A 52,460-nucleotide genomic window follows, 5' to 3' on the forward strand; every position below is an offset into this window, starting at 1 on the left:
GTATCGTCAGCCATGCTATGGCTGGCGATATTTTATGCTGCTTTTGTATATTGCTCATGATATTTCATTGGTGTCATTACATGCAGTTTCCTTTGAAGTCGTTGGTTGTTGTAGTAATCTATGTAATTAGCTATCGCAGTAATCAAAGAGCTTCTGTCATTAAAACGCTGTTTATAATACATTTCTCGTTTTAGAATTCCCCAAAAACCTTCCATTGGTCCATTGTCAATACAGTGGGCAACTCTAGACATACTCTGCTTCATATGATGTTTTTTTAATCTAGTATAAAACTGTGCGCTTGTATATTGAAAGCCTCGATCAGAATGAACTAATGGGTGTGCATCTGGCTCCTGACGAACAGCCCCATCAAACGTGTCCATAACTAATGGATTATCATTATGATCGCTGATTTTAAAGGAAACAATCCTTCTATCATATAAATCTAAAATAGCACTCAGATAAACTTTATGAACTTCTATTCCGTTGTAGTATTTAAATTCAGAAACATCTGTAAGCCACTTTTCATTCGGTTTTTCGGCGTGAAATTCACGGTGTAAATAGTTTTTTGCTATGTGATCAGGATTTCTGTCTCCTCTGGTACAACTCTTAGGTTTCCATTTAATATTTGATTTTATATCGTATTTCCTACAAATACGAAGTACTCGTTTATCATTCACATGAATTCCTTTATGTCCATCTAATTCATCACGAATCCTTCGGTATCCCATATCTGGATGCTGGTTATGAATCCTTTGGATTTCAGTGGATAGTCTTTCGTTTCGAAGTTCATTATTACTTTTCGGATATTTTACCCAGCGGTAATACGCAGAACGTGTAGCATTAAGATATTTACAAAGTCTATCTATGGGATAATGCTTAGTAGACGATAGTTTTTGGATGGCTTCATATTCGGCTAACCGATGGATTAAAGATAGCGACCCCTCCTTTCCAGTTCTCTGACTTTTTTTAACAGATCATTCTCCATTTGTAAGTCTAGATTTCTTCTTTCCAGTTCAGCTATCTTGTCACGTAGCTCTTCTTCAGGTGTTCTGCTTGGAAGAGAAGCTATACGACGTCCACGTCTGTCTTCCAGACCCGCTTGACCCATCTTTTCGTATCGTATTACCCAATTGCGTACTTGTTGATAGGAACAATCGTATTTGAGTGCCATTGCACCATAATTCTTATCATTTGCAAGACAATCTGTTACTATTTTTAATCTCTCATCAAGTGTAGTGTTCTTTGCTTTTTTCATGTAAGCACCTCCAGTGGATGTTTTTAATATTCCACCAGAATTATACACCTTAATCCAATCGGAAAGCTGTCTGTGTGAACGAATTCCGTATTTTGTGCAAATATCCTGAAGAGATCCTTCTCCGTTAAGATAATCATTTATAGCAGATATTTTTAAATCTTTTGAATATGATTTGTTTTTCGGTTGATTGAGTAATCCAGTTGGTCCATCATATTGATAAATAGAAATCCAATTTCGAATACTATGATGATCAACTCCCAATTCTTTTCCTGCTTGCCGTATGCCAATTTCTCCTGCAAGGTAGCGTTCGACTATTTTTACTTTTTATTTTATATTTCATTGTCCTATATGAGGGTAGCATATCAAAACACTGGGATTTTATTTTGTTAGATTTAATATTGTTGGAATTATCTTATTTACTTGCTCACTGGTTATATCATGGGACTGCATATTACAGAGAAGCACCGCTTTACCGGAATGTGTTTTTTGCGATAGCGGCGATCGATCTGGTTGTGGGACTGATGATGGGAAGTTACAAGGGCATCTTAAGAAGAGGGTACTGGTTGGAGACTAAGGCAGTCGCAAAGCACGCAATCATCGTGACCGTGTGTGTGATTGCTTATTTGTTTGCAATGAAAGAGTCGAGCAATTACTCACGAGTTGTTATATTTGCATTCCCAATCATATCAATCTGCGTATTATATATAGGAAGGATTTTGTTGAAAAAATGGCTTTCCAAGCACAGAGGCCCTGCATCAGGGAAAAGAGCGATCCTTCTGATCGGTGGAAAAAAGAATTATAGAGAAATTGTGGAGGCATTTACCAGCAATCCCTACAGTGAGTTTCATGTAATGGGAATTGGAATTATTGATGCAAAAGAAAATGAAATTCCAAATTATCATGGATTCCCGGTATTTTGTGGAGAGGGTGCGATTGAAGATTTTGCACAGTTGAACTGGGTGGATGAAGCACTTTTCAGCATTCCGACAGAGCTTGCGCTTCCGGATAAACTGATCAAAAATTTCGGTATCATGGGAATTACCGTACATATCAAGCTGGCAAGAGTTGCGGATGATTCTTCCAACCAGATTGTGGAAAAGCTGGAAGGATATACGGTGCTTTCGACCAGCATCAATATGGTAAGCGCCGGTCAGCTGATCTTCAAAAGGACGATGGATATCTGCGGAGGACTGGTTGGAATGCTACTGACAGGTATCATTTTTATCTTTGTAGCACCAATCATTTATATTAAGTCACCGGGACCGATTTTCTTCAAACAGGTGCGAATCGGAAAAAATGGCAAAAAATTCAACATTTACAAATTCCGAAGCATGTATATGGATGCAGAAGAGCGGAAGAAAGAGCTGATGGCACAGAACGATATCAAAGATGGTATGATGTTCAAGATGGATAATGATCCACGTATCATCAAGGGAATCGGTAATTTTATTCGTGATTACTCTCTGGATGAATTTCCACAGTTCTGGAATGTACTCATAGGTGACATGAGCCTTGTGGGAACCAGACCGCCAACAGTGGACGAGTGGGAGAAATACGAGATGCATCACCGCTCCAGACTGGCATTCAAGCCGGGACTTACCGGTATGTGGCAAGTCAGCGGAAGAAGTAATATCACAGACTTTGAAGAAGTTGTAAGACTGGATACCGAGTATATTAAAAAGTGGAGTCCGGGGTTGGATATTATGATTCTGTTTAAGACCGTGGCTGTTGTGCTGGGGAAGGTTGGATCGAAGTAGGATTGTTGTAAAAGGTCAATAAAAAGCATACGAAATGCTGAAAAGGCTACTTCTTTTAAGTATGTAGAGTGCAGAAATGTCTACTCAACAAAAGTACATAGATATAAAGGAGCAGAGGGGACAATATTGGTTGGAGAACATTATGAAAGATAAATTTGCAGTGTCCATGTTCGGACAAAAAAGACTGTCCCGTGAGGGCGGGATAGAGATTGTTGTAAAAGAACTGTGCACCAGAATGGCACGAGATGGATGTCGGGTTACCTGTTACAACAGATCTGGTCATCACGTGAGTGGTGCAGAGTATGACAATAAAATTGAATATGATGGAATCCGACAGAAATTTGTTCCAACTATTGAAGGAAAAGGTCTTGCAGCGGTGAGTTCCTCTTTCTTTGCGGCTCTGTACAGTGCTTTTGGAAAATATGATGTGGTACATATCCATGCAGAAGGTCCAGCTTTTTTTTCATGGCTTCCAAAGATGTTTGGAAAGAGGGTTGTGGTTACCATTCATGGTATAGACTGGCAACGGGAAAAATGGAAGTCAGGATTTGGCTCTAAATTCATCCGTCAGGGTGAAAAGAATGCTGTAAAATATGCAGATGAAATCATCGTTTTGAGTAAAGGTGTTCAGGATTATTTCAGAGATACCTATGGCAGGGAGACACATTTCGTTCCGAATGGAGTGAACAGACCAGAAACCCGAGAAGCTGGTTTAATAACAGAAAAATTTGGACTGACGAAAGATTCCTACATATTATTTCTTGGTCGACTGGTACCGGAAAAAGGTATCCGGTATTTGGTTGAAGCGTTCAAGGATGTCAAAACAGATAAAAAGCTGGTCATCGCAGGCGGTTCCAGTGATACAGATTCCTTTATGAAGGAATTGAAAGAACTGGCGAAGGGTGACGATCGGATTCTCTTTACCGGATTTGTGCAGGGAGCGATGCTGGATGAATTATACAGCAACGCTTACATCTATACGCTGCCGTCTGATCTGGAAGGAATGCCATTAAGTCTTCTGGAAGCCATGAGTTATGGAAATGCTTGTCTGGTATCTGATATACCGGAATGTACCGAGGTGGTAGAAGATAAAGCAATCATATTCCGAAAATCCAATATCAAGGACCTGACAGAAAAACTGCAGGACGCATGCGATGATATTCGGAAGGTAGGAAAGTTAAAAGAACAGGCAGCCGACTTTATCTGTGCAAAATACAACTGGGATGAAGTAGTGGATAAAACACTTGCATTGTATGGGGAGAAGAGCCGATGAGAGTATTAATAATAAATAATCTCCTCTAAACGAACGCAGGTAGTGAGATGTACATAGTGAAAACGCTGGAAAAATAGCATATTTACGGCACTTTTCAAGAGATGGACAAAGCTGCGAGTGCGGTTTTTATCTTGCTACCCAGGTTCAGTAACAGCAGATGATTTTATCATAAGAACTTTCAGTATCACTACCTGCGTTTGTATGGAGCACTCTGGTTTATGAACAATACATTGGAAGTGCTGCATCTGAACAGAGGTAGTGACACTTAAAATATGGGCTTCAAAAAATAAGGAGACAAATGCAATGAGTATAGTTAATTTAGAGAATAAAACAGTTCTAGTCACAGGCGCGGCGGGCTTTATAGGGTCCAATCTTGTAAAGCGAATCTATCAGGAAGCGCCTTCCGCTACAATTATCGGTATCGACAATATGAATGCCTACTATGATGTAGCACTGAAAGAATTCCGTTTGAATGAGCTGGCCAAGTATCCCACATTTACTTTTGTCAAAGGCAACATCGCTGATAAGGAACTGATCACTGAACTGTTCGAAAAGTACAAGCCGTCTGTGGTCGTCAACCTTGCCGCACAGGCTGGTGTGCGTTACTCCATCACCAACCCGGATGCTTATGTGGAATCTAACTTGGTCGGCTTCTTTAATATCCTCGAAGCATGCCGTCACTGTGAGAATCTGGAGCATTTGGTTTATGCTTCTTCTTCCTCCGTCTACGGTTCCAATAAGAAAGTTCCGTATAGCACTGACGATAAGGTGGATAATCCGGTTTCCCTTTATGCGGCCACTAAGAAATCCAATGAGCTGATGGCACACGCCTACTCCAAGCTCTACAACATTCCGTCCACTGGTCTGCGATTCTTCACCGTGTATGGTCCGGCAGGACGTCCTGACATGGCTTACTTCGGATTCACCAACAAGCTGGTCAAGGGCGAAACCATCAAGATTTTCAACTACGGCAACTGCAAGCGTGACTTTACCTATGTGGATGATATTGTCGAGGGCGTTGTCCGTGTGATGAAGAAGGCACCGGACAAAAAGAATGGCGAGGATGGTCTGCCGATTCCACCGTATGCAGTTTACAACATCGGCAATCAGAATCCGGAGAACCTGCTAGACTTCGTGCAGATTCTGAGTGAGGAGTTAGTAAGAGCGAAAGTTCTGCCGGAAGATTATGACTTCGAGGCACACAAGGAACTGGTTCCAATGCAGCCGGGTGATGTGCCTGTGACCTATGCAGATACAAGCGCACTGGAACGGGACTTTGGATATAAACCGAGTACAAGTCTGCGGACTGGTCTGCGGAACTTCGCTGAGTGGTACGCTGAATTTTATAAATAATAGAATTAGAGGGACAGAGAAATGAGAGAGTTTAAAGATTTAAAGATTGCTGTTGCCGGAACGGGATATGTTGGCCTTTCCATTGCTACGCTGTTATCTCAGCATCACAAGGTGACTGCTGTGGATATCATCCCTGAGAAAGTTGAACTGATTAATAATAAAAAGTCACCGATTCAGGACGAATACATTGAAAAGTATCTGGCAGAAAAGAAGCTGGATTTAACGGCAACGCTGGATGCCAAGGAAGCATATAGCGACGCTGACTTCGTGGTAATTGCTGCACCTACGAACTATGATAGTAAGAAGAACTTTTTCGATACAAGTGCAGTGGAAGCTGTAATCAAGCTGGTTATTGAGTATAATCCGGAAGCAATTATGGTTATTAAGTCCACGATTCCTGTTGGTTATACTGCAAGTGTTCGTGAAAAATTCCACTGCGACAACATTATTTTTAGCCCGGAATTTCTACGTGAGAGCAAGGCTCTGTATGACAACCTTTATCCTTCCCGTATCATTGTTGGTACCGACGTGGATAATGATCGACTGGTGAAGGCAGCACACACTTTTGCTGAACTTCTGCAGGAAGGTGCTATCAAGGAGAATATCGATACCTTGTTTATGGGATTCACAGAGGCTGAAGCTGTTAAGTTGTTCGCCAACACCTATCTGGCTCTGCGTGTTAGCTATTTCAATGAGCTGGACACCTACGCTGAGATGAAGGGGCTGAATACTCAGCAGATCATTAATGGCGTTTGTCTCGATCCTCGTATCGGCACTCACTATAACAATCCTAGCTTTGGTTACGGCGGATACTGCCTGCCGAAGGATACCAAACAGCTGCTGGCTAACTACGCAGATGTACCGGAAAATCTGATTGAAGCAATTGTCGAGAGCAATAGAACTCGTAAAGATTTTATTGCTGATCGTGTGCTTGAAATTGCTGGTGCCTATGAAGCAAATGACAGCTGGGATGAAAACAAGGAGAAGGAAGTAGTGGTTGGCGTATATCGTCTGACCATGAAGAGTAACAGCGACAACTTCCGCCAGAGTTCCATTCAGGGTGTCATGAAGCGTATTAAGGCCAAGGGAGCAACAGTTATTATTTATGAGCCTACGCTGAAAAATGGGGATACGTTCTTTGGTAGCCGTGTTGTTAATGATTTAGAGGAGTTCAAAAAACAGAGCCAAGCTATCATTGCGAATCGTTATGACAAATGCTTGGATGATGTGAAAGAGAAAGTATATACAAGGGATTTGTTTAGAAGGGATTAAAAATGAAGAGAAAAAAATATCTTTTCATAGTTCCGTCATTATCAAAGGGCGGAGCGGAAAGAGTAGTTTCTGTATTGGCAAGCGAGCTGACAAAGAAAGAGAGAGATGCAGTAATAGTTACTCATTTCTGGGCGGATGAAGAATATCCAGTATGTGATAATGTTAAAATTGTTTGTTTATCAGAGCTAAATGAAAAAGATTATAAAAAGAAGATAAGCATTATTTATCTTATAAAGTTAGCACGAATGTTAAGAAAAGCGATTATTCAACAAGAACCAGACTATATTCTTCCTTTTTTATGGACAACATGTATCAGAACGGACTTGGCATTGTTGGGATTGAAGTTAAAAGGAAGAGTTATTCAGACAGTTAGGAACAATCCAGAAGTCTTTCCGGAAAATCGAGTGATGAAAAAGTATCGGAATATATTGGTGAAAAAATCAAACTTAACAATTGTCCAAAATGAGCAACAAAAACATTATTTTCCAGAGAAACATTGGGAAAAAATCAAAGTGCTTTTAAATCCAGTATCATCTTCGCTCTTTCAAGTGAAACGCCATGAGAATAAAGCGCAATTTAATATTGTCGGAGTTGGTCGCTTGGAAAAACAAAAAAACTTCGATTTACTGATTGATGCAATAGCGGATGTGTTATCAAAATATACAAATATAAAATTATGTATTTATGGTGAGGGTTCAATGAAAAAAGAACTACAAGCGCATATTGATCGCATGAATTTGGAACAGCAAGTTGTTTTAAAAGGACGCAGTAGTGATTATGAAGAGATTTACGGGACAGCGTCATTGTTTGTACTTTCTTCTAACTTTGAGGGAATGCCAAACACCTTACTAGAAGCAATGGCTGTTGGATTACCATGTATTTCAACGAATTGCCCAACTGGTCCATCGGATATTATTCAATCTGGTAAAAACGGAATTCTTGTACCGGTTGGAAATAAAGAGAAACTAAGTAAAGCGATAGAAACTCTTATTCAGGACAAAGAACTGAGAAATCATATGGGAATGGCTGCAAAACAAACCATTTTGCTACAGTACACACCTGAAAAAATAACTCAACAACTTATAGATATTTGTGAAAATAATAGGAAGTAAAAATGAATATTTTACATTTAGAGTATGCGGGAAAAACCGGAGGAATAGAAAAACTTTGTAAGGATATTGGAAATGCATCTCGAATAGATCATCAATATTTTTTATTTGTTCATGAGGGTGGAAGTATATATGATGAAATGAAAAAAGATCATTTGAAAGTAGAGTGTTTAAACTTAAATAATTATCAGATATATAAGTTGTATAATATGATTTTGAGATATACTTCAACGCTCAATATTAATGCGATTATTCTTCATCATCCAGCGCCGTTGATTTGGTTAGCAATGGAATTATATCTGCATCGTAGTAATCGCGCAAATGTATTTGTATATGTACATAATACATATCAAGAAATAACAGCAGAAAAATATATACGAAGACGTATTTATAATGATTTACTCAAACATGCGGATGGGATTATTGCGATTTCAAAGTGGGTAAAATATACAGTTCAATTAAACACACCAATTGAGGATAATAAAATTAAAGTCATTTATAATGGGATTATTTGTCCTCAAAATCAAAAGGAACATACAGGAAAATTACATAAACCAATTGAAATAATTTATGTAGGTAGATTGATTGAGAAAAAGGGAGTTCAGGTTTTGCTGAAAGCAGCTGCAAAACTCACACCTAAACAAAACTATAAGATACATATTGTAGGGGATGGACCTTATAAAAAAGAACTCCAAAAGCAAACAAAAAAATTAGGAATAGAGTCAATAGTTTCTTTTTGGGGAAATCAACGAGATATAGTAGAACGGCTTACTAATGCAGATATATTTGTTCATCCAGCAATTTGGGAAGAAGGATTTGGAATCAGCATTATAGAAGCAATGAGTTGTGGAAAAATATGTATTGCATCGAAAAAAGGAGCAATTCCTGAAATAATAGAGGATGGGCACAATGGTTTTTTAGTGGAATCCAATGATGAAACGGCTCTGGCAAATAAAATAATGAAAATCGCAGAGAATATGACAACTGAACAACGGATGACACTTGAAAAAAATGCATGGATGCGAGCAAATGATTTTACGATCGAAAAATTATTGAATGAACTTCATGCTTTTTTGGAAAGGGGGTAATTAAAAGTATGTTGGATAGCAAAGAAAAATTAAAGGAATATATCAATAGAGAGACAGACTTCTTCCCGTATAAAATGTTAATATATTTGCCATTTGATCTTTTTGAATCACAAATTATTGCAAAATATTTAGTGCTATTAAGAAAAACAGAATATCATGTTAATGTAGGTCACAAAATACGTGGATTATATTATTTGTTTCGATTGAAGAAAAAACAATGCAAATATGGAGTGCATATTCCCATCAATGTGTTTGGAATTGGACTGAGTATAGCGCATCTTGGAACAATTGTTGTAAATGGAAATGCAATAGTTGGAGAAGGATGTCGCATTCATGTAGGAGCAGTGATAGGAGCAAATGGTGAAAATAATAGGGGGGGGTACCGGTGCTTGGAGATAATGTATATATTGGACCAGGTGCAAAAATATTTGGAAAGGTACAAATTGCAGATGGATGCAAGGTAGGTGCCAACGCTGTGGTTAATAAATCATTTCTCGTAAAAAATCTATATTGGTTGGAGTACCAGCGCAAAGAAAGGCTTAAAAATGTTAGAGATAAATATGGATCATTTTAGGTTGTTTGGAAATGAAAAAATAGCGATTCGATCTTTTAAAGATTATCGCTTTCTTTATATGTATTGTTGGCGAAAAATTAAAGCTGGAAGTCGAATGACATTATTATATAAAGTAATATTAAAGAATTTACGTAGGCATTATCATATAGAAATTCCATACACTGTTGAAATAGGGGAGGGATTTTCAATGGATCATGCTTACGATATTACGATCAATTCGAAAGCAATAATTGGTAAAAATGTAACTATGTATAAAGGCTCAACAATTGGATGTGACGCAAAAGGTGTACCGGTGCTTGGAGATTTAGTTTATGTTGGTTTAAATGCGACGATTGTGGGTGGAGTAAGAATAGGGAACAATGTATTGATTGCGGCGAATTCATTTGTGAATTTTAATGTTCCATCAAATTCGGTTGTATTAGGAAATCCAGGTCAAATACATTTCAAGGAGAATTCGACAAAAGGATACTTATTAAATATTGTGAGGTAAGCCGATGAGTGGAAGAATAAGAAAAATAAGAAAATTGCCTAAGATTAACAATTTTTTATATCTTGGTATTTTTATTTTTATATTAAAAGTATATGGATCTGCGTCTTCTATTTTGCCATTTTATAATGATATTATAGATACTTGCTTATCGCTGCTCGGTTCTTGCTGTATGGTGATACATTGTATTCAGAAGAGATTCTATAATACAAGAACATTTTTGATATATGTTTTTGTAGCATGTTTATCAGTGTATAGTATAGTAGTTATTGGAAATTATAATATTTTTATTACAGTTATAACATGCTTTGCAATTCGAGGAGAAAAAACAGCGGATGTAATTGAATTTTTGTTCAGGTATGAATTGTTGTTTTTTTCGATGCATTTAATATATGCGCTCTTTAGGATGCTACTCATTGGAGATGACTATATGCAAGTTATTAGTGGTGTAGCACGATATAACATGGGGCTTGGACATCCCAATCGGTTTTCGATATTTGTTTTTAATCTATTATTAATGTGGATATGGTTGAATTTTTCAACAATAAGATTAAAGAATATTGTGATTATCTTCCTGATTTCGCTATTGAATTATGAGATTACAAAAACCCGAACAAATGAAATCGCTATAATGATATTGTTGGTAATATTGCTTCTTTATAAAGTGAATAGTTTCAAAATGTCCTCATGTTTAAAGAACTTGGCGATGCTAATAGTTCCGGCGTTGGAAGTGTGCTCTGTAGCTATGGTAATTTTATATAGTTATAGCAATAGTCTAATATTAGATATGTTAGATAAAATATTATCTGCTAGGATTCGTCTTGGTGCGTATGGATACAACAATTATGGAATAACTTTTTTGGGACAACATGTTTTGACAGATGAAATACAATATGATACTACATATCGGTTAAGTTATTTTACATTTGATAATATTTACACAGATATTGCAATTCAACAAGGTTTAATTTGGGTCGTAATAGTATCTATTTTATTTTTTTTATTGGCAAGAAAGAAAAATGATGCAAGCAATTTTGCAATTATAGCTTGGGGAATTTATGGAATAACGGAAGTCCATGGACTGAATGTATATATGCTTTTTGTTGTATTACTTGTAAATGAATTGTTTCAAAATAAGAAACCGAATTTATTAAAAGGAATGAAAGAATGAAGATAAAAAGAATCTGTATATATGGCTGCACGGAAATATTTGGTGGAACAGAACAGTATCTGATGACAATCTATCGAGCAATTGATCGGACAAAACTTCAGTTTGACTTTTTGTTCCCACACAATGCAAATAAAATTTCGTATGAATCGGAAATTGAGAATTTGGGAGGGCGTGTTTATCGCGAGTATTATAACCATAGCGAGCGAAAAATTCCCGGAGCAATCTCTCCTAGGGATTTATTCCGTAAGCACCCGGAATGGTCAGGTATTTATGTCAATTGGCAGAGCATAGATACCGCATATCAGTTGATTATTGCTGCAAAAAAAGAAAAAAGACCGTATCGGGTTATTCATGCTCATAATAATGGTTATAACCGTAGTTTTAATCTGAAAGATAAAATTTATGAAAAATTTTTTCATATGACAAAACAATGTTACGTTACAGATTACTTGGCTTGTTCTGATTTGGCTGGAAAATGGCTTTTTCATACAAAAGGATTTACGGTTATACCAAATGCCGTACCTTTTGAAAAATATACTTTTTCGAAGCCATTACGTAAAAAAATAAGAAAAGAGTGTAGTATTAAAGATTCTGAAACCCTTTATGGATTTTGTGGGAGACTGGTAGAACAGAAAAATCCGGATTTTTTACTTGAAATATTCAAATACATACTTCAAAAACAACCGACTGGGAAATTACTTATTGTGGGAGATGGGCAATTAAGAGAAAAACTCGAAGATAAAATAAAAAAAGAGCATTTGGATAAAAAGGTTACTATAACAGGGATGGTACCTAATGTAGAAGACTATATGCAGGCGATGGACTGTTTTATATTGCCATCTCGATTTGAAGGGTTTGGAATAGTTCTTTTGGAGGCACAAGCTGCAGGATTACCATGTTTTACGTCAAAGAATGTAGTACCTAAAGAAACAAATTTGACAGGACATGTTAGATTCCTTGGGCTAGATGATGGAGCAAAAGTATGGGCAGATAAAATTATGAACACAAATTTGACACGATATGATTCGATGGATGAACTTTTAAAAAGTGATTATACAGTAGAAAAATCAGTAAAAAGAATAATGCGTGTTTTTGAATGTTAAATTTAATTGATGAGGAAGATGATAATGAGAGAAATGTTTGTTTCGATTATTGTTCCAGTTTATAATGTAGAACAATATCTTAAGGAGTGTATTGAAAGTATTCTGGCACAAACATGGAAAAATTTTGAAGTTATATTAGTAGATGATGGATCAACAGATTCTTCTGGAAAGATATGTGATGAGTATTCCCAAAAAAAAGAATTTATTTCTGTGATTCATAAAAAAAATGGGGGCCTTTCCTCGGCTAGAAATGCGGGAATAGATGTGGCACAGGGAGATTATCTGGCATTTATTGACAGTGATGATGTTGTACATCCTCGATATTTGAGCGAATTAGTAGCTATCGTAAAAAAGGAGAAAGCTGATTTGGCGGCGTGCAATTTCTGTGTGGGATCTTTATGTCGGTGGAAAAATTTTTCCGAAGTAAAATATGATATTCGTTGCAATGAAGATGTATTGAAAAAAATGAATGATAATGATGTAGTTGTTACAGTAGCATGGAATAAGCTTTATCATGCAAAATTTTTTAGGGAGTATGGATTAAGATACCCAGTGGGAAAAATACATGAAGATATGTTCTTAACTCCTCAAATACTCTATTACACAAAAAAAATGGTAATAACAAATGAACAACTTTATTTTTATCGGCAGCGAGAAAATAGTATTATGAATTCGTCATTCTCAATTAAACAATTAGATGCCTTGGATGCAATTGAATTTAGGATTGAACTGTTTCAACATTGGAATAAACAATATTTGCAAGCGAGTGAGTATGAAAGTTACATAAGAAAATCAAATGAACTTTATAAAAAAATGAAGGAAGAAGAAACGGATTTATATATAGAAGCACAAGAAAGAATAAAAACTAAAATGAAAGATTTTAGAAACAAAAAAAGTATATTTAACATGCTAAGCTGGAAATACAGAATAAAGTTGATGGCTTTTCTAATAATGGAAAGATGAAAATGATGAAAACTGAAATAATAAAAAAATATTTGAGAAAAACTATAGTTTACAGGAAAGTAAAACAAGGAATAATTTCACTTCTGTATATCTTTCCGATTGATGATAAAAAAATTGTATTTGATAATTTTGAGGGTAAAGGTTTTGGAGATGATCCAAAGTATATCGCAGAGGAATTATTACAACGTAATTTAGATTTGAAGATGATTTGGGTAACAAGAAACGTTCAGATAAATTTACCTGATAAAATTTGTGCCGTTAAATATGGGACAATTAGGGCAGCATATCATTGGATTACTGCTAAAGTATGGGTAGATAATGTTAAATCGACGATTAGACCGGCAAAAAGGAAAGGGCAATATTACATTCAGACATGGCACTCTACTTTGGGATTTAAAAAGAATGAACAAGATGCGCCAAAGCTTCCAGCTCGTTATATTAAACAAGCAATGAAGGATGGAAAGCAGATAGATCTTATGTATTCGGATAATGAATTTAGATGTGAAAAATATAGAAATTCGTTTTGGTATTATGGAGAAGTTATCAAATGTGATGTTCCGCGTATGGAAATTCTGTTGCACGATAATTGCGCAGTGAAAAATAAAGTACGTGATGAATTGAAAATAGAACATGAGAAGCGGATTGTTTTATATGCACCAACGTTCCGAAAGAAAACGAATAATGCCATTTATAAAGTGGATGCAAGTTCTATTTGCCAAGTCCTAAAAGAAAGATTTGGATATCAATATGAGTTCATAATGAGATTGCATCCAAATGAGTCGGACTACGCTAAAGAGATAACACAAGAACTTGGAGTGATTGATGCAACGGGTTACCCGGATATGCAGGAATTACTTGCAGCAGTTGATATTCTAATTACAGATTATTCAGGCTGTATGTTTGATTTTGGCTTTGCCCGAAAACCAGTTTTTTTATTGGCAAAGGATGTTGATGAATATTTGAGAGAGGAAAGGGAGTGGTATTTCAAGTTGAATGATGTTCCATTTGATCTGGCACAATCTGAAAGAGAGTTGGAAAATAATATACTAAAATTTGATGAGCACAAATACAGAATATTATGTGATGAATTCGAAAAAAAGATTGGATTTGTGGATTCTGGAATGGGAGCAAAAGTATTAGCTGATAGGATTATAAAGCAGATGAAAAAGGAGAACATTTGTTAATATGGCAAGTAGAACAAAAAATGCGACAAGAAATATAGTGTGGGGAATAGCATATAAAGTATCAACGTTATTTTTGCCATTTGCTGTCCGCACAGTAATGATTTACTCGTTAGGATCGGAATATTTGGGATTGAGCAGTTTGTTTACATCTGTGCTAAATGTATTGAGCCTTGCAGAGTTAGGTGTGGGCAGTGCAATGGTTTATGCTATGTATAAACCAATTGCAGAGAAAGATATAGATACAGTTTGTGGGCTTATGAATCTTTATCGAAAGATTTATAGAATTATTGGGGTGATTATAATTATAGTGGGAGTGGCTATAATGCCTTTTCTACATAAATTTATTTCAGGCGATGTTCCGGATGATATCAATATATATTTGCTATTCATAATCTACTTGATTAATACAGCTGGCAGCTATTTGCTTTTTGCATACCAAGCATCAGTACTAAATGCGAGTCAGCGTAATGATGTTGCAAGTAAAGTGAATATGTTTACAGGTATAGCGAAAAATGTGTTTCAGATTGTTATATTACTTCTTTTGCGAAATTATTATGGGTATGTGTTACTTTTACCTATAACATCTTTTGCAGCAAACATTATTACAGCAGTGTGTGCACGAAAGATGTTTCCGGAATATAGTTGTTGTGGTACAGTAGAAACAAAATTAATCAAAGAAATCAAAAGTAAAGTAATGGCATTATTTGCGGTTAAAATTACAAGTGTTATATATAATTCAGTAGACAGTATTGTTATTTCTGCTTTTTTGGGATTGGTTGCATTGGCAAAATATAATAATTACTATTATATAATGAGTGCAATAATTTCAATTGTAACAGTATTATTTACTTCCATCACATCATCTATTGGAAATAGTATTGTTCTTGAAAGTGATCAGAAAAATTATAAGGACTACATGAATCTTTCATATATAAATGCTTGGATCGTTGGCTGGTGTACAGTATGCCTTTTATGTTTATATCAGCCATTTATGAAATTATGGGTTGGAGAAGAACTCATGTTTGGAACGGGAATTGTCATATGCTTTTGTGTGTATTTTTATGCTTTTCAACTCAAATCTGTACAAAGTGCGTATAAAGATGCAGCAGGACTTTGGAAAGAGGATATGTGGAGATCTTATGCAGCGAATGCGTTTAATTTGGTAATGAATATTATTTTGGTTCAGTTGGTTGGGATTTATGGGATTTTACTTTCAACTATTCTGGCGTTGACGGTCATAACTTATCCATGGCAAACCTGGATGATCCATAAAAAACTTTTTCATTGTAGTATGTGGGGATATTTGAAAAAACTTGCTGTGTATACGATGATTACTTTAGCGGCGTGTGCAGGAACTTATTGGATTTGTGAGAAAATTCCAGGAAAAGGTATTTTGAATTTGATTCTTAGACTTATTGTATGTATGATTGTGCCGAACGTGATTTTTCTTGTCACTACGTTTAAAATGAACGAATTCAATGAAAGTTTAAGGATTGTGAAAAGAATAATGGAAAGGTAGGCGATAAGCATGAAGCAGGCATATCTCATTATGGCACACGACGATATTCCACTTTTAAAAAAATTAATAGGATTGTTAGATTATCCAGATAATGATATTTACTTGCATTTAGATAAAAAATGTAATGAAGATATTTCAGATATTCAAAAAGGAATTTTGCATTCAGGGTTTTATAGAATTCCGAGTATGGATGTGAAATGGGGGGGGGTAGAGGTAGTAAATTGCGAACTCAATTTATTAAAATGTGCAACCGAAAATAAACATTATAGGTATTATCATCTTTTATCTGGTCATGATTTGCCAATTAAAACACAAGATATTATACATAAATGGTTTGACGAAAACGAGAGAAATTATGTTTCGTTTTATAGACCTGTAATGCGAGAAAATGCGTTATATAATTATCGGATTTACCACTTCCAATTTAAGAAATATTTTTGGGTCCGATTGTCAAGAAAACTACAAAGCATACTGCGTATTGATCGGATAAAAAAAAGTGGTTTACAGTATATGAAGGGTTCGCAATGGTTTTCTGTTACAGATGAAGCGGCGCGGTATATTGTAAAGAAAGAGAAACTAATACAGAAATTATTTTCTTATACCCGATGTCCGGATGAAGTGTTTATACAAACTATATTATACAATTCATATTTGAAAGATAAATTGGAAGCCGATTTTCATGATATAGAATATCGTACACTTTCTTCTACAAAAGTAATGGGAAATAAGCGAGTAATGGATTGGCCGGACGCACTTCATACAGCACATCCAAGAACATTATTGCGGCAGGATTACGATTTATTGATGAATAGAAGTGCTTTTTTTGCCAGAAAGTTTGATTCTAAAGTGGATTCTAAAATTATAGATATGATTTATAACGATCTAAAGAAACAGTGATCAATTGTCTGAGTGCATTTTGTACCAGTTCAAAGTTTTGGTGCAGGTCGTCAAGGCAAAAGATCGCCTGTCTATCCATTCCGAGGCATACGCTGCGGGCGGGCTGAAGCACGGCACAATCAGTCTGATCGAACAGGGAACACTGGTTATTGGTGTGCTGACCCAGAGCGAGATGTACGAAAAGACCATCAGCAATATGCTGGAGTGCAAGAGCCGTGGTGCTTATCTGATGGGGCTCACTACTTATGGCAAGTATGAGATTGAAGATCAGGTGAACTTTACTGTGTATGTTCCGAAGGTGGATGAGCATTTTGTCGGCAGTCTGGCAGTGATTCCGTTGCAGCTGCTTGGTTATTATGTATCTGTTGCCAAGGGTCTGTATGTGGATAAGCCGAGAAACCTCGCTAAGAGTGTGACTGTGGAATAAAAGATAACAAGAGGAAAAAATATGAAAACAACATTACTTATTATGGCAGCCGGTATTGGTAGCCGTTTTGGAACAGGAATCAAGCAGTTGGAGCCAGTGGATGATGCTGGACATATCATTATGGACTACTCAATCCATGATGCGATTGAAGCTGGTTTCAACCATGTAGTATTTATCATCCGTAAGGATATCGAGAAAGAGTTTAAAGAGGTCATCGGTGATCGCATTGCCTCCATTTGCTCTTCTCATAATGTAACTGTTGACTATGCTTTCCAAGATATCAATGATATTCCGGGAGAACTTCCGGAAGGTCGTACAAAACCTTGGGGAACCGGTCAGGCCGTGCTTGCAGCAAAGGACGTAATTATAACTCCGTTTATCGTCATCAACGCAGATGATTACTATGGCAAGGAAGGCTTCAAGGCCGTCCATGAGTATCTGGTGAACGGCGGCAAGTCCTGCATGGCAGGCTTTGTGCTGAAGAATACTCTGTCCGATAACGGTGGTGTGACTCGTGGTATCTGCAAGATGGATGAGAATGGAAACTTGACTGAGGTTGTGGAAACCAAGAACATCGTAAAGACTGCAGCTGGAGCAGAGGCAGATGGTGTAATTGTTGATGTGAATTCTCTGGTATCCATGAATATGTGGGGATTGACTCCGGAATTTTTAGAAGTACTGGAAGAAGGCTTCAAAGAGTTCTTTGAGAAAGAAGTCCCGGGCAATCCTCTGAAAGCAGAGTATCTGATCCCTATCTTCATCGGCGAACTGCTGGAGCAGGGAAAGATGTCAGTGAAGGTTCTGAAAACCAATGATACATGGTATGGTATGACCTACCATGAAGATGTCGCAGCAGTAAAGGGCAGTTTCAAGGAGATGCTGGAGAACGGCGTGTACAAGGCTGACCTGTTCAGTGATCTGTAAACAGCGATGAAAGAAACGATTGATTTACTCGGAAAGATTCTCACAAACATCCTGACTGCTTTGTACGAGCCATTTGGATTTTCATTCCTGCTTTCCTTCCTAGCCATGTTTTTCTATCTTTATGCTTATGAACCTTCCGCAGCAGGTAAAGGATGGAAGAGTGCCATAGTGACATGGTATCAGGAATTCAAAGAGAGCGTGTTCTTCCGGAAACTATTCTTCCTGGTCTTTGTGACTTCACTTATTCTGTTCCGAACCCTGTTAAACCGTCAGCTGTGGATGAATCCTTTATCCGATGTCATGGGGGGCTGGGGCATCTGGGAGACAGTGAATGGTGAACAGCAACTGACCACCGAGTGCATCGAGAACGTGATCATGATGGTACCGTTTAGTTCGGTAGTGATGTGGACATTTCAGGAGAAAGTGGGCAGAAGCTGGAAGAGGGTACTGTGGTATAGCGGAAAGATAGCATTCGTTTTTTCGATAAGCATAGAGATGTTGCAATTATTGCTTCGCTTGGGTACCTTCCAGCTATCAGACATCTTCTATAACACAGTAGGTGGAGTGCTCGGTGGTTTATTGTACTGTGTAGAGATGAAGGCAAGAAAGCGTCTGTAAAAGAATATAGTTTTGTGAGAAAAAGAGACTTCTATGTTGTTCTCATACCTACACAATACTTGATTTAAACGATTATAATTTTGGAAAGAGGTTTGCGTCTTATGCCTAGAACTAAAGGTAGCAAGAATAAGCCCAAAACTGTGATTGCAGATTTTGCAACACAGATTGCAGAAAAGCAGTCCGCAAAGGAAGAACTCACAGCCGAAATCGCATCCATCACCGCCAACATTGACACTTTGAAGGCTGACCTGAAAGAGAAGAAGACTGCTCTGAAGAAGGCCGAAAAAGAAGTGGCATCCCTGGAATCGAAGAAGGCAAAGGCAGATGCTAAGGCCGCTGAAGAAGCTAAGAAGGCTGAAGCGGAGGCTGTGCTGAAGAAGCTGTTGGCAAGCGGGATGAGTGCGGACGAGATTCTGGAAAAGCTGAAATAAACAAGAACCAAAAAAATAAATGCCGTGTGGACAAACTGAACTCCAGGAGTTCACACGGTATTTTTTGAAGGTTAATGTATAGTTTGTAACGAAAATAAAGATTGAATAGAAATAAAAGAAATGGAGCGTGAGAAAGATGAACTTATCCAAAATACATCATATTGCAATCATCGTATCTGACTATGAAGCAGCTAAGGATTTCTATGTGAACAAGCTGGGATTCTCTGTTATCAGAGAGAACTACCGTCCAGAGCGTAAGGACTGGAAGCTGGATCTTCGTGTCAATGAGCACACGGAACTGGAGCTTTTCGCAGAGGAAAATCCGCCGAAGCGTGTGAACCACCCGGAGGCCTGTGGCCTACGTCATCTTGCGTTCTGCGTTGCTAGTGTGGAACAGACGGTGAATGAGCTGGCAGAGGTCGGGATTGAATGCGAGCCAATCCGCGTGGATGATTACACCGGCAAGAAGATGACTTTCTTTCACGACCCGGATGGACTGCCGCTTGAGCTGCATGAGTAAAATGAAGAAAACAAGAAAACCAGGCGGTGGCCGGAAGAAGTTGAAGCCAGAGTACGATGCCGGGAAGAATCTGAAAGAGCAGATGGATGCTGCTGTGGCACTTTATGGGGAGGAATGCTCCCTCCAATCCATCGCAGATGCGCTGAACCTTAACCCTATCAAAGTAAGAAAGCTCCTCATCACGGCAGGTGTGTATGAATCAGAAGTGGCGGAGAAGGTGCAAGCTACCTTTGAAGAATACCGTGAAACACAAGACTACAAAACCTCCATACTCTCAACTGCAAACACCATGAAACTTTCAAAAGCCTCTGTTACCTCGTATCTGCCATATCAGAAAGGCGTGTACTTCCCAAGTACAGAAAAAGAGAAAATCAGTGTTGGAGCAGAGCGGCAGCGGAGATACAGAGCGATGAAGCGGTGGAAGGCTGATTCGACAGAAGAAAACTTCTGGGGTGTGGTTCTGGCCTATGCTGGTGTGAAATTCAAAACTTACTCCGGGTTGCCATTCTCTTACGAAATTAAAAAAGGCAGGAATGGTGAGTACACGAAGGAGCTGTGGATCGACCGCCGGGAGAAGAGTAAAAGTCTGGCATGGAGTTCAGTACTGCTGGCACTGAAGAATATTAAAGAAGAAGTAGTAGAGAGACCCAAAGCTCTGGGCGATATTCGAGGCGTGACCTACATATACGGAATGTTCTATCGGTTCGGGCTAATCGATGTGCCGGACGAAGTGAAGGAGAAGATGGGTCATCCGAAAAAACGCAAAAAAACAGGTTGCTATGTACAGAAGTGTGCGGTAATATGTGCCATAACTGAGGATGTGAATCTCAGTTGGGAAGGATGGTAGCCTTCCTATTGAGCTGAGTGAAATCGGCCAGTGGTGGGGGACAGACCCGAAGAAGAAAAAGCAGATACAGATTGATATCGTCGGAACTCCTGTTGAGGGCAAAGACTATATCATCGGTTCATGCAAATACCGGAATGAGAAAATCGGTGTGGATGAACTCGATTTGATTCGGGATTATGCCTCAGTTTTTGGAAAGGGCAACAACTATCACTACTATATCTTCTCGAAAGGCGGATTCACAGATGGGCTTTTCTTATGCCTGCGAGGAGGTGGTTACGCAAATAGCATCCAGAATCCAGGGCATCACTGTTGAAATCGGCGGCGATACCACAAAGCTCTACAAAGCACTGGAAAGTGTAAACAAGTCAATCAAGGGGACGCAGTCCGGACTGAAGGATGTCAACAAACTCCTGAACTGGACCCTTCCAATGAGAAGCCTGAACGATATCCTTGCGGACTGCCGTTGGAGCTGCACGAATAATCATGGGAATTGTTCTCTCCAATCTATAGCAGATTCTCTGGACTTAAATCCAATCAAAATAAGAAAACTGCTCATCACGACAGGTGTGTACTTCCCAAGTACAGCAGCCAAATTATTCTGCTGTTCAAGCAAAGGTAAACGAACTTTTACATTAGTAACCTGATAGAAACAAAAGAGTGACAAACACATCAGAAAGCCTTACAATATAGGAAACACAGTTATCTTGGAACTATCAAAACAGTAATTTGGATTATAAATTACAGTATAATTAAAGATTATGGAGAATAATAAACAGCTATGTCGATTAAAGAACGAGAAGAGTTTTTATTTCAAAAATTAAGAGAAAAAGATGCCAGTATTGTAGCCGATGGAGTGATCTGCGAGCAGGAATTTTTAAATGCCAGATATAAGATCGTATATATCTTAAAAGAAGTAAATGGCGGAAAAAGCTGGGACCTGCGGGATTTTGTTTATGAGGGTGGAAGATCACAGACATGGGATAATATTGCACGCTGGACGGAAGGAATTCTGTCCTGGGAAAAAGAATTTCCGTGGTCTGAGATGGAGATAGACAATGAACAGAAACGCTTGAGGGAGTTGAAGAAAATAGCAGCGGTCAATTTGAAGAAAACTTCTGGTGGACATACTTCAAATAATGGTGAAATTTACAGGGCAGCAGTTGATCATCATGACATTATCAAGGAGCAGATTGATTTGTATAAAGCAGACTTTATTATTTGCTGTGGCACGGAGTATGCTTTTATGGATGCATGTTATAAGGACAGAGAGGTTGACTGGAAAATGACTTCAAGGGGAATCTGGTATTTCAGAGATGGCAAATCTGTTGTCATCTCATTTTCGCATCCGGAAGCAAGAGTGAAAGATGCATATTTGTTTTATGCACTGACGGATGCGGTGAAGGAGATTATGCGCTGTGAAGAGTTTGAAGAACGACTATAGGGATTATAAGGAAAAAGTTTTGTAAAATCTGCAAGTGAAAGCAGAAGTATCATATATTGCAATTAGAATATGATAGGATGGCTTGATAAACAATAATATGAGATGTTTTGAAATAAAAAAATTGCACTTGCAGGTTTGAAGAGAAAAGAGATAAATAATAATCTTTTGTGGAGCAATACACAGTTTACATTTTAGAATCTGTGGTAAATATAACGAAGAAAAATGGAGAATAGATGAAAAAAGTAAGATGGATTATTTTCGGAATGTTAGTAGCTTTGCTTGCAGGATGTTCTGGAAAGAAAACAGCAGAAACTTCTGCGGATGCAAAAAATGCGGAAAGTACAGATGAGAAAAATACGCTTGATTTTGTAGATGCACACGGAGAGCGTTATACGGTGAAAATCAATGAAGCAGTTGCGAAGAATCCATATGATAAAGCACTTTTTGTAAAAAATGAAAATAAGATCAGCTATGAGGATAAGAAATATACTTCAAGGCTGGGCGTAGATGTATCTGTTTTTCAGGGAGATATTGACTGGGAGCAGGTGAAAGCAGCAGGCTATGAGTTCGCAATTTTGCGGATTGGATATCGTGGCTATGGTGAAGAAGGTACGTTAAATGCAGACGAGAAGTTTGAACAGAATATGGAAAATGCCCGAAAAGCTGGAATAGATGTGGGCGTTTATTTTTTCTCGCAGGCGGTAAATGAAGAAGAGGCAAAGGAAGAGGCTGATTTTGTTCTGGAACATTTGAAAGGGCAGGAGTTTCAGATGCCGGTTGTGTACGATCCAGAGCATATTCTGGAAGACGAAGCACGGACGGATGGTGTAACGGGAGAACAATTTACACAAAATGCGAAGGTATTTTGTAAAGAAATAGAAAAAGCCGGTTATGATGCCATGATTTACAGCAATATGCTGTGGGAAGCGTATGAACTGGATCTGGAAAAGCTGTTGGATTATCCGGTCTGGTATGCAGATTATGAAGAACTTCCGCAGACGCCGTATAGGTTCAGTATGTGGCAGTATTCCAGTACAGGAAGTGTGCCGGGGATTGAAGGAAATGTGGATCTGAATATCCAATTGCTTAAAAAATAAAAAATTTATAGTTGTAATCTTGTGGTCGGCGAAAAAATATAGTATAATTGAAAAAAGAACATATGTTCTCTTGCGAAAATGTTAGGAGGTGCAGCGAATGCCGGAGCAGACACGCAGTTATGTAGCAATTGATCTGAAATCTTTCTATGCTTCGGTGGAGTGCAAGGAACGGAATTTGGATCCGCTTACGACGAATCTGGTTGTAGCCGATCCGGAGAGGACAACGAAGACGATCTGTCTTGCTGTTTCTCCTGCGCTGAAAGCATATGGGATTCCGGGAAGGGCAAGACTTTTTGAGGTTGTCCGGAAGGTGAAGGAGATCAACGGCGAGCGAAAGCGGAAAAATGGAGGACATGAATTTACCGGGCAATCCTGTGACACCGGGGAATTAAAGGCAGACCAGAGCTTTGCACTGGATTATATCACGGCGGTTCCGAGGATGGCACTCTATATGAAGTACAGCACCCGGATTTATGACATTTACCTGAAGTATGTTGCACCGGAAGACATACATGTCTATTCAATCGATGAGGTTTTTATGGATGTTACCGATTATCTGCATACTTACCGGCTGACACCGGAAGAACTTGCAGGAAAGATAATGCGGGAAATCTATGAGCAGACCGGGATTACGGCGACAGCTGGAATTGGTACGAATCTGTATCTGGCGAAGATTGCGATGGATATCATGGCAAAGCATAGTGAACCGGATGAGAATGGTTTCCGGTTTGCAAGTCTGGATGAGATGAGTTATCGCAGATCTTTGTGGAATCACAGACCGCTTACGGATTTTTGGCGTGTGGGAAGAGGCTATGCGAAAAAGCTGGAACAATGTGGATTGTATACCATGGGAGATATTGCCAGATGCTCGGTTGGAAAAGAGAATGAATTTTATAACGAAGAGCTTTTGTATAAAATGTTCGGTGTGAATGCAGAACTTCTGATCGATCATGCCTGGGGCTGGGAACCGTGTACGATTGCAGATGTAAAAGCGTATCAGCCGGAGCATAACAGTGTTGGTGCAGGACAGGTACTACATTGCCCGTATGATGCCCCAAAGGCGAAAATTGTGGTTAAAGAGATGTTGGACCTTTTGACACTTGATCTTGTAGAAAAGCATCTGGTTACGGATCAGATCGTGCTGACTGTCGGATATGATATCGAGAATCTGACAAGTGGAAAAGGTTATACAGGGGAGGTGACAGTGGACCGGTATGGAAGAAAGATTCCAAAGCATGCACATGGAACAGCGAATCTACGAGAGTATACAGCTTCTGCGAGAATGATAACGGATGCAGTGATGAAACTGTATGACCGGATTGTGAATCCGCATTTAATGGTGCGGCGGATTTCGATGGCAGCGAATCACGTATTGGATGAAAAGAAAGCGGCAGATAAGACAGAATTCCGGCAACTGGATCTGTTTACTGATTTTACCGGAGGCAATGAAAAGAAGCAGCAGGATGAGAAGCTTGAACGGGAGAAGAAGATGCAGGAGGCAGTGCTTTCGATTAAGAAGAAGTATGGGAAGAATGCAATTCTGAAGGGACTTAATTTTCAGGAAGGAGCCACTACCAAAGAGCGGAATGAGCAGATCGGAGGGCATAGGGCATGACAGGATACGAGGATATCATTCATTTACCGCATCATGTATCGGTCAGACATCCGCAGATGTCAAGGCAGGACAGAGCGGCGCAGTTTGCCCCGTTTGCAGCGCTGACCGGACATAAAGATGCAATCAGGGAGACCGAAAGACTGACCGAGCGGAAACGCAGACTCAGTGAGGATTGCAGACAGATACTGGATCTGTATTTACGGGAAGTATGCCAGAGTCAGAAGCCACGGGAAGTGGATTTTGAATATTTTGTACCGGATCAGAAAAAGGAAGGTGGCTCTTACCAGAAGAAGTCCGGTTGTATCCGGAGGATTGACACCTATCTGAATGAAATCGTACTGCAGAGTGGAGACAGGATTCCACTTGATGAAATCGTAGACATTGATGGAGTGATTGCCGCAGCTGACGAAGTGTGATAGAATAAATTTTATAATTTCATGGACAAATGCCCATAAATTCAGAAAAGATACAGAAAACCAGGCAGGGAGAATGGAAAGAATGAAACCAGTTTACGAAAGATTCATCGAAAATCCGGATTTTACGAAACCGGATTTTGTCGAATTGATAAAATGCGCAGAAGATCCGGAGGCAGTCCGGAAATTGAAAGAGGAAGCAGTCCGTATCCGGGAGATTTATTACGGGAAAAAGGTATTTACCAGAGGGCTGATCGAATATACCAACTATTGTAAGAATGACTGTTATTATTGTGGAATCCGCAAAAGTAATGCGAATGCAAAGCGCTACCGTCTGACAGAGGATGAGATTATGGCATGCTGTGAGAATGGGTATGAGCTTGGATTCCGGACGTTTGTGCTACAGGGCGGAGAAGATGCTTATTATACGGATGACCGGATGGTAGAGATTATTAAAAAAATCAAGGAAGCATATCCGGAATGTGCACTGACTTTGTCTATCGGAGAGAAGTCTTATGAGAGTTACAAAAGATTTCGGGAAGCTGGAGCAGACCGGTATCTGCTTCGCCATGAAACGGCGAATGAGGAGCATTACCGGAAGCTGCATCCGGAGAAGATGAGCCTTGCCGTTCGTAAGAATTGTCTGTATGATCTGAAGAAGCTTGGTTATCAGGTGGGGGCTGGCATGATGGTTGGTTCACCTTATCAGACGACAGAAGATCTGGCAGAAGACCTGGTATTTTTGAAAGAATTGCAGCCGGAGATGGTGGGAATCGGACCGTTTATCCCACACCACGATACGCAGTTTGCAAAAGAACCGGCAGGAAGTGTGGAGATGACACTGTTTTTGCTCGCTGTGATCCGGATTCTGTTGCCGAAGGTACTTCTTCCGGCGACAACAGCACTTGGTACGATGGATCCACTCGGCAGGGAAAAAGGTCTGCAGGCCGGGGCGAATGTTGTGATGCCGAACCTTTCTCCGGTGAAGAACCGGAAGCAGTATGAGCTTTATGACAACAAGATCTGCACCGGTGAAGAGGCAGCAGAATGTCGCGGATGTATGGGGAGACGAGTAGCAAGTGTTGGATATGAGCTGGTGACAGAGCGTGGGGATGCAGTGTAGAATCGAACGGATTTTCTGTAAAAAATTACTAAAATCATGTTTCTGATTTTAAACAGATATTACAAAGAAGAAAATTTATTTTGAAAAATTAAGAGGAATTTGGAGAAAGAAAACATTTTTCGATACATTTCGGTGGATTTCGCAAGCTGTCAAACTGGTATTTTCAGTAGCAAAAGAATCTCCCTTTTTACCACTAGGAAAGTACACCGCAGATATGCTACTATATAGAAGTCGACAATACTTATACGCGTAAGAACAGGAGGAACTTGATTTAGCCGTTTCTAATAAAAGACCGCAAGCCTTTCTTGTAACATGCGGTATCAGAAATAGAATATTTTATTTTGAAGCATATGGAAATTGTATATAGATAACCATATATACAAACCGGACACCGGGGAATGGGACCGTAAAAGGTTTCGTTCCCCGGTGTTTTGCTGGAGAATGGAAGGTATCGTTTGAATTTATGGGTGAATTTTTGTTTCAGGCTTCTGTTTCAGGCTTCTGAATTTTATCCCTACCGAAATTTTCAGTTTTATGGTATGATGAAAAAGTATGTAATCATTGCAGAAAAAGTCGTTTATGATAAAAATATGAGGATTACATGAAAGAGGAAGCTAGCCTGGAAAAGGTTTTGTTTCCGATTCCGAATTTGGGGAGGAATATAATTTGAGTAAGAAAAATGAGTATCAGGGACATCTGATCCGTGAGGTTTACCCGGATTCAATTGCCGAGGCGATGGAGATCGAGCCGGGAGATGTCCTTCTACGAATAAACAACCAGAAAATAGAGGACGTTTTTGATTATCGTTACATGATCAAGGATGAGTATGTAGAAGTGCTGATCCGCAAGCTGGACGGGGAAGAATGGCTTCTGGAGATCGAGAAAGAGTATGATGATGACCTTGGCGTAGAATTTGAAAATGGTCTGATGAGCGACTACCGTTCCTGCAGCAACAAGTGTATTTTCTGTTTTATCGACCAGATGCCGCCGGGAATGCGTGAGACCTTGTATTTTAAAGATGATGATTCCCGTCTGTCTTTCCTGCAGGGCAATTATATTACCCTGACAAATATGAAGCAGAAAGATGTGGACCGTATTATCGAGATGCAGCTTGCGCCGATCAATATTTCTGTGCAGACAACGAACCCGGAGCTGCGCTGCAAGATGCTCCACAATCGTTTCGCCGGAGAAAAGCTGAAATTCCTGGATGATCTGTATGCCGGACATGTGGAGATGAATGGGCAGATCGTACTGTGCAAGGGAGTTAATGATAAGGATGAGCTGAAGCGTTCTATCGAAGATCTGATGAAGTATCTGCCGTTTATGCGGAGTGTGTCAGTGGTTCCGGCAGGACTTTCCAAGTACAGGGAGGGACTTTATCCACTGGAGCTTTTTGATAAAGAAGAAGCGGAAGAGGTCATTGATCTGATCGAGAGCTATCAGAAGAAGGCGTATGACGAGTTTGGACTTCATTTTATCCATGCAAGTGACGAGTGGTATATCCTTGCAGAGCGGGATTTCCCAGAGGAAGGACGTTATGACGGATATATCCAGCTGGAAAATGGTGTTGGCATGATGCGGCTTCTACGGGATGAATTTTACCATGCCTTTGAAGAGCTTCGGGAAAGTGAAGAATATCCAAAGTTAAAAGAAGGGATCGCACGGACATTTACCATTGCGACTGCAAAGCTTGCGTATCCGACAATTCAGGAATTTGCAGACAGGATCACGGAAGCATTTCCAAAAGTAAAGATCACGGTTGCCTGCATCCGTAATGATTTCTTTGGTGAGACGATCACCGTATCCGGTCTGATTACCGGACAGGATCTGGTGGCACAGTTAAAAGAGAGAAAAGAAGCAGGAGAGGATCTGGGAGATACTCTGCAGATTCCGATCAATATGCTGCGAAGTGGAGAAGAGGTCTTTCTGGATGATCTGACGGTGCAGGACGTGGAAGCGGCACTTGGCATGACGGTGAAGGCAGTGGAGTCCGGTGGTAAGGATTTTCTTGACGCGGCACTGAATTTGGATTATCATACAGAACGAAACAATGAGAATTTTGTATACATCAAAGCATACGACAGAGAGGATGAGTAACTTGAAATTTTCAAAACAGATGTCAGAATCAATTAAACTTGGTGTGATCCTTGCGATTGCCGGTGGATTTATGGATGCTTATTCCTATATGTGCAGAGGAAAAGTATTTGCCAATGCACAAACCGGAAATATTCTGCTTCTTGGAATCAATATTTCAGAGAGAAACTGGCATATGGCACTCCACTATCTGGTTCCGGTGCTGGCATTTGCCATTGGAATCGCCCTTGCGGATCTGGTGAAAATACGGACGAAAGATCTGACACTTCTGCACTGGAGACAGATTTCGGTATTCTGTGAGGCAGTGATCCTGCTGAGTGTCAGCTTTATCCCACAGGATTTTAATCTGGTGGCGAATGCACTCACGTCCCTTGCGTGTGGGATTCAGGTGGAAAGCTTCCGCAAAATCCATGGAAACGGAATTGCAACCACCATGTGCATCGGAAACTTACGAAGTGCGACCCAGCATATGTGCAGTTATGCGAACACGAAGGATAAAGAGTATATCAAGAAAGGACTTTTGTACTATGGAATCATCTTCTTCTTTGTGATCGGTGCAGTTATCGGAAATGCCTGTGTGGAAATGTTTGCTGAAAAGGCACTTCTGATCGCTTCTGCAATTTTGGCAGTTGCTTTTGTGATGATGTTTGTTGATGGAGAAAAAGAACAATGCAAATAAAGCAGATCGCGTATATAAGATCTGATTTTGTGGAGAAATTCGGGATTCCGCGACAGAGTAATCTTGCGGATACCCGGGCAGAAATCCATTTTCTGCCGGAATATCAGAATGCGGATGCACTGCGGGAAATCGAGGCGTATGATTATCTGTGGCTGATCTGGGAATTTTCGGAATCTATCCGGGATACCTGGAGCCCGACAGTACGTCCACCGCGGCTTGGTGGTAACAGACGGGTGGGAGTTTTTGCCACCCGTTCTCCATTTCGCCCGAATCCGATCGGACTTTCTTCCGTAAAGCTTATTGGGGTGGAATTCCGGGAAAAAGAAGGCCCGGTGCTGATCGTGGAAGGTGCGGATCTTTTGGATATGACGCCGATCTACGATATCAAGCCCTACCTTCCATACGTGGATAGCCACCCGGAGGCAAAAGGCGGTTTCGCGGAAGAAAAGAAAGATTATAAATTGGATGTGAATTTCCCGGAAATGTATTTGGAACAGATTCCGGCTGAAAAAAGAGCAGCACTGATTCAGATCCTGGAGCAGGATCCGAGACCTTCTTATCAAAAGGATCCAGTCCGGATTTACGGCATGTCTTACGCGGGAATGGAAATTCATTTCCGGGTAGACAAAGAAACACTTTATGTGACGGAGGTAGACAGGTCATGAAAATCTATCTGGCGCCAATGGAGGGCATTACAGGTGAGGTATACCGCAGGGCGTATCACACCTTTTTTGAACCAATGGATAAATATTTTACACCATTTTTAAATCCAAACCCGAAAGGCAAATTCAGCAGACAGGAATGGAATGAGATCCTTCCGGAAAATAATGAGGGCATGTATACCGTTCCGCAGATCCTGACCAACCGCGCCGAGGATTTCATCCGCCTGGCCCGGCAGTTGAAAGAATTCGGATATGAAGAAGTCAATCTGAATCTCGGCTGCCCCTCCAAAACAGTCGTCAACCGGAAAAGGGGATCCGGTTTTTTGTTTTATCCCGATGAACTGAATCGTTTCCTTGCCGAAGTTTTCAATCAACTCGATATGAAAATCTCTATCAAAACAAGAAGCGGTAAATATGATCAGGAAGAGTTCGAAGAGCTTCTGGATATCTATAACCAATATCCTCTGGAAGAACTGATCCTTCACCCAAGAGTCCAGCAGGATTACTACAAAAACAAACCCGACTGGACCACTTTTGCCTACGCCTGCCGGAACAGCAAAAATCCTCTGGTCTATAATGGAGACATTTTTTGTGCGGAAGACTACAAAATTTTCCAGGAGAAATTTCCCGAAGCAGAATGCATCATGCTCGGAAGAGGAATTCTGATGAACCCATTTCTTCCGGCAGTGATAAAAGGGAAATCTACATTTGACACCAAGAAGATTGCTACATTCTGCGATCATCTTCTTGATGCCTATATCGAAAAATCTCCAGAAGAAAAAAACGCAGTAGTCAAAATGAAAGAACTCTGGTGGTATCTTGGAAAAAACTTTAAAAACAGCGAAGAATATCTGACGCAAACCCGCAAAAGCCAGACCATCCGGGAATACCGGATGGCGGTTGAATGTTTATTGAAAGAGTGCCCATATGAATAAAGCGTATCTTCAAGAAACACCTTCCACCTGGAACAACGGTCAAGCGCCCCTTCCCCGATTTTATCAATTTCTCGTACTGTGGAAAAAGAGTAAATTTTAGTCGAGTGTCTAAGTCCCAAAAAGAATGGGGCAGGACTCTTTTTGGGACGCATCTTGCGACAAAATCCCCCTATTTTCTAGTAAAATTGCATAAAACCACAGGCGTTAGCTTTGACTAAGATTCACAAAAATCTGAAAAACATTAGAATTTAAACTAATTTTCTGATAAAATAAAGAAGTAGAGATTCGGCAAGTTTAAGAAAGAAGGAAGAGAATGTACGAAGTAGGAGATTTGATTGTTTATGGCCGGACAGGAATTTGTGAAGTGACTGAAATTACGACGCTGAAAATGAATGGAGTGCCGAAGGACAAACTGTATTATATTCTGCGACCGGTACGTGAAAAGCATGGAAAAGTATTTACACCGGTAGACAATGAGAAGATTGTCATGAGAAAAGTCATTTCCAAAGAAGAAGCAGAAGAATTGATCCGTGAGATTCCACAGATCGAAGGACTCTGGATCGGAAGCGAGAAGCAGAGAGAGGAAAAGTACAAGGAATGCATGAAAAGCTGCAAATGTGCAGAATGGGTGCGGATCATCAAAACCCTTTATCAGCGGAAGATGTCCCGCCTGAAGCAGGGAAAGAAGATCACGGCGACTGACGAACGTTATCTGAGGATGGCAGAAGGCAACCTGTATTCGGAGCTATCCATAGCACTTGGGATTCCGGAGAGCGGAATGGAAGCCTATATCACGAATCAAATAAATGAGACAGAGGAACCGGTACTTTGCTGATGCAAGGAACCGGTTCTTCCGGGTATAATGGATGTGAAAAAAATGGTGGTAGCAGCGAAAAAGGGTGATTTTACAGAACATTTGCCACTTCCTGTTTTTTTTGAAAAATGGGTTCTTCAAATAGAGATCATTCTATGCTATACTGTTTTAGATAAAACAAAAAATGAGGTGTAATCATGGATAAAGAATTAGAACTTGTGGAGCATAAAGCTTCAATCCTGATAGATGCATTACCATATATCAGAGACTTTAATCAGAAGACAGTAGTTATCGAGTACGGATGTGCCGAGTGGCTCAGCGGAGTGGAAGAGCAGAGACTGATGCAGGATATCGTTCTTTTAAAGAGCGTTGGTATGCGTCCGATCGTGGTACATGCTACCCGTATGGGACTGGACAAATTCCGTGAAAATAAGCGGATTGCCAAGCTCCTTGAACTCTGTGGAGTTAAGGCAATCGGTATCTGCGGCGTGGATACAGAGACGATTGGTCTGATGCTGGACAATGATTATATTCCGGTCATCGTGCCAAATGATATCGACAACGAAAGCGAATATATTGATCCAAGAGAGACTGCACTTGAGATTGCAGAGAAGATGCAGGCGGACAAGCTGGTTTATCTGTCAAAATATCCTGGAATCTACAAAGACGAAGAGAGAAAAGATATTTATTATAAGATTACCGTTCCGGAAGTAGAAAAACTGCGCAAAGAACGTAATTTCCCGAAAGAATTTGACGAGATCATCGGCTATGGTCTTCAGGCATCAAAAAATGGTGTCAACCGTGTACATATTCTGGACGGAAGAATCCGTCACGTTCTTCTGATCGAATTCTTCAGTGTAAACGGAGCCGGAACGATCTTCATTGAAACAGAAGCAAAATTATATCTTCACGAACTTGGCAAATAGGAGACGGCTCGATGAAGAAAATGACAGGAAAGAATACACTGATGCTCTTTTTGACCGCATTTATCTGGGGAACAGCTTTTGTAGCACAGAGCGTGGGGATGGATTATATCGGGCCCTTTACATTTACCTGTGTACGCTCTTTGATTGGTGGGATTTTTCTGATTCCATGTATCTGTTTCCTGGACAAATGGCGTGCGAAAAATGACGGAGCAGAAAGACAGAAAAAAACAGATAGGAAAGAAGAAAAAAAGAATGTCATCCTGGGTGGAATCTGTTGTGGACTGGCACTTTGTGTGGCAAGTAACCTGCAGCAGATCGGAATACAGTACACAACGGTAGGAAAAGCCGGATTTATTACAGCACTTTATATCGTGCTTGTGCCGATCTTTGGAATTTTTCTGAAAAAGAAAGCCGGAGTGAGAATCTGGATAAGCGTGGCAATTTCTGTCGCAGGCTTGTATTTGCTGTGTATTACCGATAAGCTGGTACTTGCAAAAGGAGACATTCTGGTACTGCTATGTGCGGTTGTATTTACCATCCACATTCTGGTGATCGATTATTTTTCACCAAAAGCAGACGGTGTGCGGATCGCCTGCACCCAGTTCTTTATAACCGGAGTTTTGTCGGCAATTCCAATGTTTTTATTTGAAACACCACGGCTGTCAGATATTTTCGCAGCAGCAGTACCGGTACTTTATGCCGGAGTTCTCTCAAGTGGTGTAGCCTATACCCTCCAGATCGTGGCACAAAAAGATGCCGATCCAACCGTGGCATCCCTGATCCTCAGTCTGGAGTCCGTATTCTCTGTCCTCGGAGGCTGGGTGATATTAGGTCAGAAACTAAGTATCCGAGAAATAGCAGGATGCATTCTGATGTTCAGTGCCATCATCCTCGCCCAGTTGCCAGGAAAGCCAGAAAATAAAGAAGCATAGTTCCAATCATTTGCACATTCTGCGTCAATTCCTCCAATTCTACAAAATTTTGCGCTACCCACCCTCAATGTAATAAACTTAGAACTTCCATTTTAAACCCAGGTATGCTATACTAAATCCAGGTATGCGAAAGTATCTTAAAAACCAAGAGACAGGAGCAAAGACAGATGAAAAGAGTTCTTTTAAAATTAAGCGGAGAAGCACTTGCAGGAGACAAAAAGACAGGTTTTGATGAGGCAACATGCATTGGCGTTGCAAAGCAGGTAAAGCAGATCGTAGATCAGGGAATCCAGGTTGCAATCGTAACCGGAGGCGGTAATTTCTGGAGAGGAAGAACCAGTGAGACGATCGACCGTACCAAAGCTGACCAGATTGGAATGCTTGCAACGGTGATGAACTGCATCTATGTATCCGATATTTTCAGACATGTAGGCATGAAGACAGAGGTTTTCACTCCATTTGTCTGTGGAGCATTCACTTCCCTGTTTTCAAAAGATGCAGCAGTGGAAGCACTGAACGAAGGAAAAGTAATCTTTTTCGCAGGTGGCACAGGACATCCGTATTTTTCAACAGATACAGGAGCTGTTCTCCGTGCAATTGAGATTGAAGCAGATGCAATGCTTCTTGCAAAAGCAATTGACGGAATCTATGACAGCGATCCGAAGGTGAATCCGGAAGCGAAGAAGTATGATGAGATTTCTATTCAGGAAATCATCGATAAGAAGCTTATGGCAGTAGATCTGACCGCATCGATCATGTGCCTTGAGAATAAGATGCCGATGCTGGTATTCGGACTGAACGAAGAGAACAGTATCGTAGAGACAATGAGCGGTAATTTCAACGGAACAAAGGTGACTGTATAAGCAGCACCCATTAAGGGAGGATAACATATGAACGAAAAATTAAAAATATACGATGAAAAGATGCAGAAAACCATCCATGCACTGGATACAGAGCTTGCTTCTATCCGTGCAGGACGTGCAAACCCGAATATTCTGAACAAATTAACGGTAGAATATTATGGAACACCGACACCAATCCAGCAGGTAGCGAACATTTCTGTTCCGGAAGCACGTATGATTCAGATTCAGCCATGGGAAAAGAAGATCATCAAAGATATTGAGAAAGCAATCCTGATGTCTGATATCGGAATCAATCCAACAAACGATGGTACTGTTATCCGTCTGGTATTCCCGGAACTGACAGAGGAACGAAGAAAAGAACTGGTGAAAGATGTTAAGAAAAAAGGAGAAGCATCCAAGGTTGCAGTCCGTAACATCCGCCGTGATGGAAATGATGCATTCAAGAAGCTGAAAGGCACAGACGTTTCAGAGGATGAAATTCAGGATCTTGAAGATCAGATTCAGAAGCTGACTGACAAATACATCAAGGAAGTTGATGCAGCAGTCGATGCAAAGTCAAAAGAAGTTATGACAGTATAAGAAGGAAAGATAAGGGGCGGCGAGATGTTTGGCGCCTCTTTTCCTTTTTTATATCAGCAAATTTAGTATCAATCAAGAGAGGGTTAAAAGATGAATGTACCGCAGCATATAGCCATTATCCTTGACGGTAACGGACGATGGGCGAAAGCAAAGGGAATGCCGAGAAACTACGGGCATGCGCAGGGCAGCAAGAATGTGGAAAAGATCTGTGAGGCTGCTTATAAGATGGGTGTCAAATATCTGACGGTCTATGCGTTTTCCACAGAGAACTGGAGTCGACCGAAGAGTGAAGTGGATGCACTGATGAAGCTTCTTCGTAACTATATGAAAACCTGTCTGAAGACGGCGGAAAAGAACCGGATGCGTGTCCGTGTGATCGGAGATAAGACAGGTCTGGATGAAGATATCCGTACCAGAATTAAGGAACTGGAAGAGGCATCAAAAAATAATGACGGACTGAATTTCCAGATTGCGATCAATTATGGAAGCAGAGATGAGATGATCCGTGCCATGCGAAAAATGACAAAAGACTGTGCAGATGGCAGATTTGCACCGGAAGAGATTACAGAAGAACTGTTTGAAGGATATCTGGATACACATGGGATTCCGGATCCGGATCTTCTGATCCGTACCAGCGGAGAACTCAGACTTTCCAATTATTTGTTATGGCAGCTTGCTTATACAGAATTTTATTTTACAGATGTTCCGTGGCCGGATTTTTCAAAAGAAGAATTAGAAAAAGCAATTGAGCAATATAATAGCAGAGACAGAAGATACGGCGGAATCAAGGAGGACGAAGAAAATGTTTAAGACAAGATTACTCAGCGGAATTGTACTGGTTATCATTGCATTTGCAACGATCTTCCTTGGCGGGGATGTATTGTTTGCAACACTTCTGATCATCAGTCTGATCGGAGTTTCCGAGCTTTACAAGGTTGTAAAGATTGAGAAAGCACCACTCGGAATCGTAGGCTATATAGGTGTAGTTGCTTATTATTTTTTGATCCGTGCACAGAAAAAAGAAGATCTGATGATGTTTGCAATCATTTTGCTGATCCTTGTAATGGCAGTTTATGTATTTGCCTTTCCGAAATATGTGTCTGAACAGGTAATGACTGCGTACTTTGGCGTATTTTATGTGGCGATTATGTTATCCTATATTTATCAGACACGTCTGTTGAAAGACGGACTTTTCCTCGTGGGACTTGTATTTTTATGTTCTTGGGGATGTGATACCTGTGCGTACTGTGTGGGTGTACTGATCGGAAAGCATAAGATGGCACCGAAGCTCAGCCCGAAGAAATCCATAGAGGGCGGAATCGGTGGACTTGCAGGCGCAGCACTTCTCGGCGCACTTTACGCTCTTGCGATCAATAAATGGGGTGGTGCTTCGGCAGGAGTCGGCGAATATGCGCTGATCTGTTTTGTTGGTGGAATCATTTCCATGATCGGGGATCTTGCAGCATCTGCGATCAAGAGAAATCATGAGATCAAGGATTACGGAAAACTGATTCCGGGACACGGTGGAATCCTGGACCGTTTCGACAGTGTGATCTTCACGGCTCCGGTGATTTATTATCTGGCAGTTGCACTGATGTAATCTGACAGGAGGTATCAAATGAAAAAAATAGCAATATTAGGTTCAACAGGTTCGATAGGAACCCAGACACTTGAGGTGATCCGTGAGAACAAAGATATCGAAGTGACAGGGCTTGCGGCAGGGACAAATGTGGATCTTCTGGAAAAACAGATCCGGGAATTCCAGCCAAAACTTGTGGCAATGTGGACAGAAGAGAAGGCAAAGGAACTGAAAAGCCGGATCCGGGATCTGGATGTAAAGGTTGTTTCCGGAATGGATGGACTTCTGGAGATTGCCACGATGGAGGAAAGTGAGATCCTTGTAACGGCGATCGTGGGTATGATCGGCATCCGTCCGACAATTGCAGCGATCAAAGCCGGAAAGGATATTGCCCTTGCAAATAAAGAGACACTGGTTACGGCAGGGCATATCATTATGCCGCTTGCAAAGGAATGTGGTGTGAAGATCCTTCCGGTGGACAGTGAACACAGTGCCATTTTCCAGTCTCTGCAGGGAAGCCATGGAAAGAATGAATTGAAGAAGATCCTGCTTACGGCATCCGGTGGCCCGTTCCGTGGAAAGAAGCAGGAGGATCTTCTGAATATCCGTGTGGAAGATGCTTTAAAGCATCCGAACTGGGCGATGGGACGTAAGATTACGATCGATTCTTCGACCATGGTCAATAAAGGACTGGAAGTGATGGAAGCCAGATGGCTTTTTGATGTGGATATTGATGATGTGCAGGTGGTTGTACAGCCGCAGAGTGTGATCCATTCTATGGTAGAGTATGTGGACGGAGCCGTGATCGCACAGCTTGGTACTCCGGATATGAAGCTGCCGATCCAGTATGCACTTTATTATCCGGAAAGAAGATTTCTTCCGGGAGAACGTGTGGATTTCTGGAGTATCGGACACCTTGATTTTGAAAAGCCGGATATGGATACCTTCTACGGGCTTGCACTTGCTTACGAGGCAGGGCGATGCGGTGGAACACTTCCAACGGTATTTAACGCAGCAAATGAACTTGCAGTCAGCCAGTTCCTGAACCGGGAGATTAAATATCTGGAAATTACAGAGATTATCGAAGACTGCATGAAAGCACATAAGACAATTGCGAATCCGACTGTGGAACAGATTCTGGACACAGAGCAGGAAACGTATGACAGAATCAGAAGCAGGAGGTAGCAAATGGGAATCGTACTGGCGATTTTACTTTTTGGATTCATCGTATTTTTCCATGAACTGGGACATTTTCTTCTGGCGAGGATTAATGGAATCAATGTGTATGAATTCTGGATCGGAATGGGGCCGACACTGGCACACAAAAAGATCGGAAATACAGACTACTGTCTGAAAATACTGCCGATCGGCGGTGCGTGTGTGATGGGGGAAGATGAGAAAGAGGATCTGTCAGAGGGAAGCTTCAACAGCAAATCGCCGTGGCGCAGGATCTCGGTCATTGCCGCAGGTCCGGTATTTAATTTTATTCTTGCCTTTATTGGTGCATTCATTATTATTTGCTTTGTCGGTGTAGACAAACCGGTCATAGGAACAGTAAATGCAGGAACGCCTGCAGCTGAGGCAGGGCTTCAGGCAGGGGATGAGATTGTAAAGATCAATGATAAGAACATCCATATTTTCAAGGATATTTCTACTTACAATCAGTTTCATCAGGGACAGACGATGAAGATTGTATACAAAAGAAATGGCGAAAAGAATACGGTTTCCGTTACCCCGGAGAAGAATGACAGTGGATATTATCTGATTGGAATTACGAGCAGCAATTATGTTAAGACCAATGTATTTGAGACTGCCGCATACAGTGCGTATAATGTTAAATACTGGATCAATTTGACGATTGACAGTTTGAAACAGCTTGTGACAGGACGGATCGGAGTGGATCAGTTATCTGGACCGGTGGGCGTTGTGAGCGCGGTGGATACCACGTATAAGGAAAGCAAATCTGGTGGAGCACTGCTGATTTTCCTGAATCTTCTGCAGATGACGATCCTGCTTTCAGCGAACCTTGGAGTGATGAATTTACTTCCTCTTCCGGCACTGGATGGAGGCCGTCTGGTATTTCTGATCGTGGAAGTGATCCGCGGAAAGCGGGTGCCTCCGGAAAAAGAAGGGTATGTACATCTGGCAGGAATGGCACTTCTTCTTTGCCTGATGGTATTTGTGATGTATAATGATATCCGGAGAATCTTCTTTTAGGGATATTGGAAAATTTTACGAAGCACTTCGATTGGCTACAATTGAGGTGCTTTGTGTTAGGTGCATCAGTGGATGCATATTTTGATGGAAATTATTTTACAGAAAGAAGGATGGAAAGATGCGTGAGCAGCTTACAGAAAGTGATGTAAAGAAAATTGAAGAGGAAATCCAACATCGCAAGCATGTGATCCGTAAGGAAGCCATTGAAGCGGTCAAGGAAGCGCGTGCGCAGGGAGACTTAAGTGAGAACTTTGAATACCATGCAGCAAAAAAATATAAGAACCAGAATGAAAGCCGGATCCGGTATTTGGAAAGAATGCTGAAAAATGCGGAGATTGTATCCGATACTTCCGAAGAAGGTGTTGCCGGAATCAATAATCGTGTGACCGTATATTTTCCGGAGGATGACGAGGAAGAAACCTATAAGCTGGTTACTTCGATTCGTGGAAATTCAATTCATAATTATATCAGTACCGAATCTCCGATCGGAAAGGCAATCTTCGGGCATAAAGCAGGAGAGACTGTGAAGGTGAAGGTTAGCGATGATTATTCGTATGAGCTTGTGATACGGAAGATTGAAGATACGACGGATGATGAGGAGGATAAGATCCGGGCGTTTTAGTTTGAAGGTGGGGGCAGAGTATGTGAGCAAGGGAGCAGAAATTTCCCAAAAGCAATGTCAATGAGAAGAATAAAAACGGATCATGAGATTCCAGGCTCCATACAAAATCCCAGCCCCTGATATAGTCGCAAGGATATAGACCAGAATTGCAGAATTATTTCCGTAGAGTTCACCGATTTTCAAAAAGAAAATCTGTTCCATCCGGTAATCTGGATTAATGTAGAAAAGATTAATTTCACCAAAGGGATCCAGAATGTGGTTCAGATATTCTGCGATGAGAGCAAACAGAATATAGAGCAAAGTGATGCGGGAAAAAGAAGGCAGCAGACGGCGTGAAGAAGCGTCAGTCGGCTGTCTTTTAATATTTTTTGAACAGGAAAGAGGAGTCATTGGTACAGATTTCTGTACCAGAAATATACCGGACAGGATTCCTGTGACAATTAGTAAAATATGCCAGAGATAGGAGTGAACTGTCAGGATCAGAAGCGGATAATGCATTCCACTGGTATCGAAAAAAACGGCAATTCCACCGAGAAGATTATAGGTGGAAAGGAAGCCGAGGATGGTATTTCTGGCAGGTTCTGTGTGAAAAAATGGGTAGAGAACCAGCAGATACATCGGGAGGCTGCAGAGCTGGAATGGGAAGTACCACAGGTTGTAGTGCCCATTATTCATGACGAAGGTCAGGAGTAATTGTTTCAGGATTTCGCTGGTAAGCAGAAAAATGCCGATGAAGAATAAAACTTTTTCTATACAGTGTAGTGAAAATTTTTTTATCATATGGGCTCCTCAAAATTTTGTTTTATAGGTGTAGTATACGCTGCAATAAAGTTTGTTACAAGATTTTATGGGGAATTTGACCAGTTATTCATAGAAAAGTTCTGAAAAAATATAGAAAAATACCATGATAAAACATAGTTAGAATTGACTGACCTATAGGCGTGGAGATATAATTAAAAATAATGATGCAGACGGAGTGGAAGATTCCTATCTGAATGCTGAATGGAGATAATTTTATACAAGAGACTTTGACGGCAAGGTAGATCCGAGCGGGAAACAGTTGGTGATATACGAAGATGTATAGTGGGACTCGTCTACCGTTTTGGGAGACGGGTTTTTTGTGTATACGATAAATTGTCTGCTTGGTTATAGAAAGGAAAAAGGATTATGTTAAAGGTTGCAATTTATGGAAAGGGCGGTATTGGAAAGTCTACGATTACGTCCAACCTGGCGGCAGCATTTGCGGCGATGGGAAAGAAAGTAATCCAGATTGGATGTGATCCGAAAGCAGATTCTACGATCAATCTGCTTGGCGGCGAGCCGCTCAGACCGGTGATGAATTATATGAGAGAAGAGGATGAAGAACCGGAGGAGCTTTCAGATATTGCAAAAGAAGGCTATGGTGGTGTGCTCTGCATTGAAACAGGTGGACCGACACCGGGACTTGGATGCGCGGGGCGCGGGATTATTGCCACATTCCAGCTGTTAGAAGATTTGCAGTTATTTGAAACATATAAGCCGGATGTTGTACTTTATGACGTTCTTGGTGACGTGGTATGCGGTGGCTTTGCAGCACCGATTCGGGAAGGGTACGCCGAAAAGGTTCTGATCGTAACTTCCGGAGAAAAGATGGCACTTTATGCAGCAAATAATATTTCAAGTGCGGTGAGGAATTTTGAGGACAGAAGCTATGCCAGAGTATTCGGTATTGTACTGAACCACAGGAATGTGGAAAATGAGACGGAAAAAGTACAGGCATTTTCCGAAAAAAGCGGGATCCCGATCGTCGGGGAAATCCCGAGAAGTGATGAGATCATCCGCTATGAGGATCAGGGAATGACGGTGATCGAAGGGGACAAAGATTCCGCGATCAGTAAGAAATTTTTTGATCTGGCAGAGTTATTACTGAAGAGTGAGGAATAGAAGGTATGGCAAAAGAAGCATATTATTGTACCGTAAAAGAATTAAATAAACTGGGAAGAGATGCGATTCCGGCACAGCTCCGGTCGAATACACACCTGATCTACAGCTCACCGGCAACGCTTGCATTTAACTCACCGGGAGCAGAAGGATTCGGAGTAAAAAGAGCGGGACTTGCTGTGCCGGATTCGATCATGCTGATCGTGGCACCGGGCTGCTGTGGACGAAATACTTCGCTTATCAGTTCCATGAGGGAATATGATAACCGTTTTTTCTATCTGATGATGGACGAGACCGATATCGTAACGGGACGTCATTTGAAAAAGATTCCGAAGGCAGTAGAAGAAATCTGCAATTGCTGTGAAAAGAGACCGTCCGTTGTGATGATCTGTATTACCTGTGTAGATGCTCTTCTTGGGACGGACATGGAGCGTGTGTGCAGAAAAGCGGAAGAAAGAGCCGGACTTCCGGTTCGACCATGCTACATGTACGCGCTGACAAGAGAAGGAAGAAAGCCGCCGATGGTACATGTACGTCAGTCTTTATATTCCCTTCTGGAGCCAAAGAAGAAAAAAGGAAATGTGGTGAACCTGCTTGGATTTTTCTCGCCGCTGATCGATGAGTGTGAGCTGTATGATCTTTTGCACAGCGCAGGAGTTAAGACCATCCATGAAATCTCCAGATGCAAGGACTATGAGGAATATCAGACCATGTCTGAGGCAAATTTTAATCTGGTACTTCACCCGGAAGCCAGATTTGCGGCAGAGGATTTTCATAACCGTCTGCAGATTCCGTTTATTGAACTCAGGAGACTCTACCAGACAGACAAGATCGCCAGCCAGTATCAGGCATTTGGGAAAGTGCTTGGGGTGACATTTTCTGATGAAGTTTATCGTGAAAAAGCGGAAGAAACCGTGGCGAAATTCAAAGAGAAACGGCCGGAGGCAAGCTTTGCGATTGGGGAATGCATGAACGGAGATCCATTTGAAATGGCACTTGCGATGATCAAATATGGATTTAAGGTGCCGGAAATCTATGGAACACTGACAGCAGAGAACTTTATTTACCTGAACCAGTTATCCCGGCTCAGCCCGGAGACGAAGGTATTTTCCAATATGGAACCGACCATGCTGTACTACGATCCGGAAAAGAGCGGCGTGAATATGACCATTGGAAAGGATGCGGGATACTATCATCCGGATCAGCCGAATGTGATCTGGAATCAGGACAGACAGCCTTATGGTTATGCAGGTGTGACACGGTTGTTTGAAACCCTTTTGGAGGTGTAGCATGAGAGGACTTAGAAAATATCTGACACCATTTGCACCGGATCAGTCGGGTGCAGTGTCTGTGTTATATGAACTTGGCGGAATCATCGTCATCTGCGACGCGGGAGGATGCACAGGAAATGTCTGCGGTTTTGATGAGCCGAGATGGTTTGAACGGAAAAGTGCAGTATTCAGCGCAGGACTTCGTGATATGGATGCAATCCTTGGAAGAGATGACCGTCTGGTCGCAAAGCTGGTCGATGCAGCTGATAAGATTGATGCGAATTTTGCGGCGATTGTCGGCACTCCGGTTCCGGCTGTGATCGGAACGGATTACCAGGCACTGAAAAGAATGTGTGAAAAAAAGACCGACCTTCCGATTCTTGCCATTGATACCGACGGAATGGAGCTTTACGATAAAGGGGAAGAAAAAGCGTATCTTGCATTATTTACTGCATTTGCAAAGGAAAAATATGAGGTATGCAAAGAAAAAGTCGGTATCCTTGGAATGACGCCACAGGATGTAAGCGATCTGAAAGCAGCAGATAAAGTAAGAGAGGAACTGAAAAAAGAAGGAAAAGAAGCCATTTGCTATGGAATGGGCGATGGGCTTGAGGCAGTAGAAAGGGCATCGGAAGCTGGCAAAAATATTGTTGTATCTGCGGCAGCACTGGAAGCAGCCAAATATTTGGAAAAGACCTTTGGTACGCCGTATGAGATCGGTTATCCGGCAGCAGGTGAGTTGGTTCCGAATCTGGACTATCAGGGAAAGAAGATCCTTGTGGTACACCAGCAGGTGATGGCGGAAGCAATCCGGCAGGAAATTCTTAAAAGAGAGAATTTGGCAGAGGTGCAGACAGCAACCTGGTTTATGAGGAAAAAAGAGCTTGCCTGTCCGCAGGATGTGTCGTTGCGTGAGGAAGATGATTATATCGATCTTGTGAAAAATGGTGGATTTGATATCATTTTCGCAGATGCATGTATGGAAAAAATGGTTCCGGATTTTCAGGGAATCTTCGTAAATACAAGACATTTTGCAGTGTCAGGGAGACTGTGTGAATAGATGAAAAATGAAGTGACAAAACAGATCCGCGTCTATGGGATCGTGCAAGGCGTAGGATTTCGTCCGACTGTGAGCAGGCATGCGGCTACGCATCAGATCCGGGGCAGCGTGTCCAATAAAGGTCCGTATGTGGAAATCTTTGCGCAGGGACCGGAAGCGGCAGTGGATGGATTTATCTCGGATATTGAGAATAAGCCGCCGAAGCGGGCAGCAATTTTGAAAATGAATATTGAGCCGGTAGAAGAAGCAGAAGACTTTACGGAGTTTGCGATCATTGAAAGTGAAAAGACGAAAGGTGAGATTTTTGTCTCACCGGATATTGCAATTTGTGATGAATGCAAGGAAGAAATGTTTGATCCGAAAAACCGTAGATATCTGCATCCATTTATCAACTGTACCTGCTGTGGACCAAGACTTACGATCCTGGATGCCCTTCCGTATGACCGGGAGCGCACCAGCATGAAAGAATTTCCGATGTGTCCGGATTGCGCAAAAGAATATTATGATCCGGCAACCCGGAGATACGATGCACAGCCAGTCTGTTGTAACGAGTGTGGTCCGGAGGTTTACCTGATCGGCAGAGAAGAACGCGGAAGAGACGCAATCATTTACACCAGACGAACCATTGCAGAAGGCGGAATTGTGGCGATTAAGGGGATTGGAGGTTTCCACCTGTGCTGCGATGCGACTAATGAAGAGGCGGTGAAGCGCCTCAGAGAACTGAAAAAACGTCCGGCGAAACCATTTGCAGTTATGGCAAAAGATCTGAAATCTGTGAAAAGAGAATGCTTGGTTAGTGAAGAACAGGAAAAAATTCTGACCGGACATCAAAAACCGATCCTGCTTCTGGACAAAAAAGAAGATGGTGAAGAAACACTTTGCGAAAGTATTGCACCTGGTAATCCAAAGGTTGGAGTAATGTTGCCGTATGCACCGGTACAGCTTCTTCTCTTTACCTATGATGATGGAATCCGGATGCCGTCTTTTTTGGTTATGACCAGTGGAAATACATCCGGTGCACCGATCTGCAGGGAGGACAAAGAAGCGATTCAGGAGCTTTCCCGTCTGTGCGACTGTATGCTTTCCCACAACCGGAAAATCCGGATCCGTGCCGATGATTCAGTGATGGATTTTTATAAAAACGAGCCATATATGATCCGCAGATCCAGAGGCTATGCGCCACTTCCGACCATGGTTCAGATGTCGTGGAAAGGGCAGGTACTTGCCACTGGAGGAGAACTGAAAAATACATTCTGTATCGGTGTGGACGGCAGATTTTACCCATCCCCTTATGTGGGAGATCTGGAAGATCTGCGCACCGTGGAAGCTTTAAAAGAAACGATCGGCAGAATGGAAACACTTCTGGAGGTAGAACCAAAGGTTGTGGCATGCGATCTGCATCCGAAATACAATGCGACAGTTGTTGCGGAAGAACTTGGACTTCCGGTTCTGAAGATACAGCACCATTTTGCACATATTCTGTCCTGTATGGCAGAAAATGACTGCGAAGATCCGGTGATCGGAGTTTCCTTTGACGGAACCGGCTATGGAACGGATGGAACCATCTGGGGTGGAGAAATTCTTCGGTGTGATTACGATGGATTTGAAAGACTTGGCAGCATTAAGCCATTCTGGCAGGTAGGTGGAGATCTTTCTGCAAAAGAAGGCTGGCGAATTGCCGGTTCTCTTCTCTATGAAGAATTGCAGGATAAAGAAAAAACGGTCGAATGGATGAAGAAACTGGAGCTTTGCACCGAACCGGAGGCAAAAGTACTGGTGACAATGACCGGACGACACCTGAATGCTGTTCAATCTACCAGTGCCGGCCGTCTCTTTGATGGAGTCAGTGCTATCCTCGGAATCCGGAAAAAATCCACTTTCGAGGGAGAAGCATCTACGGCATTAGAGTTCGCAGCAGAAGCTTACGAAAAAACAATGCAGCATCCATACGAACCCCTCATGCTTAAGCCATTTACAGAAACGGCAGAAGACCGCCTGATTCTAAATACCGGCGAATTAGTCAAAAACCTCGCAAAAAAACGTCTTGCCGGGGAAGATGCCGGACAACTTGCATACGAGTTCCACCAGGAACTTGCAAGACAGATCATATCCGCAGCCCTCACAGCAAGTCATCAGACCGGAATCCGGAAAGTTGCCCTAAGCGGTGGAGTTTTCCAGAACCGCTTACTACTACGGCTGGTAGAAGAAGGTCTGGTTAAGCACGGTCTCATCACCCTGCACCATCACCTCATTCCACCAAATGACGGAGGATTGTCACTTGGTCAGGCAGCCTACGCAATGGCATATTTACAGAAGCATGAGATAAAATAAAACCAGACTTTATAGATTTAGAAAATTAAAATCAGACATAAAAAATTTTAAACAAAGTTAATCTAAAGCTATTAGAACTTACAAATAAAAGAGGAAAAGGAGGAATTACCCACATGTGTGTTGGATTATCAGCAAAAGTTGTAAAAATCAGTAACGGAACCGCCGTCGTTGACGCAGGCGGTGCAAAAAGAGAGGTTTCATCCAAGCTCCTGGAGAATCTGGAACCAGGTGATTACGTCATGGTCCACGCCGGAGTTGCGATCGCAAAGATCACCGATGAAGATGAAAGCGAGACCGGTCAGCTTATGGAGGAACTGCTGTAATGGAAGAACAAAAGAAACGAACAGCCAGAGAGATCATAGAAAATTATGACGGACCGGCAGTGCGGATCATGGAAGTATGCGGAACCCATACCCATGAAATTTTCCGTCTGGGGATCCGAAAACTTTTGCCAAAGCAGGTAGAACTGATCTCAGGACCGGGATGCCCGGTCTGCGTAACACCGGTCAGCTTTATTGATGAAGCAATTTATCTGGCGTTGGAGAAGCAGGTGACGATCTGTACATTTGGTGATCTGGTCCGCGTACCGGGAAGTCAGATGAGCCTTGCCGGAGCAAGAGAAAAAGGAGCAAAGATCCATATCGTTTATTCACCGGCAGATGCGGAAAAATATGCGAAAGATCATCCGGAAGAACAGGTGACATTTTTATCCGTTGGGTTTGAGACAACGACACCTGCAGGATGCCTTTCGGTTAAACAGGCAAAGGAAGATGGAATTTCCAATTATTCTCTTCTGGTTGCCAATAAGACCATGCCGGGAGCCTACGAGGCACTCAAAGGCAGTGCGGATGTATTTTTATATCCGGGACACGTCAATGCAATCACGGGGACCGAACTTTGTGAGGAACTGGTAAAAGAAGGAGTCAGCGGTGTGGTAGCAGGATTTACGGCAAAAGAACTGCTCACAGCACTTGCGGTCGCACTGGTACGCTTCCAGGAAGGAAAGCCGTTCTTCGTAAACTGCTATCCGAGAGTTGTCACCAGAGAAGGAAGCCGTGAGGCACAGAGGCTGGTGAATGAACTGATGGAAGGATGCGACAGCGAGTGGAGAGGTCTTGGAATCATTCCGGGATCCGGTATGCAGCTGAGAGAAGAATGGGAAGCATACGATGCCAGAAAGAAATACAATATGCCAAAGATCGAAGGAAAAGCAAATCCGGCATGCCGCTGCGGAGATGTACTGCAGGGAAAATGCAAACCGTCCGACTGCAAGGTGTTTGGCAAGGTATGTACACCGCAGCACCCGGTAGGAGCCTGCATGGTATCCGGCGAGGGCGCATGCTCGGCTTACTATATGTATGATACCAGGGGATAAAAGTCAGAAGTCTGACGCAAGCTTGCTTGCAGGAAGACTTCTGACCTTTATCCCCGCCAAAACATGAGTAAGTAGCCATTTTGCGAAGAAAAATGAGCGAATTACGAATGTTTTGAGGATTGTGAGAGCACGAAAGTGCGAAACAATCCGGTATCAGGGAAACGAAGGAATGGAACATCGACGCAAGCTTGCTTGCAGGAAGACTTCTGACCTTTATCCCCGCCAAAATATGAGTAAGTAGCGATTTTACGAAGAAAAATGAGCGGATTACGAATGCTTTGAGGATTGTGAGAGCACGTAAGTGCGAAACAATCCGGTATCAGGGAAACGAAAGAATGGAACACCGGAACAATCCGGTATCATATATACGGAAACGATTAGGAGAGAAGGAAGTTAAAAATGGAAAATAAAATGGACAACCAGACAGTAACTATGGCACACGGAGCCGGCGGAAAGCAGACTTCAGAGCTGATCGATAAAGTATTTGCAGCACATTTTGCCAATCCGGATCTGACTGCGGATGATGCGGCAGTTCTTACACCACCAGTCGGAAAAATGGCAGTATCTACGGATGGATTTATTGTATCTCCGGCATTCTTCCCAGGAGGAAATATCGGAAAGCTTTCCATCTGTGGAACAGTTAATGACCTTGCATGTATGGGAGCAAAACCACTTTATCTGACTTGTGCATTTGTAATTGAAGAAGGATTTCCGATGGAAAAACTGGAAGAGATTGCAGCAGCAATGGAGAAAACGGCAAAAGAAGCCGGTGTCCGTATTGTATCCGGAGATACCAAGGTAGCAGGAAAGGGACAGGTAGACGGTGTATTTATCACAACAACCGGACTGGGACAGATCGAGGACGGCGTAAAAGTCGGAGGAGAACTGGCACAGCCGGGAGACGCAATCATTGTGACCGGAGATGTGGGACGCCATGGTTGTACGATCCTTCTTGCAAGAGAAGACTTCGGAATCGAAGCGGATGTGACCAGTGACTGTGCACCACTATGGCATACTGTAGAAGAAGTGATAAATGCAACACATGATCTGCATGTCATCCGTGATGCGACAAGAGGTGGAGTTGGAACAGTACTTTATGAGATTGCGGGACAGAGTAATGTTGGAATCCGTCTGGATGCTGAAAAAGTTCCGGTTGCACCGGAAGTGAAGGGAGTCTGCGGAATGCTTGGACTGGAGCCACTTTACCTTGCATGTGAAGGAAGAATGGTCATTATGGCACCAAAAGCAGAGGCAGAAAAGATTGTAGAAGTACTGCACAAATGTCCGTATTCACAGAATGCGGCAATTATCGGAGAAGTAACTGCAGAGCAGCCGGGGAAAGTAGTCATGACTACAGAAATCGGAACGCAGGCACTTCTTCCACAGCCGGGCGGAGAATTGCTGCCACGTATCTGCTAAACAATCTGAAATGCGGAATCGGTGATATTTCAAAAAAGAAAGGAGACTTTTCATGGACACCAGAGTAGCAGTCATTTCAATTATTGTGGAGAATCCTGCCGCGATTGAGGAACTGAACCATTACCTGCATGAAGCAGGAGAGTATATCATTGGAAGAATGGGAATTCCGTACCGGGAGAAGGGAATTAATATCATCAGCATCGCCATTGATGCACCGCAAGATATGATCAGTGCTTTGTCAGGGAAGATCGGGCGTCTGAATGGGGTATCCACAAAAACGGCGTACTCGAACGTCATTACGAAAGCGGAGGAAAAAGCGGAATGAAAAAGATAGCAGTGTACGGAAAAGGCGGGATCGGAAAATCCACAACTGTATCCAATCTTGCGGTGGCACTTGCCGAAAAAGGATACAAGGTCATGCAGATCGGCTGTGATCCGAAGGCGGATTCGACCATCCAGCTCCGACACGGAAAGGAGATTCCAACCGTACTGGAAATGTTCCAACAGAAGCAACAGAATCTAAAACTGGAAGATATGGTTACGGTTGGCTATGCAGGTGTGGTCTGTGTAGAAGCAGGTGGACCGACACCGGGACTTGGATGTGCAGGACGCGGGATTATCACCGCCCTTGAGAAGCTGGAAGAAACCGGTGCTTATGAGACCTACCAGCCGGATATCGTGTTATATGATGTACTTGGTGATGTAGTCTGCGGTGGCTTTTCCATGCCCATGCGAAAAGGCTATGCGGATCAGGTATTCATCATCACATCCGGTGAAAATATGGCGATCCATGCCGGAGCCAATATTGCAATGGCAGTAGAGAATTTCAAGAACCGGGGATATGCTTCCCTTGGCGGTATTATTTTAAATAAAAGAGAGGTTCCGAGAGAGGAAGAAAAGGTGCGGGAGCTTGCAGAGGATTTTCACACGCAGATCATTGGACGGCTTGACCGGAGCGAACTTGTGATGGAAGCAGAAGAAGCCGGCAAGGTTCTGCTGGAATACGCACCGGATTCTCAGATGGCAGAGGAATACCGGAAGCTGGCAGATCAGATCCTTGCAGTGTGCGGAGAGGAGAGACCATGTTAAAACGGGTAGGACATCCGGTGGATGAAAAAGGCGCGGCAGTAGTCATTAAGGATGCCACATTTCCGGTTCCATTTGCACAGGGACTTGAATTTAACTCGCCGGTTCACGGCAACTGGAACATCGTACATACCGGAATGCTGATGCCGGAGGCAAGACAGATCTATGTCTGTGCAGATAACTGCATGCGAGGTGTGGTGCTGACAGCGGCGGAAATGAATGCGGCTGACCGGTTTTCCTTTGTGATCGTAAAAGAAGAGAATCTGTTAAATGGAAATCTGGAGGACATCACCATCGAAGGCGTGACGGATGTGCTGAATAAGTTGGAAGAAAAACCGAAAGCAGTTCTTTTATTTACCGTCTGTCTGCATCATTTTCTGGGATGCGATCTGGAACGGGTGTATCAGGAACTGGAGGAGAGGTTCCCGAAGATTACGTTTATCCGCTGTTATATGGATCCGATCATGCAGAAGCATGGACCTACACCGGATCAGAAGCTGAGAAAGGCGATTTATGAACCACTTCCAAAGCGAAAAGCAGATGAGAAAGCCGTGAGTTTTCTCGGCAGTGATTTCGCACTGGAAAAAAATGCAGATTTGAAACGAATCGTCCGGGCACATCAGGGAATCTTCCGGGAACTGCCGGGATGTAAAAGCTGGGAAGACTATCTGGCACTTTCCGAAGGAAAACTTTTTGTATCTTCTTATCCACCATCTAAGTATGGTGCGGAAGTGATTTCAGAGCGTCTGAAACGGCCATACCTGTATCTGCCGGGCAGCTTTGATTATAAAGAGATCACAGCACAGCTGGAAAATTTCTGCCAGGCAATGGGCTATGGAAAGCTGGAGAAAATGATTTCAGTAGAAGAGGAAATTGCTGCCTGTGAAAAGGCACTGGAAAAGGCGCATGAGGTGATCGGAGACACTGCGGTTGCCATTGATTATCTGTACCATCCGCGTCCACTGGGACTTGCAAAGCTTCTGCTTACTCATGGTTTCCGGGTAATACGGATCTATCTGGATTCCATCAGTCCGGAAGAAAAAGCAGAATTTGAGTGGCTGAAGGAGCATGCACCGGATCTGCAGTTGATTGCAACGATCCAGGTGAAAATGCGTGTGCTTCCGAGAACATCGGATGAAAAAATACTGGCGATCGGACAGAAGGCGGCATGGTTTACAGGAAGTCCGTATTTTGTCAATATGGTACAGGGCGGCGGTCTTTACGGATTTGACGGGATCCGCAGGACGGCAGAGCTTATGGCCGAAGCATTTATCGAAGAAAAAGACACGGAAGATTTGGTTGTGCGAAAAGGATGGGGGTGTGAAAGCTGTATATGAGACAATCTTATCGAATCATACCAATTTATACAGCGGATGTATCCGGTGTGTGTTCTGCACTTTATGAGCTTGGCGGCATGACAGTCATGCACGACCCGTCCGGATGCAATTCAACCTACAACACTCACGATGAGATCCGCTGGTACGATCAGGACAGTCTGATCTATATTTCCGGTCTGACAGAAATTGATGCGATCATGGGAAATGATGAAAAATTTCTGGATGATATCAAAGAGGCAGCAAGGGAGATGCATCCGAAATTTATTGCCCTTGCAGGATCCCCAATTCCGTATATGAATGGAACCGATTTTCCGGCACTGGCACAGGTACTGGAAGAAGAAACCGGGATTCTTGCATTTGCAGTACCGACGAACGGAATGCATGATTATGTGTATGGGGCAGGAATTGCATTAGAGGAGATCGCGAAAAGATTTACCGGGGAAAAGACAGGACGGATTCAGGCACGTACCGTCAATCTGCTTGGTGTGACACCGCTGGACTTTGGACCGGTATCTCATGTAGAGGTGCTGAAAGAGAACCTGAAAGCCTGTGGATGGAAGGTGCTGTCTACCTGGGCAATGGGAGATGAACTGGATGCATTTTTGCAGGCAGGAGAAGCAGAGGTGAATCTGGTGGTATCTTCGGTCGGGCTTCGTGCGGCGAAAGTGCTGGAAGAAAAGTTCGGAACCCCGTATGTGGTTGGAACGCCGATTGGTTCTTATACAGAGCGGATTGCGAAAGCACTGGAAGAAAAAGAGCAGATGCCATATCTGAAGAATCGGATGCAGGGTGAAATTGAAGAAATCATGGAGCAGAAGGGAAACAGAAATCCGGCATCGGGAGAAGAAATAAAGAAGCCTGAAGCGGCAGGCAGACAAAAGAAAGTGACTCTGATCGGAGAACCGGTGACCATGGAATCTCTGGCAGCAGGGATCGAACAGAAATATGGCTGTCCGGTGGAAGTTCTCTGCCCGCTGGAAAAAACAGAAGGTCTGCTTTGCAGACAGGACAGATGGATCTGTGGGGAAGAAGAGATGGAAGAAGCATTGAAAGATGCAGAAATCATTGTAGCGGATCCATTGTATCAGCCAATCTGTCCGAAGCATTGTATGTTTTATGAACTGCCGCATATTGCATTTTCCGGAAGAATTTATCTGAAAAGGCTTCCGGTGCTGGGACAACTGATTTAGATGCGGTAAAAATGGATCAAATTCTCACAAAAGAGATTGATCCATTTTTTGTTTCCGTTTTTTCTATGGGGCTGTCGCACTAATTAGTGCGCAGCTCCTTTTCTTGTG

56 protein-coding genes and 1 pseudogene are annotated in these 52,460 nt (G+C 42.0%); 54 read left to right on the plus strand and 3 right to left on the minus strand.

Annotated features, from left to right (window positions below):
- Window positions 1–32: 32 nt before the first annotated feature.
- Entirely contained in the window at window positions 33–926 is an 894-nt protein-coding gene (locus PG766_RS12700; protein WP_270187765.1) for an IS3 family transposase, read from the minus strand.
- Window positions 926–1,570 (minus strand): helix-turn-helix domain-containing protein, encoded by a 645-nt coding sequence (locus PG766_RS12705; RefSeq protein ID WP_330674523.1) that lies wholly within the window; start codon window positions 1,568–1,570, stop codon window positions 926–928. Before PG766_RS12705 ends, PG766_RS12700 begins: the two co-directional genes overlap by 1 nt.
- Window positions 1,571–1,638: 68 nt before the next feature.
- Between PG766_RS12705 and PG766_RS12710 the strand changes: the two genes are divergently transcribed.
- From PG766_RS12710 to greA, 43 genes and pseudogenes are all read left to right on the plus strand, one after another.
- Window positions 1,639–3,012: a sugar transferase gene (locus PG766_RS12710; RefSeq protein ID WP_270590927.1), complete on the plus strand. Its 1,374-nt coding sequence runs from the start codon at window positions 1,639–1,641 to the stop codon at window positions 3,010–3,012.
- 142 nt (window positions 3,013–3,154) lie between these two features.
- Window positions 3,155–4,285 (plus strand): glycosyltransferase family 4 protein, encoded by a 1,131-nt coding sequence (locus PG766_RS12715; RefSeq protein WP_118199407.1) that lies wholly within the window; start codon window positions 3,155–3,157, stop codon window positions 4,283–4,285.
- A gap of 303 nt (window positions 4,286–4,588) precedes the next feature.
- Complete coding sequence (locus PG766_RS12720) at window positions 4,589–5,638, plus strand: NAD-dependent epimerase/dehydratase family protein (RefSeq protein ID WP_118199408.1); 1,050 nt, start codon at window positions 4,589–4,591, stop codon at window positions 5,636–5,638.
- 21 nt (window positions 5,639–5,659) lie between these two features.
- The gene (locus tag PG766_RS12725; RefSeq protein WP_118199409.1) at window positions 5,660–6,910 is read left to right on the plus strand and encodes a nucleotide sugar dehydrogenase; all 1,251 of its coding nucleotides are present in this window, start codon (window positions 5,660–5,662) and stop codon (window positions 6,908–6,910) included.
- Window positions 6,911–6,912: 2 nt separating this feature from the next.
- The gene (locus PG766_RS12730) at window positions 6,913–8,022 is read left to right on the plus strand and encodes a glycosyltransferase family 4 protein (protein ID WP_118199410.1); all 1,110 of its coding nucleotides are present in this window, start codon (window positions 6,913–6,915) and stop codon (window positions 8,020–8,022) included.
- A gap of 2 nt (window positions 8,023–8,024) precedes the next feature.
- The gene (locus PG766_RS12735) at window positions 8,025–9,107 is read left to right on the plus strand and encodes a glycosyltransferase family 4 protein (protein WP_118199411.1); all 1,083 of its coding nucleotides are present in this window, start codon (window positions 8,025–8,027) and stop codon (window positions 9,105–9,107) included.
- Window positions 9,108–9,115: 8 nt separating this feature from the next.
- Window positions 9,116–9,571, plus strand: a complete 456-nt coding sequence (locus tag PG766_RS12740; RefSeq protein ID WP_270590953.1) for a hypothetical protein — start codon at window positions 9,116–9,118, stop codon at window positions 9,569–9,571.
- The gene (locus PG766_RS17250; RefSeq protein ID WP_270590928.1) at window positions 9,493–9,681 is read left to right on the plus strand and encodes a hypothetical protein; all 189 of its coding nucleotides are present in this window, start codon (window positions 9,493–9,495) and stop codon (window positions 9,679–9,681) included. The genes PG766_RS12740 and PG766_RS17250 overlap by 79 nt, the downstream gene beginning before the upstream one ends.
- A complete protein-coding gene (locus PG766_RS12750; RefSeq protein WP_118199413.1) occupies window positions 9,653–10,171 on the plus strand; it encodes a serine O-acetyltransferase in 519 nt (172 codons plus the stop codon). Before PG766_RS17250 ends, PG766_RS12750 begins: the two co-directional genes overlap by 29 nt.
- 4 nt (window positions 10,172–10,175) lie before the next feature.
- Complete coding sequence (locus PG766_RS12755) at window positions 10,176–11,339, plus strand: hypothetical protein (protein ID WP_118199414.1); 1,164 nt, start codon at window positions 10,176–10,178, stop codon at window positions 11,337–11,339.
- Window positions 11,336–12,442 carry a glycosyltransferase gene (locus tag PG766_RS12760; RefSeq protein ID WP_118199415.1) on the plus strand — a complete coding sequence of 369 codons (1,107 nt, stop codon included), beginning with the start codon at window positions 11,336–11,338 and terminating at the stop codon, window positions 12,440–12,442. The genes PG766_RS12755 and PG766_RS12760 overlap by 4 nt, the downstream gene beginning before the upstream one ends.
- Before the next feature lie 24 nt (window positions 12,443–12,466).
- Complete coding sequence (locus tag PG766_RS12765; RefSeq protein WP_182438645.1) at window positions 12,467–13,405, plus strand: glycosyltransferase family 2 protein; 939 nt, start codon at window positions 12,467–12,469, stop codon at window positions 13,403–13,405.
- A gap of 2 nt (window positions 13,406–13,407) precedes the next feature.
- Window positions 13,408–14,589 (plus strand): CDP-glycerol glycerophosphotransferase family protein, encoded by a 1,182-nt coding sequence (locus tag PG766_RS12770; protein ID WP_243014511.1) that lies wholly within the window; start codon window positions 13,408–13,410, stop codon window positions 14,587–14,589.
- A gap of 1 nt (window position 14,590) precedes the next feature.
- The gene (locus tag PG766_RS12775) at window positions 14,591–16,108 is read left to right on the plus strand and encodes a lipopolysaccharide biosynthesis protein (RefSeq protein ID WP_118199417.1); all 1,518 of its coding nucleotides are present in this window, start codon (window positions 14,591–14,593) and stop codon (window positions 16,106–16,108) included.
- 30 nt (window positions 16,109–16,138) lie between these two features.
- Complete coding sequence (locus PG766_RS12780) at window positions 16,139–17,005, plus strand: beta-1,6-N-acetylglucosaminyltransferase (RefSeq protein ID WP_182438646.1); 867 nt, start codon at window positions 16,139–16,141, stop codon at window positions 17,003–17,005.
- A 67-nt stretch (window positions 17,006–17,072) separates the two neighbouring features.
- Window positions 17,073–17,432: pseudogene (locus tag PG766_RS12785) on the plus strand (SIS domain-containing protein); the annotation flags it as partial.
- Window positions 17,433–17,453: 21 nt separating this feature from the next.
- The gene (locus PG766_RS12790) at window positions 17,454–18,356 is read left to right on the plus strand and encodes a sugar phosphate nucleotidyltransferase (protein WP_118199419.1); all 903 of its coding nucleotides are present in this window, start codon (window positions 17,454–17,456) and stop codon (window positions 18,354–18,356) included.
- A gap of 6 nt (window positions 18,357–18,362) precedes the next feature.
- A complete protein-coding gene (locus PG766_RS12795; protein ID WP_118199420.1) occupies window positions 18,363–18,974 on the plus strand; it encodes a VanZ family protein in 612 nt (203 codons plus the stop codon).
- 101 nt (window positions 18,975–19,075) lie between these two features.
- Entirely contained in the window at window positions 19,076–19,405 is a 330-nt protein-coding gene (locus PG766_RS12800; RefSeq protein WP_118199421.1) for a hypothetical protein, read from the plus strand.
- 136 nt (window positions 19,406–19,541) lie between these two features.
- On the plus strand, window positions 19,542–19,925 hold the full coding sequence (gene gloA2, locus PG766_RS12805) for an SMU1112c/YaeR family gloxylase I-like metalloprotein (RefSeq protein ID WP_118199422.1): 384 nt from the start codon (window positions 19,542–19,544) through the stop codon (window positions 19,923–19,925).
- 1 nt (window position 19,926) lies between these two features.
- Window positions 19,927–20,772 (plus strand): hypothetical protein, encoded by an 846-nt coding sequence (locus tag PG766_RS12810; protein ID WP_207662357.1) that lies wholly within the window; start codon window positions 19,927–19,929, stop codon window positions 20,770–20,772.
- 22 nt (window positions 20,773–20,794) lie between these two features.
- Entirely contained in the window at window positions 20,795–21,085 is a 291-nt protein-coding gene (locus PG766_RS17145) for a DUF234 domain-containing protein (RefSeq protein ID WP_243014513.1), read from the plus strand.
- Window positions 21,015–21,416, plus strand: coding sequence for a hypothetical protein (locus PG766_RS12820; RefSeq protein WP_147356983.1), 402 nt, complete (start codon window positions 21,015–21,017; stop codon window positions 21,414–21,416). The genes PG766_RS17145 and PG766_RS12820 overlap by 71 nt, the downstream gene beginning before the upstream one ends.
- A gap of 134 nt (window positions 21,417–21,550) precedes the next feature.
- Window positions 21,551–22,213, plus strand: coding sequence for a hypothetical protein (locus tag PG766_RS12825; RefSeq protein WP_118199423.1), 663 nt, complete (start codon window positions 21,551–21,553; stop codon window positions 22,211–22,213).
- Window positions 22,214–22,446: 233 nt separating this feature from the next.
- Window positions 22,447–23,310 (plus strand): glycoside hydrolase family 25 protein, encoded by an 864-nt coding sequence (locus PG766_RS12830; protein ID WP_118199424.1) that lies wholly within the window; start codon window positions 22,447–22,449, stop codon window positions 23,308–23,310.
- A 97-nt stretch (window positions 23,311–23,407) separates the two neighbouring features.
- The gene (locus tag PG766_RS12835; protein WP_118199425.1) at window positions 23,408–24,925 is read left to right on the plus strand and encodes a Y-family DNA polymerase; all 1,518 of its coding nucleotides are present in this window, start codon (window positions 23,408–23,410) and stop codon (window positions 24,923–24,925) included.
- Window positions 24,922–25,341 carry a hypothetical protein gene (locus PG766_RS12840; protein ID WP_117823929.1) on the plus strand — a complete coding sequence of 140 codons (420 nt, stop codon included), beginning with the start codon at window positions 24,922–24,924 and terminating at the stop codon, window positions 25,339–25,341. The genes PG766_RS12835 and PG766_RS12840 overlap by 4 nt, the downstream gene beginning before the upstream one ends.
- 73 nt (window positions 25,342–25,414) lie before the next feature.
- Window positions 25,415–26,461 carry a [FeFe] hydrogenase H-cluster radical SAM maturase HydE gene (hydE, locus tag PG766_RS12845; RefSeq protein WP_117823928.1) on the plus strand — a complete coding sequence of 349 codons (1,047 nt, stop codon included), beginning with the start codon at window positions 25,415–25,417 and terminating at the stop codon, window positions 26,459–26,461.
- Between the two features lie 666 nt (window positions 26,462–27,127).
- The gene (locus PG766_RS12850; RefSeq protein ID WP_118199426.1) at window positions 27,128–28,558 is read left to right on the plus strand and encodes a DUF512 domain-containing protein; all 1,431 of its coding nucleotides are present in this window, start codon (window positions 27,128–27,130) and stop codon (window positions 28,556–28,558) included.
- 1 nt (window position 28,559) lies between these two features.
- A complete protein-coding gene (locus PG766_RS12855) occupies window positions 28,560–29,234 on the plus strand; it encodes a YoaK family protein (protein ID WP_022220568.1) in 675 nt (224 codons plus the stop codon).
- Complete coding sequence (gene tsaA, locus PG766_RS12860; RefSeq protein ID WP_118199427.1) at window positions 29,225–29,899, plus strand: tRNA (N6-threonylcarbamoyladenosine(37)-N6)-methyltransferase TrmO; 675 nt, start codon at window positions 29,225–29,227, stop codon at window positions 29,897–29,899. The genes PG766_RS12855 and tsaA overlap by 10 nt, the downstream gene beginning before the upstream one ends.
- Window positions 29,896–30,831 carry a tRNA dihydrouridine synthase gene (locus PG766_RS12865; RefSeq protein ID WP_270590943.1) on the plus strand — a complete coding sequence of 312 codons (936 nt, stop codon included), beginning with the start codon at window positions 29,896–29,898 and terminating at the stop codon, window positions 30,829–30,831. Before tsaA ends, PG766_RS12865 begins: the two co-directional genes overlap by 4 nt.
- A gap of 313 nt (window positions 30,832–31,144) precedes the next feature.
- Window positions 31,145–31,666 (plus strand): CarD family transcriptional regulator, encoded by a 522-nt coding sequence (locus tag PG766_RS12870; RefSeq protein WP_118199429.1) that lies wholly within the window; start codon window positions 31,145–31,147, stop codon window positions 31,664–31,666.
- 42 nt (window positions 31,667–31,708) lie between these two features.
- Window positions 31,709–31,840, plus strand: a complete 132-nt coding sequence (locus PG766_RS12875) for a hypothetical protein (RefSeq protein WP_270590945.1) — start codon at window positions 31,709–31,711, stop codon at window positions 31,838–31,840.
- Window positions 31,841–31,842: 2 nt separating this feature from the next.
- On the plus strand, window positions 31,843–32,571 hold the full coding sequence (locus PG766_RS12880; protein WP_008372369.1) for an amino acid kinase family protein: 729 nt from the start codon (window positions 31,843–31,845) through the stop codon (window positions 32,569–32,571).
- Window positions 32,572–32,582: 11 nt separating this feature from the next.
- On the plus strand, window positions 32,583–33,503 hold the full coding sequence (locus tag PG766_RS12885; protein ID WP_182438649.1) for a DMT family transporter: 921 nt from the start codon (window positions 32,583–32,585) through the stop codon (window positions 33,501–33,503).
- A gap of 167 nt (window positions 33,504–33,670) precedes the next feature.
- On the plus strand, window positions 33,671–34,366 hold the full coding sequence (gene pyrH / locus PG766_RS12890) for a UMP kinase (protein WP_022220574.1): 696 nt from the start codon (window positions 33,671–33,673) through the stop codon (window positions 34,364–34,366).
- A 27-nt stretch (window positions 34,367–34,393) separates the two neighbouring features.
- Window positions 34,394–34,945: a ribosome recycling factor gene (gene frr / locus PG766_RS12895; protein WP_008372365.1), complete on the plus strand. Its 552-nt coding sequence runs from the start codon at window positions 34,394–34,396 to the stop codon at window positions 34,943–34,945.
- Window positions 34,946–35,035: 90 nt separating this feature from the next.
- On the plus strand, window positions 35,036–35,755 hold the full coding sequence (locus PG766_RS12900) for an isoprenyl transferase (protein ID WP_055248260.1): 720 nt from the start codon (window positions 35,036–35,038) through the stop codon (window positions 35,753–35,755).
- The gene (locus PG766_RS12905; protein ID WP_008372362.1) at window positions 35,748–36,545 is read left to right on the plus strand and encodes a phosphatidate cytidylyltransferase; all 798 of its coding nucleotides are present in this window, start codon (window positions 35,748–35,750) and stop codon (window positions 36,543–36,545) included. The genes PG766_RS12900 and PG766_RS12905 overlap by 8 nt, the downstream gene beginning before the upstream one ends.
- Window positions 36,546–36,563: 18 nt before the next feature.
- The gene (locus PG766_RS12910; protein WP_118199430.1) at window positions 36,564–37,709 is read left to right on the plus strand and encodes a 1-deoxy-D-xylulose-5-phosphate reductoisomerase; all 1,146 of its coding nucleotides are present in this window, start codon (window positions 36,564–36,566) and stop codon (window positions 37,707–37,709) included.
- Between the two features lie 3 nt (window positions 37,710–37,712).
- Complete coding sequence (gene rseP, locus PG766_RS12915; RefSeq protein ID WP_055248262.1) at window positions 37,713–38,741, plus strand: RIP metalloprotease RseP; 1,029 nt, start codon at window positions 37,713–37,715, stop codon at window positions 38,739–38,741.
- A gap of 118 nt (window positions 38,742–38,859) precedes the next feature.
- Complete coding sequence (gene greA, locus PG766_RS12920; RefSeq protein ID WP_008372359.1) at window positions 38,860–39,363, plus strand: transcription elongation factor GreA; 504 nt, start codon at window positions 38,860–38,862, stop codon at window positions 39,361–39,363.
- Between the two features lie 57 nt (window positions 39,364–39,420).
- Here greA and PG766_RS12925 read toward each other — a convergent pair whose 3' ends face one another.
- Window positions 39,421–40,143: a hypothetical protein gene (locus tag PG766_RS12925; protein ID WP_118199431.1), complete on the minus strand. Its 723-nt coding sequence runs from the start codon at window positions 40,141–40,143 to the stop codon at window positions 39,421–39,423.
- 387 nt (window positions 40,144–40,530) lie between these two features.
- Between PG766_RS12925 and PG766_RS12930 the strand changes: the two genes are divergently transcribed.
- The 11 genes from PG766_RS12930 (at window position 40,531) to PG766_RS12980 (ending at window position 52,352) form a co-directional block, all read left to right on the plus strand.
- Entirely contained in the window at window positions 40,531–41,286 is a 756-nt protein-coding gene (locus PG766_RS12930) for a nucleotide-binding protein (RefSeq protein ID WP_118199432.1), read from the plus strand.
- Window positions 41,287–41,291: 5 nt separating this feature from the next.
- Window positions 41,292–42,572, plus strand: a complete 1,281-nt coding sequence (locus PG766_RS12935) for a nitrogenase component 1 (RefSeq protein WP_118199433.1) — start codon at window positions 41,292–41,294, stop codon at window positions 42,570–42,572.
- Window position 42,573: 1 nt separating this feature from the next.
- Window positions 42,574–43,614, plus strand: coding sequence for a nitrogenase component 1 (locus tag PG766_RS12940; RefSeq protein WP_118199434.1), 1,041 nt, complete (start codon window positions 42,574–42,576; stop codon window positions 43,612–43,614).
- Window positions 43,615–45,945, plus strand: a complete 2,331-nt coding sequence (gene hypF / locus PG766_RS12945) for a carbamoyltransferase HypF (RefSeq protein ID WP_270246123.1) — start codon at window positions 43,615–43,617, stop codon at window positions 45,943–45,945.
- Between the two features lie 113 nt (window positions 45,946–46,058).
- Window positions 46,059–46,268, plus strand: coding sequence for a HypC/HybG/HupF family hydrogenase formation chaperone (locus PG766_RS12950; protein WP_118199436.1), 210 nt, complete (start codon window positions 46,059–46,061; stop codon window positions 46,266–46,268).
- Window positions 46,268–47,320, plus strand: a complete 1,053-nt coding sequence (gene hypD / locus PG766_RS12955; RefSeq protein WP_022220583.1) for a hydrogenase formation protein HypD — start codon at window positions 46,268–46,270, stop codon at window positions 47,318–47,320. Before PG766_RS12950 ends, hypD begins: the two co-directional genes overlap by 1 nt.
- Window positions 47,321–47,719: 399 nt before the next feature.
- Window positions 47,720–48,739, plus strand: a complete 1,020-nt coding sequence (hypE, locus tag PG766_RS12960) for a hydrogenase expression/formation protein HypE (RefSeq protein WP_118199437.1) — start codon at window positions 47,720–47,722, stop codon at window positions 48,737–48,739.
- Window positions 48,740–48,791: 52 nt separating this feature from the next.
- The gene (locus PG766_RS12965; protein WP_008372338.1) at window positions 48,792–49,064 is read left to right on the plus strand and encodes a TM1266 family iron-only hydrogenase system putative regulator; all 273 of its coding nucleotides are present in this window, start codon (window positions 48,792–48,794) and stop codon (window positions 49,062–49,064) included.
- Window positions 49,061–49,828 carry a nucleotide-binding protein gene (locus PG766_RS12970; RefSeq protein WP_118199438.1) on the plus strand — a complete coding sequence of 256 codons (768 nt, stop codon included), beginning with the start codon at window positions 49,061–49,063 and terminating at the stop codon, window positions 49,826–49,828. The genes PG766_RS12965 and PG766_RS12970 overlap by 4 nt, the downstream gene beginning before the upstream one ends.
- Window positions 49,822–51,162 carry a nitrogenase component 1 gene (locus PG766_RS12975; RefSeq protein WP_270590950.1) on the plus strand — a complete coding sequence of 447 codons (1,341 nt, stop codon included), beginning with the start codon at window positions 49,822–49,824 and terminating at the stop codon, window positions 51,160–51,162. Before PG766_RS12970 ends, PG766_RS12975 begins: the two co-directional genes overlap by 7 nt.
- Window positions 51,159–52,352 carry a nitrogenase component 1 gene (locus PG766_RS12980; protein WP_118199440.1) on the plus strand — a complete coding sequence of 398 codons (1,194 nt, stop codon included), beginning with the start codon at window positions 51,159–51,161 and terminating at the stop codon, window positions 52,350–52,352. Before PG766_RS12975 ends, PG766_RS12980 begins: the two co-directional genes overlap by 4 nt.
- Window positions 52,353–52,460: the final 108 nt, after the last annotated feature.

The sequence above is a fragment of the Coprococcus sp. LG101-27 genome (assembly GCF_027695515.1).
Classification (GTDB): domain Bacteria; phylum Bacillota; class Clostridia; order Lachnospirales; family Lachnospiraceae; genus Allocoprococcus; species Allocoprococcus comes.

Coding starts and splice junctions, on each gene's coding strand:
- PG766_RS12800 (WP_118199421.1), top strand. CDS start 19,076: ATGCCTAGAACTAAAGGTAGCAAGAATAAGCCCAAAACTGTGATTGCA.
- PG766_RS12905 (WP_008372362.1), top strand. CDS start 35,748: ATGTTTAAGACAAGATTACTCAGCGGAATTGTACTGGTTATCATTGCA.
- PG766_RS12950 (WP_118199436.1), top strand. CDS start 46,059: ATGTGTGTTGGATTATCAGCAAAAGTTGTAAAAATCAGTAACGGAACC.
- PG766_RS12870 (WP_118199429.1), top strand. CDS start 31,145: ATGTACGAAGTAGGAGATTTGATTGTTTATGGCCGGACAGGAATTTGT.
- PG766_RS12730 (WP_118199410.1), top strand. CDS start 6,913: ATGAAGAGAAAAAAATATCTTTTCATAGTTCCGTCATTATCAAAGGGC.
- PG766_RS12765 (WP_182438645.1), top strand. CDS start 12,467: ATGAGAGAAATGTTTGTTTCGATTATTGTTCCAGTTTATAATGTAGAA.
- PG766_RS12940 (WP_118199434.1), top strand. CDS start 42,574: ATGAGAGGACTTAGAAAATATCTGACACCATTTGCACCGGATCAGTCG.
- PG766_RS12875 (WP_270590945.1), top strand. CDS start 31,709: ATGGTGGTAGCAGCGAAAAAGGGTGATTTTACAGAACATTTGCCACTT.
- hypF (WP_270246123.1), top strand. CDS start 43,615: ATGAAAAATGAAGTGACAAAACAGATCCGCGTCTATGGGATCGTGCAA.
- greA (WP_008372359.1), top strand. CDS start 38,860: ATGCGTGAGCAGCTTACAGAAAGTGATGTAAAGAAAATTGAAGAGGAA.
- PG766_RS12910 (WP_118199430.1), top strand. CDS start 36,564: ATGAAAAAAATAGCAATATTAGGTTCAACAGGTTCGATAGGAACCCAG.
- PG766_RS12825 (WP_118199423.1), top strand. CDS start 21,551: ATGTCGATTAAAGAACGAGAAGAGTTTTTATTTCAAAAATTAAGAGAA.
- PG766_RS12900 (WP_055248260.1), top strand. CDS start 35,036: ATGAATGTACCGCAGCATATAGCCATTATCCTTGACGGTAACGGACGA.
- PG766_RS12865 (WP_270590943.1), top strand. CDS start 29,896: ATGAAAATCTATCTGGCGCCAATGGAGGGCATTACAGGTGAGGTATAC.
- PG766_RS12975 (WP_270590950.1), top strand. CDS start 49,822: ATGTTAAAACGGGTAGGACATCCGGTGGATGAAAAAGGCGCGGCAGTA.
- frr (WP_008372365.1), top strand. CDS start 34,394: ATGAACGAAAAATTAAAAATATACGATGAAAAGATGCAGAAAACCATC.
- PG766_RS12725 (WP_118199409.1), top strand. CDS start 5,660: ATGAGAGAGTTTAAAGATTTAAAGATTGCTGTTGCCGGAACGGGATAT.
- PG766_RS12830 (WP_118199424.1), top strand. CDS start 22,447: ATGAAAAAAGTAAGATGGATTATTTTCGGAATGTTAGTAGCTTTGCTT.
- PG766_RS12715 (WP_118199407.1), top strand. CDS start 3,155: ATGAAAGATAAATTTGCAGTGTCCATGTTCGGACAAAAAAGACTGTCC.
- PG766_RS12840 (WP_117823929.1), top strand. CDS start 24,922: ATGACAGGATACGAGGATATCATTCATTTACCGCATCATGTATCGGTC.
- PG766_RS12750 (WP_118199413.1), top strand. CDS start 9,653: ATGTTAGAGATAAATATGGATCATTTTAGGTTGTTTGGAAATGAAAAA.
- PG766_RS12810 (WP_207662357.1), top strand. CDS start 19,927: ATGAAGAAAACAAGAAAACCAGGCGGTGGCCGGAAGAAGTTGAAGCCA.
- hypE (WP_118199437.1), top strand. CDS start 47,720: ATGGAAAATAAAATGGACAACCAGACAGTAACTATGGCACACGGAGCC.
- PG766_RS12760 (WP_118199415.1), top strand. CDS start 11,336: ATGAAGATAAAAAGAATCTGTATATATGGCTGCACGGAAATATTTGGT.
- PG766_RS12930 (WP_118199432.1), top strand. CDS start 40,531: ATGTTAAAGGTTGCAATTTATGGAAAGGGCGGTATTGGAAAGTCTACG.
- PG766_RS12925 (WP_118199431.1), bottom strand. CDS start 40,143: ATGATAAAAAAATTTTCACTACACTGTATAGAAAAAGTTTTATTCTTC.
- tsaA (WP_118199427.1), top strand. CDS start 29,225: ATGCAAATAAAGCAGATCGCGTATATAAGATCTGATTTTGTGGAGAAA.
- PG766_RS12835 (WP_118199425.1), top strand. CDS start 23,408: ATGCCGGAGCAGACACGCAGTTATGTAGCAATTGATCTGAAATCTTTC.
- PG766_RS12735 (WP_118199411.1), top strand. CDS start 8,025: ATGAATATTTTACATTTAGAGTATGCGGGAAAAACCGGAGGAATAGAA.
- hydE (WP_117823928.1), top strand. CDS start 25,415: ATGGAAAGAATGAAACCAGTTTACGAAAGATTCATCGAAAATCCGGAT.
- pyrH (WP_022220574.1), top strand. CDS start 33,671: ATGAAAAGAGTTCTTTTAAAATTAAGCGGAGAAGCACTTGCAGGAGAC.
- PG766_RS12770 (WP_243014511.1), top strand. CDS start 13,408: ATGATGAAAACTGAAATAATAAAAAAATATTTGAGAAAAACTATAGTT.
- PG766_RS12970 (WP_118199438.1), top strand. CDS start 49,061: ATGAAAAAGATAGCAGTGTACGGAAAAGGCGGGATCGGAAAATCCACA.
- PG766_RS12720 (WP_118199408.1), top strand. CDS start 4,589: ATGAGTATAGTTAATTTAGAGAATAAAACAGTTCTAGTCACAGGCGCG.
- PG766_RS12755 (WP_118199414.1), top strand. CDS start 10,176: ATGAGTGGAAGAATAAGAAAAATAAGAAAATTGCCTAAGATTAACAAT.
- PG766_RS12740 (WP_270590953.1), top strand. CDS start 9,116: ATGTTGGATAGCAAAGAAAAATTAAAGGAATATATCAATAGAGAGACA.
- PG766_RS12965 (WP_008372338.1), top strand. CDS start 48,792: ATGGACACCAGAGTAGCAGTCATTTCAATTATTGTGGAGAATCCTGCC.
- gloA2 (WP_118199422.1), top strand. CDS start 19,542: ATGAACTTATCCAAAATACATCATATTGCAATCATCGTATCTGACTAT.
- PG766_RS12885 (WP_182438649.1), top strand. CDS start 32,583: ATGAAGAAAATGACAGGAAAGAATACACTGATGCTCTTTTTGACCGCA.
- PG766_RS12775 (WP_118199417.1), top strand. CDS start 14,591: ATGGCAAGTAGAACAAAAAATGCGACAAGAAATATAGTGTGGGGAATA.
- hypD (WP_022220583.1), top strand. CDS start 46,268: ATGGAAGAACAAAAGAAACGAACAGCCAGAGAGATCATAGAAAATTAT.
- PG766_RS12780 (WP_182438646.1), top strand. CDS start 16,139: ATGGCACACGACGATATTCCACTTTTAAAAAAATTAATAGGATTGTTA.
- PG766_RS12935 (WP_118199433.1), top strand. CDS start 41,292: ATGGCAAAAGAAGCATATTATTGTACCGTAAAAGAATTAAATAAACTG.
- PG766_RS12790 (WP_118199419.1), top strand. CDS start 17,454: ATGAAAACAACATTACTTATTATGGCAGCCGGTATTGGTAGCCGTTTT.
- PG766_RS12980 (WP_118199440.1), top strand. CDS start 51,159: ATGAGACAATCTTATCGAATCATACCAATTTATACAGCGGATGTATCC.
- PG766_RS12880 (WP_008372369.1), top strand. CDS start 31,843: ATGGATAAAGAATTAGAACTTGTGGAGCATAAAGCTTCAATCCTGATA.
- PG766_RS12820 (WP_147356983.1), top strand. CDS start 21,015: ATGGGCTTTTCTTATGCCTGCGAGGAGGTGGTTACGCAAATAGCATCC.
- rseP (WP_055248262.1), top strand. CDS start 37,713: ATGGGAATCGTACTGGCGATTTTACTTTTTGGATTCATCGTATTTTTC.
- PG766_RS12795 (WP_118199420.1), top strand. CDS start 18,363: ATGAAAGAAACGATTGATTTACTCGGAAAGATTCTCACAAACATCCTG.